The sequence below is a fragment of the Agromyces sp. CCNWLW213 genome, assembly GCF_037199545.1.
GTDB lineage: Bacteria > Actinomycetota > Actinomycetes > Actinomycetales > Microbacteriaceae > Agromyces.
Genome location: NZ_JBBBDX010000005.1, coordinates 1 through 54,750, shown reverse-complemented (window position 1 = coordinate 54,750; position 54,750 = coordinate 1). Strand labels below are relative to the sequence as shown.

General features: G+C 73.2%; 55 protein-coding genes and 1 tRNA gene (1 of these 56 only partly in view). 28 read left to right on the top strand and 28 right to left on the bottom strand.

The window, feature by feature from the left end; translation table 11 throughout:
- Window positions 1-226 carry the 5' end (the start) of a hypothetical protein gene (locus WBQ80_RS11265; RefSeq protein ID WP_336571590.1) on the bottom strand. 257 nt of this gene lie to the left of the window's left edge, so 226 of the gene's 483 nt are visible here — the first part of the coding sequence; it begins with the start codon at window positions 224-226; its stop codon lies off the left edge, out of view.
- A gap of 236 nt (window positions 227-462) precedes the next feature.
- Between WBQ80_RS11265 and WBQ80_RS11260 the strand changes: the two genes are divergently transcribed.
- On the top strand, window positions 463-1,980 hold the full coding sequence (locus tag WBQ80_RS11260; protein WP_337282558.1) for a helix-turn-helix domain-containing protein: 1,518 nt from the start codon (window positions 463-465) through the stop codon (window positions 1,978-1,980).
- A gap of 101 nt (window positions 1,981-2,081) precedes the next feature.
- Here WBQ80_RS11260 and WBQ80_RS11255 read toward each other — a convergent pair whose 3' ends face one another.
- Entirely contained in the window at window positions 2,082-2,621 is a 540-nt protein-coding gene (locus WBQ80_RS11255) for a PadR family transcriptional regulator (RefSeq protein ID WP_336571588.1), read from the bottom strand.
- Window positions 2,622-2,748: 127 nt separating this feature from the next.
- Here WBQ80_RS11255 and WBQ80_RS11250 point away from each other — a divergent pair, with 127 nt between their 5' ends.
- A complete protein-coding gene (locus WBQ80_RS11250) occupies window positions 2,749-3,861 on the top strand; it encodes a serine hydrolase domain-containing protein (RefSeq protein ID WP_336571587.1) in 1,113 nt (370 codons plus the stop codon).
- A 21-nt stretch (window positions 3,862-3,882) separates the two neighbouring features.
- Here the strand turns inward: WBQ80_RS11250 and WBQ80_RS11245 are convergent, their stop codons facing one another.
- Complete coding sequence (locus tag WBQ80_RS11245; protein WP_336571586.1) at window positions 3,883-4,689, bottom strand: glycoside hydrolase family 16 protein; 807 nt, start codon at window positions 4,687-4,689, stop codon at window positions 3,883-3,885.
- Between the two features lie 118 nt (window positions 4,690-4,807).
- On the opposite strand from WBQ80_RS11245, the gene WBQ80_RS11240 reads away from it, so the two are divergent.
- The 3 genes from WBQ80_RS11240 (at window position 4,808) to WBQ80_RS11230 (ending at window position 7,320) form a co-directional block, all read left to right on the top strand.
- Window positions 4,808-6,256 carry an NAD(P)/FAD-dependent oxidoreductase gene (locus WBQ80_RS11240; protein ID WP_336571585.1) on the top strand — a complete coding sequence of 483 codons (1,449 nt, stop codon included), beginning with the start codon at window positions 4,808-4,810 and terminating at the stop codon, window positions 6,254-6,256.
- Window positions 6,253-6,639, top strand: coding sequence for a cupin domain-containing protein (locus WBQ80_RS11235; protein ID WP_336571584.1), 387 nt, complete (start codon window positions 6,253-6,255; stop codon window positions 6,637-6,639). The genes WBQ80_RS11240 and WBQ80_RS11235 overlap by 4 nt, the downstream gene beginning before the upstream one ends.
- A 126-nt stretch (window positions 6,640-6,765) precedes the next feature.
- Window positions 6,766-7,320: an MOSC domain-containing protein gene (locus WBQ80_RS11230; protein WP_336571583.1), complete on the top strand. Its 555-nt coding sequence runs from the start codon at window positions 6,766-6,768 to the stop codon at window positions 7,318-7,320.
- 13 nt (window positions 7,321-7,333) lie between these two features.
- Here the strand turns inward: WBQ80_RS11230 and WBQ80_RS11225 are convergent, their stop codons facing one another.
- From WBQ80_RS11225 to WBQ80_RS11215, 3 genes are all read right to left on the bottom strand, one after another.
- Entirely contained in the window at window positions 7,334-8,056 is a 723-nt protein-coding gene (locus tag WBQ80_RS11225) for a winged helix-turn-helix transcriptional regulator (RefSeq protein ID WP_336571581.1), read from the bottom strand.
- A gap of 13 nt (window positions 8,057-8,069) precedes the next feature.
- Window positions 8,070-8,537, bottom strand: a complete 468-nt coding sequence (locus tag WBQ80_RS11220; protein ID WP_336571580.1) for a VOC family protein — start codon at window positions 8,535-8,537, stop codon at window positions 8,070-8,072.
- 131 nt (window positions 8,538-8,668) lie between these two features.
- On the bottom strand, window positions 8,669-10,360 hold the full coding sequence (locus tag WBQ80_RS11215; RefSeq protein ID WP_336571579.1) for a PucR family transcriptional regulator: 1,692 nt from the start codon (window positions 10,358-10,360) through the stop codon (window positions 8,669-8,671).
- 112 nt (window positions 10,361-10,472) lie between these two features.
- Here WBQ80_RS11215 and WBQ80_RS11210 point away from each other — a divergent pair, with 112 nt between their 5' ends.
- From WBQ80_RS11210 to WBQ80_RS11200, 3 genes are all read left to right on the top strand, one after another.
- The gene (locus WBQ80_RS11210; RefSeq protein ID WP_336571578.1) at window positions 10,473-12,023 is read left to right on the top strand and encodes a CoA-acylating methylmalonate-semialdehyde dehydrogenase; all 1,551 of its coding nucleotides are present in this window, start codon (window positions 10,473-10,475) and stop codon (window positions 12,021-12,023) included.
- Between the two features lie 110 nt (window positions 12,024-12,133).
- Window positions 12,134-13,579 carry an aspartate aminotransferase family protein gene (locus WBQ80_RS11205; protein ID WP_336573571.1) on the top strand — a complete coding sequence of 482 codons (1,446 nt, stop codon included), beginning with the start codon at window positions 12,134-12,136 and terminating at the stop codon, window positions 13,577-13,579.
- Window positions 13,580-13,733: 154 nt separating this feature from the next.
- Window positions 13,734-15,224 (top strand): flavin monoamine oxidase family protein, encoded by a 1,491-nt coding sequence (locus WBQ80_RS11200; protein ID WP_336573236.1) that lies wholly within the window; start codon window positions 13,734-13,736, stop codon window positions 15,222-15,224.
- Here WBQ80_RS11200 and WBQ80_RS11195 read toward each other — a convergent pair.
- The 4 genes from WBQ80_RS11195 to WBQ80_RS11180 form a co-directional block, all read right to left on the bottom strand.
- Entirely contained in the window at window positions 15,221-16,024 is an 804-nt protein-coding gene (locus WBQ80_RS11195) for a Pr6Pr family membrane protein (protein ID WP_336573237.1), read from the bottom strand. The genes WBQ80_RS11200 and WBQ80_RS11195 overlap by 4 nt on opposite strands.
- A gap of 56 nt (window positions 16,025-16,080) precedes the next feature.
- On the bottom strand, window positions 16,081-16,872 hold the full coding sequence (locus tag WBQ80_RS11190; protein ID WP_336573238.1) for an amino acid ABC transporter ATP-binding protein: 792 nt from the start codon (window positions 16,870-16,872) through the stop codon (window positions 16,081-16,083).
- Window positions 16,859-17,524: an amino acid ABC transporter permease gene (locus tag WBQ80_RS11185; protein ID WP_336573239.1), complete on the bottom strand. Its 666-nt coding sequence runs from the start codon at window positions 17,522-17,524 to the stop codon at window positions 16,859-16,861. The genes WBQ80_RS11190 and WBQ80_RS11185 overlap by 14 nt, the downstream gene beginning before the upstream one ends.
- Before the next feature lie 129 nt (window positions 17,525-17,653).
- Complete coding sequence (locus WBQ80_RS11180; RefSeq protein WP_336573240.1) at window positions 17,654-18,478, bottom strand: amino acid ABC transporter substrate-binding protein; 825 nt, start codon at window positions 18,476-18,478, stop codon at window positions 17,654-17,656.
- Window positions 18,479-18,806: 328 nt separating this feature from the next.
- Here WBQ80_RS11180 and WBQ80_RS11175 point away from each other — a divergent pair, with 328 nt between their 5' ends.
- Window positions 18,807-19,142: a hypothetical protein gene (locus WBQ80_RS11175; RefSeq protein WP_336573241.1), complete on the top strand. Its 336-nt coding sequence runs from the start codon at window positions 18,807-18,809 to the stop codon at window positions 19,140-19,142.
- Between the two features lie 76 nt (window positions 19,143-19,218).
- Here WBQ80_RS11175 and WBQ80_RS11170 read toward each other — a convergent pair whose 3' ends face one another.
- Together WBQ80_RS11170 and WBQ80_RS11165 are read right to left on the bottom strand one after the other, a co-directional pair.
- On the bottom strand, window positions 19,219-20,424 hold the full coding sequence (locus tag WBQ80_RS11170; RefSeq protein WP_336573242.1) for an acyl-CoA dehydrogenase family protein: 1,206 nt from the start codon (window positions 20,422-20,424) through the stop codon (window positions 19,219-19,221).
- A 49-nt stretch (window positions 20,425-20,473) separates the two neighbouring features.
- On the bottom strand, window positions 20,474-21,631 hold the full coding sequence (locus WBQ80_RS11165; protein WP_336573243.1) for a CaiB/BaiF CoA transferase family protein: 1,158 nt from the start codon (window positions 21,629-21,631) through the stop codon (window positions 20,474-20,476).
- A gap of 219 nt (window positions 21,632-21,850) precedes the next feature.
- Between WBQ80_RS11165 and WBQ80_RS11160 the strand changes: the two genes are divergently transcribed.
- Window positions 21,851-23,218, top strand: coding sequence for an NAD-dependent succinate-semialdehyde dehydrogenase (locus tag WBQ80_RS11160; RefSeq protein ID WP_336573244.1), 1,368 nt, complete (start codon window positions 21,851-21,853; stop codon window positions 23,216-23,218).
- Window positions 23,219-23,284: 66 nt separating this feature from the next.
- Here the strand turns inward: WBQ80_RS11160 and WBQ80_RS11155 are convergent, their stop codons facing one another.
- From WBQ80_RS11155 to WBQ80_RS11140, 4 genes are all read right to left on the bottom strand, one after another.
- A complete protein-coding gene (locus WBQ80_RS11155) occupies window positions 23,285-23,617 on the bottom strand; it encodes a hypothetical protein (protein WP_336573245.1) in 333 nt (110 codons plus the stop codon).
- Window positions 23,618-23,734: 117 nt separating this feature from the next.
- Complete coding sequence (locus tag WBQ80_RS11150) at window positions 23,735-25,354, bottom strand: LuxR C-terminal-related transcriptional regulator (RefSeq protein ID WP_336573246.1); 1,620 nt, start codon at window positions 25,352-25,354, stop codon at window positions 23,735-23,737.
- Window positions 25,351-26,634: a glutaminase A gene (gene glsA, locus WBQ80_RS11145; RefSeq protein ID WP_337282557.1), complete on the bottom strand. Its 1,284-nt coding sequence runs from the start codon at window positions 26,632-26,634 to the stop codon at window positions 25,351-25,353. Before glsA ends, WBQ80_RS11150 begins: the two co-directional genes overlap by 4 nt.
- Entirely contained in the window at window positions 26,631-26,993 is a 363-nt protein-coding gene (locus WBQ80_RS11140) for an iron chaperone (RefSeq protein ID WP_336573248.1), read from the bottom strand. Before WBQ80_RS11140 ends, glsA begins: the two co-directional genes overlap by 4 nt.
- A gap of 85 nt (window positions 26,994-27,078) precedes the next feature.
- Between WBQ80_RS11140 and WBQ80_RS11135 the strand changes: the two genes are divergently transcribed.
- A complete protein-coding gene (locus WBQ80_RS11135; RefSeq protein ID WP_336573249.1) occupies window positions 27,079-27,348 on the top strand; it encodes an acylphosphatase in 270 nt (89 codons plus the stop codon).
- Window positions 27,349-27,486: 138 nt separating this feature from the next.
- Here WBQ80_RS11135 and rplA read toward each other — a convergent pair whose 3' ends face one another.
- The 5 genes from rplA to WBQ80_RS11110 form a co-directional block, all read right to left on the bottom strand.
- The gene (rplA, locus tag WBQ80_RS11130; protein WP_336573250.1) at window positions 27,487-28,176 is read right to left on the bottom strand and encodes a 50S ribosomal protein L1; all 690 of its coding nucleotides are present in this window, start codon (window positions 28,174-28,176) and stop codon (window positions 27,487-27,489) included.
- A 113-nt stretch (window positions 28,177-28,289) separates the two neighbouring features.
- Complete coding sequence (gene rplK / locus WBQ80_RS11125; RefSeq protein ID WP_336573251.1) at window positions 28,290-28,718, bottom strand: 50S ribosomal protein L11; 429 nt, start codon at window positions 28,716-28,718, stop codon at window positions 28,290-28,292.
- A gap of 220 nt (window positions 28,719-28,938) precedes the next feature.
- The gene (gene nusG, locus WBQ80_RS11120) at window positions 28,939-29,862 is read right to left on the bottom strand and encodes a transcription termination/antitermination protein NusG (protein ID WP_336573252.1); all 924 of its coding nucleotides are present in this window, start codon (window positions 29,860-29,862) and stop codon (window positions 28,939-28,941) included.
- 68 nt (window positions 29,863-29,930) lie between these two features.
- Window positions 29,931-30,206, bottom strand: coding sequence for a preprotein translocase subunit SecE (secE, locus tag WBQ80_RS11115; RefSeq protein WP_067950757.1), 276 nt, complete (start codon window positions 30,204-30,206; stop codon window positions 29,931-29,933).
- Window positions 30,207-30,246: 40 nt separating this feature from the next.
- Window positions 30,247-30,319: transfer RNA gene (locus WBQ80_RS11110), tRNA-Trp, on the bottom strand.
- Window positions 30,320-30,584: 265 nt separating this feature from the next.
- Here WBQ80_RS11110 and WBQ80_RS11105 point away from each other — a divergent pair.
- From WBQ80_RS11105 to WBQ80_RS11095, 3 genes are all read left to right on the top strand, one after another.
- Window positions 30,585-31,010 carry a DUF7144 family membrane protein gene (locus WBQ80_RS11105; protein WP_336573253.1) on the top strand — a complete coding sequence of 142 codons (426 nt, stop codon included), beginning with the start codon at window positions 30,585-30,587 and terminating at the stop codon, window positions 31,008-31,010.
- 132 nt (window positions 31,011-31,142) lie between these two features.
- Window positions 31,143-32,360, top strand: coding sequence for a pyridoxal phosphate-dependent aminotransferase (locus tag WBQ80_RS11100; protein WP_336573254.1), 1,218 nt, complete (start codon window positions 31,143-31,145; stop codon window positions 32,358-32,360).
- 11 nt (window positions 32,361-32,371) lie between these two features.
- Window positions 32,372-33,883 carry a deoxyguanosinetriphosphate triphosphohydrolase family protein gene (locus WBQ80_RS11095; RefSeq protein ID WP_336573255.1) on the top strand — a complete coding sequence of 504 codons (1,512 nt, stop codon included), beginning with the start codon at window positions 32,372-32,374 and terminating at the stop codon, window positions 33,881-33,883.
- A 30-nt stretch (window positions 33,884-33,913) separates the two neighbouring features.
- On the opposite strand, the gene WBQ80_RS11090 is transcribed toward WBQ80_RS11095, so the two are convergent.
- Window positions 33,914-34,819 (bottom strand): LysR family transcriptional regulator ArgP, encoded by a 906-nt coding sequence (locus WBQ80_RS11090; protein WP_336573256.1) that lies wholly within the window; start codon window positions 34,817-34,819, stop codon window positions 33,914-33,916.
- Window positions 34,820-34,889: 70 nt separating this feature from the next.
- On the opposite strand from WBQ80_RS11090, the gene WBQ80_RS11085 reads away from it, so the two are divergent.
- The 10 genes from WBQ80_RS11085 to WBQ80_RS11040 all read left to right on the top strand — a co-directional run bounded on the left by WBQ80_RS11085 (window position 34,890) and on the right by WBQ80_RS11040 (window position 46,456).
- Window positions 34,890-35,639: a LysE/ArgO family amino acid transporter gene (locus tag WBQ80_RS11085; protein ID WP_336573257.1), complete on the top strand. Its 750-nt coding sequence runs from the start codon at window positions 34,890-34,892 to the stop codon at window positions 35,637-35,639.
- Between the two features lie 276 nt (window positions 35,640-35,915).
- On the top strand, window positions 35,916-36,920 hold the full coding sequence (locus WBQ80_RS11080) for an isopenicillin N synthase family dioxygenase (RefSeq protein WP_336573258.1): 1,005 nt from the start codon (window positions 35,916-35,918) through the stop codon (window positions 36,918-36,920).
- A gap of 225 nt (window positions 36,921-37,145) precedes the next feature.
- The gene (locus tag WBQ80_RS11075; RefSeq protein ID WP_336573259.1) at window positions 37,146-37,967 is read left to right on the top strand and encodes a YciI family protein; all 822 of its coding nucleotides are present in this window, start codon (window positions 37,146-37,148) and stop codon (window positions 37,965-37,967) included.
- The gene (locus tag WBQ80_RS11070) at window positions 37,853-39,292 is read left to right on the top strand and encodes an RNA polymerase sigma factor (protein ID WP_337282556.1); all 1,440 of its coding nucleotides are present in this window, start codon (window positions 37,853-37,855) and stop codon (window positions 39,290-39,292) included. The genes WBQ80_RS11075 and WBQ80_RS11070 overlap by 115 nt, the downstream gene beginning before the upstream one ends.
- Before the next feature lie 87 nt (window positions 39,293-39,379).
- Entirely contained in the window at window positions 39,380-40,300 is a 921-nt protein-coding gene (locus WBQ80_RS11065; protein ID WP_337282555.1) for an ABC transporter ATP-binding protein, read from the top strand.
- Window positions 40,297-41,196, top strand: coding sequence for an ABC transporter permease (locus WBQ80_RS11060; protein ID WP_336572703.1), 900 nt, complete (start codon window positions 40,297-40,299; stop codon window positions 41,194-41,196). Before WBQ80_RS11065 ends, WBQ80_RS11060 begins: the two co-directional genes overlap by 4 nt.
- A 24-nt stretch (window positions 41,197-41,220) precedes the next feature.
- Window positions 41,221-42,426: a sensor histidine kinase gene (locus tag WBQ80_RS11055; protein WP_336572704.1), complete on the top strand. Its 1,206-nt coding sequence runs from the start codon at window positions 41,221-41,223 to the stop codon at window positions 42,424-42,426.
- Window positions 42,423-43,094 (top strand): response regulator transcription factor, encoded by a 672-nt coding sequence (locus WBQ80_RS11050; RefSeq protein ID WP_336572705.1) that lies wholly within the window; start codon window positions 42,423-42,425, stop codon window positions 43,092-43,094. The genes WBQ80_RS11055 and WBQ80_RS11050 overlap by 4 nt, the downstream gene beginning before the upstream one ends.
- 49 nt (window positions 43,095-43,143) lie before the next feature.
- Window positions 43,144-44,736, top strand: a complete 1,593-nt coding sequence (locus tag WBQ80_RS11045; RefSeq protein ID WP_336572706.1) for a phosphatase PAP2 family protein — start codon at window positions 43,144-43,146, stop codon at window positions 44,734-44,736.
- A gap of 13 nt (window positions 44,737-44,749) precedes the next feature.
- Complete coding sequence (locus WBQ80_RS11040; RefSeq protein ID WP_336572707.1) at window positions 44,750-46,456, top strand: long-chain-fatty-acid--CoA ligase; 1,707 nt, start codon at window positions 44,750-44,752, stop codon at window positions 46,454-46,456.
- A 27-nt stretch (window positions 46,457-46,483) separates the two neighbouring features.
- On the opposite strand, the gene WBQ80_RS11035 is transcribed toward WBQ80_RS11040, so the two are convergent.
- On the bottom strand, window positions 46,484-47,386 hold the full coding sequence (locus tag WBQ80_RS11035) for a LysR family transcriptional regulator (RefSeq protein WP_336572708.1): 903 nt from the start codon (window positions 47,384-47,386) through the stop codon (window positions 46,484-46,486).
- 73 nt (window positions 47,387-47,459) lie between these two features.
- On the opposite strand from WBQ80_RS11035, the gene WBQ80_RS11030 reads away from it, so the two are divergent.
- Window positions 47,460-48,413, top strand: a complete 954-nt coding sequence (locus tag WBQ80_RS11030; protein ID WP_336572709.1) for an EamA family transporter — start codon at window positions 47,460-47,462, stop codon at window positions 48,411-48,413.
- On the opposite strand, the gene WBQ80_RS11025 is transcribed toward WBQ80_RS11030, so the two are convergent.
- The 5 genes from WBQ80_RS11025 to WBQ80_RS11005 form a co-directional block, all read right to left on the bottom strand.
- The gene (locus WBQ80_RS11025; protein WP_336572710.1) at window positions 48,410-49,618 is read right to left on the bottom strand and encodes a UDP-N-acetylmuramate dehydrogenase; all 1,209 of its coding nucleotides are present in this window, start codon (window positions 49,616-49,618) and stop codon (window positions 48,410-48,412) included. The two genes, WBQ80_RS11030 and WBQ80_RS11025, sit on opposite strands and share 4 nt — an antisense overlap.
- Window position 49,619: 1 nt before the next feature.
- Window positions 49,620-50,054, bottom strand: coding sequence for a MaoC family dehydratase (locus tag WBQ80_RS11020; RefSeq protein ID WP_336572711.1), 435 nt, complete (start codon window positions 50,052-50,054; stop codon window positions 49,620-49,622).
- A complete protein-coding gene (locus WBQ80_RS11015; RefSeq protein WP_336572712.1) occupies window positions 50,054-50,500 on the bottom strand; it encodes an FAS1-like dehydratase domain-containing protein in 447 nt (148 codons plus the stop codon). The genes WBQ80_RS11020 and WBQ80_RS11015 overlap by 1 nt, the downstream gene beginning before the upstream one ends.
- A gap of 70 nt (window positions 50,501-50,570) precedes the next feature.
- Entirely contained in the window at window positions 50,571-51,146 is a 576-nt protein-coding gene (locus WBQ80_RS11010) for a DUF937 domain-containing protein (protein ID WP_336572713.1), read from the bottom strand.
- A gap of 106 nt (window positions 51,147-51,252) precedes the next feature.
- Entirely contained in the window at window positions 51,253-51,627 is a 375-nt protein-coding gene (locus WBQ80_RS11005) for a hypothetical protein (protein WP_336572714.1), read from the bottom strand.
- Window positions 51,628-51,900: 273 nt separating this feature from the next.
- Between WBQ80_RS11005 and WBQ80_RS11000 the strand changes: the two genes are divergently transcribed.
- The 3 genes from WBQ80_RS11000 to WBQ80_RS10990 are packed head-to-tail and all read left to right on the top strand — an operon-like array spanning window position 51,901 to window position 54,613.
- Window positions 51,901-53,553 (top strand): amidohydrolase, encoded by a 1,653-nt coding sequence (locus WBQ80_RS11000; protein ID WP_336572715.1) that lies wholly within the window; start codon window positions 51,901-51,903, stop codon window positions 53,551-53,553.
- A gap of 42 nt (window positions 53,554-53,595) precedes the next feature.
- Window positions 53,596-53,955 carry an ArsR/SmtB family transcription factor gene (locus WBQ80_RS10995; RefSeq protein ID WP_336572716.1) on the top strand — a complete coding sequence of 120 codons (360 nt, stop codon included), beginning with the start codon at window positions 53,596-53,598 and terminating at the stop codon, window positions 53,953-53,955.
- Window position 53,956: 1 nt separating this feature from the next.
- Entirely contained in the window at window positions 53,957-54,613 is a 657-nt protein-coding gene (locus WBQ80_RS10990) for an SRPBCC domain-containing protein (RefSeq protein ID WP_336572717.1), read from the top strand.
- The last annotated feature ends 137 nt before the right edge of the window (window positions 54,614-54,750 follow it).

Below are 54,750 nucleotides of genomic sequence, written 5' to 3'. Positions count from 1 at the left end.
CGTCCATCAGCTGGTTCGGGTCGAGGCCGGCGAGGTTCTCGAGTCCGCCGACCATGGCGGCGCAGGCCTCGGCCTCGGTCTGGCCCGAGGCGCTCTCGGAGGCCGATTCGGACGGCGAGCTCGACGACTCGGCCTCGTTCGCGGCGGGACCGGCGGAGCAGCCGGCGAGGAGCAGGGCGGCGATCGCCGGCGCGACGAGCGCGGGCGACAGGCGGCGGAGGGTCACGGGAGGGTCCTTCGGGTCGTCGGCCCGCCGTGCGCGAGCCCCCGCCACTCTGTCATACGTCGGCCGCGGATGCTCGGGCGGCACCGAACATGGAGACCCGGTTCGCGTGCAGATCGGCGATTCTTCATCGGAGCCTGCCCGGTTTCGGCGCGAAATCCGGCAGATGGGGGTTGATGCGGCAGAACTTCCGCGATCCTTCCGTTTGCGACATCCGCGGCCCCATGTGACCATGGGGCATGGTCACCGCCGATCGCCTCCGCCCCGCCGCCCTCGCCGCGGCCCCCGCCGGGATCGTCGGCGCCCCGCCCGAGCCGGCACCCGAGGAGGTCGATGCGCTGACGCTCGGACGCCGCATCCGGGACCGACGGGTCGCCGCCGGCATGACGCTCGGGGCGCTCGCCGCGGCGATCGACCGCGCCCCCAGCCAGGTGTCGGCCATCGAGAACGGCAAGCGCGAGCCGCGCCTGTCGATGCTGCGAACGATCGCGCTCGCCCTCGGCACCACGGCCGACGAGCTCCTGCGACCCGACGCGCCCTCGGAGCGTGCCGCGCTCGAGATCGCGGTCGAGCGGGCACAGCGCGGGCCGGTGTTCTCCGCACTGGGCCTCGAGCCGTTCCGCGTCGCGAAGACGATGAGCGACCAGACGCTGCAGACCATCCTCGCGCTGCACAACGAGATCGACCGCCTGCACCGCGAGCGCGCGGCGACGCCGGAGGAGGCTCGACGCGCGAATGCGCAGCTGCGGGCCGAGATGCGCGCGCGCGACAACTTCTATCCCGAGCTCGAGGCGAAGGCGGCCGAGCTGCTCGAGGCCGTCGGCCACAGCGGCGGGCCGGTCTCCCACCAGCTCGTCGCCGACATGGCGAGTCACCTCGGCTACTCGCTGCACTACGTCGGCGACCTGCCGCATTCGACCCGGTCGGTCACCGACAAGCGCAACGGGCGCATCTACCTGCCGACGCAGCAGTCGCCGTCGCGCGACTCGCGCTCGCCGATCCTGCAGGCGCTGGCCTCGCACCTGCTCGGCCACGAGGAGCCGGGCAACTACGGCGACTTCCTGCGCCAGCGCATCGAGACGAACTACCTCACGGCCGCCATCCTGCTGCCCGAGCAGGCCGCGGTGCGCTACCTCACCGAGGCGAAGAACCTCCGCCGCATCTCGATGGAGGAGCTGCGCGATCACTTCGCGGTCTCGTACGAGACCGCGGCGCACCGGTTCACCAACCTCGCCACGGCCCGTCTGGACATCCCGGTGCACTTCATGAAGGTGCACGAGTCGGGCACGATCATCAAGGCGTACGAGAACGACGCCGTGCGCTTCCCGTCCGACGCGCTCGGCGCCGTCGAGGGCACGACGGTGTGCCGTCAGTGGACGGCGCGCACGGTGTTCGACGCCGAGGACCGCTTCACGCCCTACTCGCAGTACACGGACACGTCGACGGGCACGTTCTGGTGCACCTCGCGCATCGAGAAGGCCAAGGAGGGCGAGTACTCCGTCTCGGTCGGGGTGCCGTTCGAGCACGTGAAGTGGTTCCGCGGCCGCGAGACGCCGCGCCGTTCGGTCTCGCGGTGCCCCGACGAGTCGTGCTGCCGCCGCCCGCCGGCCACCCTCTCCGAGAAGTGGGCGGATGCCTCGTGGCCGGCCGCGCGCACGCCCACCTCGCTGCTCGCGGCACTGCCGACGGGCACCTTCCCCGGCGTCGACCCGACCGAGGTGTACCAGTTCCTCGAGGCGCACGCGCCCCGCGCCTGACCCTCGCCCGCCGCTCCACCGCCCTGCCGTCGCCCTCCCGACGGGTCGCAACACGCCGCGCTACCGCCCGCGCACGGCGTGCTGCGACTCCTCGGCGCGGATCAGCCCTCGCGCCCGGCGAGGTCGCGGAACCAGGCGAGCGCCGCTCGGTGCGACATCAGGCCGTAGTCGAGCGTCGCGCGCTGGTAGCGGAACACCCCGCGATACGCGTCGGGGATGTCGCCCGCCTGCGCATCGAGGGCGTCGGCGTACTCCTCGAGCCGCGAGAGCTCTCGTTCGACCTCGTCGGTGATGTGGTCGAGGATGCCGCGGCGCTCCCCCGCGCCATCGACGAGCCCGAGCAGGAACAGTCGCGAGAGCGCGGCCACCTCGAGGTCGCCGCCGGCGAGCGGCGAGCGGATCCACTCGTGGAACGCCCTCGCGCCGGCATCCGTCACGGAGTAGTTCTTCTTGTTCCGCCCGCTCTCGGTCGTGGCATGCACGGTCACGTGCCCGGCCGCGAGCAGGCCGCGGAGCGCGGACTGCAGGCTGCCGAAGCTCGCCCGGTAGAACAGCGACGGACCGCGCTCGAACTGCTTGTTCAGCGAGTAGAGCGTCTGCGGGCCGAGCAGCATGAGCAGTCCCAGGATCACGTGCCCCACGGTCGCTTCCCTCTCCGAACGGTCGAGCCGCGATCAGCCCTTGCCGACGGCGTCCCGCTCCCCTATGTTACTCAACGTGATATCACGAGTCGTGATATCACGAATCGCGACGAGAGGATTCTCGCAGATGACCGCCGCATCCGACTTCGCCGCGCGCGTCGACCGCCATCTCGAGCGGGTGACCGCACGACGGGGCGAGCTCGGCGCACCGCAGGTCGCGGTCCGCGCCCCGCGACTCGGGATCGACTACCGCTTCGGCGACCCGGCGACGCGCTTCCACGGCGCGAGCGTCGGCAAGCTGTTCACCGCCGCCCTCGTCATGCAGGCCGTCGCCGAGGGCGCGTTCACCGTCGACACCCCGCTGACCGCCCTGCTTCCCCACGAGGAGCTCGCGGGCCTGTTCGACACGGCCGGGTCGACGGATGCCGCGGGCGGGGCGACCGTGCACCACCTGCTCTCCCACACCGCCGGAGTCGCCGACTGCTTCGAGGGGCCGGTGACCGACGGGCGCACGCTGGTCGAGCTCGTCGTCGACGAACCGGACCGCTTCTGGACGCCGCGCGACCTGCTCGACTTCAGTCGCGATCGGCAGCGCCCCGTCGGCCGGCCGGGTCAGCGCTTCCACTACTCCGACACCGGGTACGTCCTGCTCGGACGCCTGCTCGAGGAAGCGACGGGTCGCGCGTTCCACGAGCTGCTGCACGAGCGCGTCGTCGAGCCGGTCGGCATGCCCGACAGCTCGCTCATGTTCCACTCGCGCCCCGTCCGGGACGGCGGTCCGGCGCTCGCGCCCGACGCCGGGCCGCTCGGCGGCACCGTCATCGCGCCCGTCCGGCTCGGCCGGCACGAGGTCACGGACCACCGCAGCCTCAGCTGCGACTGGGCCGGCGGCGGGATCGCGACCACCGCGCCGGACCTCCTCGCGTTCAGCGACGCGCTGCACCACGGTCGCCTGATCCGCGCGGAGCACCTCGCCTACCTGGCCGAGCCGCGCAACCGGTTCCGGCCCGGCATCCGCTACGGAGCCGGAACGATGCAGGTGCGGTTCGAGGGCCTGAGCCCGCTCCTCCGCGGCCTGCCGCGACCGATCGGCCACATCGGGATCCTCGCCACCCATGTCTGGCACGACCCGGTGCACGACGCCGAGATCGCGCTGAACTTCGGCTCCACCCGCGAGATGGTCCGCAGCTTCCGCACCCTCATCGAGATCGAGCGGGCACTGCAGCGCGCGAGCCGATGACGGGGGCGTCGTCGTCGCGGGTCAGCCGGCGCGATACCCCCGCACGGCGTGGACGGCGAACGATTGCGGGTACCTCGCCGTCGCGGGCGGCTCCGGCGGGAACGCGAACACGTCGAGCATGAGCTGCATCGGGTACTGCGGCGAGTGCGGCACGCGCCTGCGCACGAGGCCGTCGATCGAGAACACCACCTCGTCGGGTCGCCAGTCGACCGTGTAGGTGTGGGGTTCCCGGACGTCGTCGTGGAAGGCGACCTGCTCGAAGTCGTCGGTGATCGACGCGTCGCGGAACGGGTGCACGCCCATGCCGACGAGGGCGCTGCCGTCCTCGGCGATGTCGCGCCCGAAGACCTCGAACACGCAGATCTCGGCGGACTGCTCCGGCTCCTCCTCGATCCCGATCATCCAGAGGGCGGCCATGGCGTGCTCGTCGATGCCGTCGATGGCCGCCACGATCTCGACCCGCCCGAAATGCGGCGTGTAGAGGCGCCGATCGCCCTGCGCCTCGCGCACGACGAGCCCGTCGCGGAACGGGTGCTGTCCGGACTCCGACCCCACGGGCCCGGAGCGCACGGCGGTCTGCAGGTTGGACACCTGGGTGCGGCCGTCGTACTCGGCCGACCACTCCGGCTGGTCGGCGTCGATCCGGAGGCGGAGCACGCCGTCGGCCACGTCGTAGCGGGCGCGCGTCTGCTCGCGGCTGGACCACTGCGGGAGGTAGTGCGGGATCCACTGCGCCAGGTCGAGCTCGGGACCGGAGAGGTCGGCGTCGAACTCGAGCAGGTCGGGCGGAGGCGGCGGCACGGGCGGGGCGGGCGGCACGGCGGGCATGCCGTCGATCCTCCCCTGATCCGCCGACATCTGCAGCGGCCGTCCACAGGCGCTATTGTCCGCGTGTGCAATATGCGGCAAGATGGGACTCATCCGTACACGCTTGGAGTGATCCCGCATGGGAACGACCGTCTTCGAACGCCGCAGGCCCGCGGCATCCGTCATCGACCACGCCCTCGCCGTCGCGCGGCAGGCCGTCTTCTGGATCGACGACCTGCCCGACACGGCCAGGCGCGCCCGACCGCGCCTCGAGGGCGTCCGCACCGCCGACCTCGCGATCGTGGGCGGCGGGTACACGGGCCTCTGGACGGCCGTGCTCGCGAAGCGCGCCGACCCCGACCTGCGCGTGGTGCTCCTCGAAGGCAGGCGGATCGGCTGGGCGGCATCCGGCCGCAACGGCGGCTTCTGCGAGGCGAGCCTCACGCACGGGCGCGAGAACGGCCTGAACCGCTGGCCCGACGAGATCGACGAGCTCGACCGGCTCGGCCTCGCGAACCTCGACGCGATCGAGGCATCCGAGGCCGACCTCGGCATCGACGTCGAGTTCGAGCGCAACGGCTCGCTCGACGTCGCGGTCGAGCCCCACCAGGTCGAGTGGCTCCACGAGGCCGCAGCGGATGCCGCGAGCCGGGGCGACGACTCGGTGAAGCTGCTCGACGAGCACCGCGTGCGCGCCGAGGTCGACTCGCCCACCTATCTCGCGGGCCTCTGGAACACGCGCACGAGCGCCGTCCTGCACCCGGCGAAGCTCGCCGCCGAGCTCGCGCGCGTCGCCGAGGAGGCCGGCGTCGAGATCGTCGAGCGGTCGCCGGTGAAGCGGCTCGACACGCCGGGCTCGACCGGCGCCGTGCAGCTCGTCACCGATCACGGGCGCGTCGACGCGACCCGCGCCGTGCTCGCGACGAACGTCTTCCCGTCGCTGCTCAAGCGCAACCGGCTCATGACCGTCCCCGTCTACGACTACGTGCTCATGACCGAGCCGCTCTCGGCCGACCAGCAGCGGTCGATCGGATGGGCCAACCGGCAGGGCGTCGGCGATCTCGCCAACCAGTTCCACTACTCCCGGATGACGCGCGACGGGCGCATCCTCTACGGCGGCTACGACGCGATCTACTACGCCGGCGGCCGCATCCGCGACCGCTACGAGGACCGCCCCGAGAGCTTCGAGAAGCTCGCGAGCCACTTCTTCACGACCCACCCGCAGCTCGAGGGCCTGCGCTTCACGCACAAGTGGGCGGGCGCGATCGACACGTCGACGCAGTTCACCGCGTTCACCGGGGTCGCCCGCGAGGGCCGCGTCGCCTACGCCTCGGGGTTCACCGGCCTCGGCGTCGCCTCGACGCGGTTCATGGCCGAGACCATGCTCGACCTCCTCGCCGGTCGCGACACCGAGCGCACGCGGCTGAAGATGGTGCGCACGAGGCCGCTGCCGTTCCCGCCCGAGCCCGCGGCATCCGTCGGCATCAACCTCACCCGCTGGTCGCTCGACCGTGCCGACCACGACCTCGGCCGGCGCAACCTCCTGCTGAAGACGCTCGACGCGCTCGGCCTGGGGTTCGACTCGTGAGGGGCGCCGAGGGCGCCGGGGCGCTCGCCCGGCTCGTCGCGGGTTCGGTGACGGATGCCGCGGCGCTGCCGCTCGAGCACGAGCCGGTGCCGTCCGACCAGGTCGTCGCGGGCGCGCCGACCACGGGATACGCGCCGGTCGACGAGCCGGCTGCCGGCGGGGCGGGCGAGCTCGGCGTCTGGGAGATGACCCCGGGCGCGATGCGCGACACCGAGGTGGACGAGGTGTTCCTCGTCATCGCGGGCGCCGCGACCGTGGAGTTCATCGAGCCGGCCCTGCCGCGCATCGAGCTGCGCCCCGGCTCCGTCGTGCGTCTCGAGGCGGGCATGCGCACGGTCTGGACGGTCGCCGCGACGCTGCGCAAGCTCTTCATCGCCCGCTGATCCCGGCGCGCCCCCTCCCCCGGCATCGCGCCTCGAGTCGCCAGGAACCGACCCTCCCGCGCGCGGGAAGATCGATTCGCGGCGACTCGGCGGCGGGGCGCGGCCGACACGGCGGATACTTGAGCGATGGAGTCCGAGTCGCCCGAGCCCGCCGTCGTGGCCGTCGCGCGCGACGACCGCCACCGCTTCTCCAAGCCGCAGCGGGACGAGGTCGTGCTCGTCGCCGGTCACGGCGTCGAGGGCGACGCGCACGCGGGCACGACGGTCACGCGCCGGTCCCGGTTCCGCGGCACCCGGACCGAGCCGAACCGACGCCAGGTGCACCTCATCCAGGGCGAGCTCTTCGACGAGCTCGCCGTCGAGGGGCACGAGGTCGCACCCGGCGAACTCGGCGAGAACGTGACGACCACGGGCGTCGACCTGCTCGCGTTGCCGCTCGGCACCCGCCTCCGCCTCGGCGCCTCGGCCGAGGTCGAACTCACCGGACTGCGCACCCCGTGCGTGCAGATCGACCGGTTCCAGCCCGGCCTCATGGTGCGGATGATCCGCCGTGAGCGCGGCGCGACCCGGCTCCGCGCCGGGGTCATGGCCGTCGTGCTCGAGGGTGGCGTCGTCCGGCCGGGCGACGCCATCGCGATCGACCTGCCGGCCGGTCCCCACGAGCCGCTTCCGCGCCTCTGAGGGGTCCGAGCAGTCAGGCGACGGATGCCGCGGGCGCGCCGGTCCCGCCGTGCGGCTCGACGGGATCGATGCGGAACGTGCGCCGGAAGCGCTCGACGGATTCGAGGTCGCCCGCGAGGAGCTGCACCCCCGCGGCATCCGACCGGCCGGCGAGCAGCTCGGCGAACTCGGCCGGCTCGAGCGCGAATTCGCACGTCGCCTCGAAACCCGGCTCGGGCCCCGATCGCCGGGGCTGCGGAAGTGCGCCGGGCCCGATGGGCACGACGTCGAAGGTCGCTCCGACGACCTCGACGACGACGGATGCCTCGCCGACGTGGAGCACGTACTCGGTCGGCGGCGCCCCCGCCGCGGCATCCGCCCGGAACGCCGCCCGCAACGCCGTCGCCAGCGCCTCGCGCGTGAGCTGCTCACCCTCGGCGGGCTCGCCGAGCAGCGACCAGCCCCATCGCTCGAGGGCGACGATCACGGGCTCGAGGTCGCGCCCCGGCGCGGTGAGCTCGTACCCGCCGCGCACCGTGGGGACGCGGCGGATGACGCCGGCCTCCTGCAGTTCCTTGAGCCGGTCGCTGAGGATGTTGGTGGGGATGCGCGGCAGCCCCGCCTTCAGGTCGCTGTACCGGCGGGGGCCGACGAGCAGGTCGCGGACGATGAGCAGCGCCCACCGTTCTCCGACCCGCTCGAGGGTCCGTGCGACGCCGCCGTACTGGCCGAAGCCGCGGGCGGCGCGTGTCGCCATTCGCCGGGCCCGGTCAGGCCGTGCCGGTGCCGGCGCCCGACGCTGCGGCCTGCTCGGCGAGGTACGCCTCGGGGCCCTTCTCGACGGCGGCCGGCTCCATGTAGAGGTACCCGAGGATGTTCCCGTCCGGGTCCTCGAGGTCGCGGGAGTACATGAAGCCGTAGTCCTGCGCCTCGCGCGGTTCGGTGCCGCCGGCCGCCAGGGCCTTGGCCATCATCTGGTCGACCGCCTCGCGCGACTCGCAGGTCAGCGACACGGCCATCTGCGCGTGGGTCTTCGGGTCGACGATCTCCTTGTCGGTGAACGTGCCGAGGAACTCCCGCGTGAGCACCATGAAGTACAGATTCTCGTCGAGCACGACGCACGCGGCGTTCTCGTCGGTGAAGTTCGGGTTGATGCTGTAGCCCAGCGCCTCGTAGAACGCCTTGGAGCGGTCGAGGTCGGTCGTGGGGAAGTTCACGAAGATGTTGGTCGCGGTCATGGTGTCCTCCGGTGGTGTGGTCGCGGATGGTGCCTGATGCGCCCAGCTTGCTCTTTGCAAGTAAACTTGTCAATAGCAAGTGAGGGGTTCGTCCATCAGTCGATCAGTCGGCCCAGCGCGCACCCGCCGCCTCAGCGAACACGGGCGCCGCGCCGCACGAGCAGCGCGAGGTGCAGCGCCGTGAGGGTCTCGCCGTCGTCGAGGTCGGCGCCGAGCAGGTCGCCGATGAGCGTGAGCCGCTGGTAGAACACCGACCGCGAGAGGTGGCTCGACTGCGCCGCCGCCGTGCGGTTGCCCGGGTGCGCGAGCAGGGCGCCGAGCACGTCGAGCAGGTCGCCGCCGCGGGCCAGGTCGTGCTCGACGAGGGGGGCGAGCATGCGCTCGCCGAGCTCCTGCAGCCGGTGGTCGTCGCGGAGCGAGGTCACGAGCCGCACGAGCGGGCGGTCCTCCGACCGCCGCACCACGATCCCCCGCGCCTGGCGCGGCAGTGGCGTGGCGGCGAGGTCGAGCGCCTCCTGCACCGAGACGAGCAGGCCGTCGAGGTCGCCGGCGCGCGAGCCGATCGCGAGCGAGGCTGCGGCGGCGTCCCCCGAGCCGGCGTCGGTCGACGTGCCCGCGGCGAGCGCCGTTCCGAACCGTCGCGCGGCCGCGTCGTCGAACCGCGTGCCGGCGGGCAGCGAGAGCAGCACCACGCGAGCGGATGGCACGGCGCCCTCACCCGGCGTGCGGCCCTCGATCGCGCGCCCGCCGAGCGCGCGCGCCGCGGCATCCGCCTCGCCCCCGCCGGAGCGGCCGGTCGCCACGACCCCGTACAGTTCGGCGCCCGTGACCGGCAGCCCCGCCGCCTCGAGCCGGGCCGCCGCCCCGCCCGGCCCGGCGAACCTGCCGGAGAGCAGGTGCTCGACGAGGCGCTGCCGGCCGACGCGCCCCCACGTGTCATCGTCGCCGTCGGCCAGGCGCCCGAGTGCGAGCGCGATCGCGCCCTGCTCGAGCACGCCCGTCCGCCCGGCGGGGTGGACGGGGCCCGGCAGCGCGACGAGATGGCCCCAGCGGATGCCGCGCGCCTCGACCGGGACGATGAGCCAGCCGCCGGTCGCGCCGGCCTCGGACGCGACGCGCCGATGGGCCTCGCGGGATCGCCGCTGCCATCGGCCGAGCAGCTCCTCCTCGGCGTCGGGCGGGAGGTCGGCCGCGACGACCTCGTGCGCGAGGTTCTCGAGCACGACCGGCGCGCCGAGGGTCTGCGCGAGCTGCTGCACGATGTAGTCGGCCGGCGCTCCGCGCAGGGCGAGCGTCGTGAACCGCTCGCGCACCTCGTCGCGGGCGTGCAGCGCCATGGTCTGCTCGGCGATGATGCGCCGGTGCACGGCCTCGGTGAGCGCGACGAACTTGACCTCGCGGTGGAGTGCGGCCAGTGCGAGGCCGTGCACGGCGGCCGCCTGCACGACGACCGCGGGCACGTAGCGGTAGTGCACGCCGAGCTCGAGCACGAGCCCCGCGATGCCGACCTCGTGGAGCTCGGCGATGAACGAGCGCAGCTCGTCGGGCTCGGCGGGCCATCCCGACCCGGTCGAGAGCAGGAGCTCGCCGCCGTTCAGCAGGCGCGCGACGCCCACGCTGTCGGACACGTGCACCCACCGCACGCGCGCGTCCAGGGCGGCGTCGCCGACCAGCACCTCCGGGACGCCCGCGGCGACCGCCTCGAGCGCGAGGATCTCTCGGACGGTCGGGAGGGCCGCATCGCCGGCGGCGTGGTTCGCGCCGCGCGGGAGACCATCCGGACGATCCGTACGATCACTCGGGTTTTCGCGACGCTCTGGCACCCTCGGCTCCACTCGCTCTCTGTCAGGCTGGGCATCACCAGCGTACCGAGCCGCCGGTCGATCTGTCCGATTCGGGACATCCGGCGACACCGCACCCCACCGAAGGACTGCAATGAGCCTCACCGAGACCGCCACCTCGTCCGCCGCGACCGTCGATGTGCCGCAGATCGGCCACTGGATCGACGGCGCGCTGCGCGCGTCCACGTCCGGCCGGACCGCGCCCGTGTACAACCCCGCCACCGGCGCCGTCCGGGCCGAGGTCGCCCTCGCCGACCAGGCCGAGATCGACGCCGCGATCGCCTCGGCGCAGCGCGGGTTCGAGGTCTGGAGCGGGTACTCGGTCGCGAAGCGCCAGAGCGTGCTCTTCGCGTTCCGCGAGCTGCTCAACGCGCGGAAGGGCGAGCTCGCCGCGATCATCACCGCCGAGCACGGCAAGGTCCTCTCCGACGCGATGGGCGAGATCCTCCGCGGCCAGGAGGTCGTCGAGCTCGCGACCGGGTTCCCGCACCTGGTCAAGGGCGCCTTCTCCGAGAACGCCTCGTCGGGCATCGACGTCTACTCGCTCAAGCAACCGCTCGGCGTGGTCGGCGTCATCAGCCCCTTCAACTTCCCCGCCATGGTGCCGATGTGGTTCTTCCCGATCGCGATCGCCGCGGGCAACGCCGTCGTGCTGAAGCCCAGCGAGAAGGACCCGTCGGCCGCGCTCTGGCTCGCGGAGCTGTGGAAGGAGGCGGGGCTGCCCGACGGCGTGTTCACGGTCCTGCAGGGCGACAAGCTCGCGGTCGACGGCCTCCTCACGTCGCCCGTGGTGCAGTCGATCTCGTTCGTCGGCTCGACCCCGATCGCCCAGTACATCTACGAGACCGCGTCGAAGCACGGCAAGCGCGTCCAGGCCCTCGGCGGCGCCAAGAACCACATGCTCGTCCTGCCCGACGCCGACCTCGACCTCGTCGCCGACTCCGCCGTGAACGCGGGCTACGGCGCCGCGGGCGAGCGCTGCATGGCGATCTCCGTCGTGCTCGCCGTCGAGCCCGTCGCCGACGACCTCATCGCGAAGATCTCCGAGCGCATCGCCCGGCTGAAGATCGGCAACGGCGCCGGCATCGACGGCGTCGAGCCCGACATGGGCCCGCTCATCACCGACGTGCACCGCGACAAGGTCGCCTCGTACGTCGACATCGCCGAGGCCGACGGCGCGACCGTCGTGGTCGACGGCCGCGGCTTCACGGTCGACGGCCACGAGGACGGCTTCTTCTTCGGCCCGACGCTGCTCGACCGCGTGCCCACCACGTCGCGCGCGTACACCGAGGAGATCTTCGGGCCGGTGCTCTCGGTCGTGCGCGTCGCCTCGTACGACGAGGGCCTCGACCTCATCAACTCCGGCGAGTTCGGCAACGGCACGGCGATCTTCACGAATGACGGCGGCGCCGCGCGGCGCTTCCAGAACGAGGTGCAGGTCGGCATGGTCGGCATCAACGTGCCGATCCCGGTGCCGGTCGCCTACCACTCGTTCGGCGGATGGAAGAAGTCGCTCTTCGGCGACAGCAAGGCCTACGGCGTGCACGGCTTCGACTTCTTCACGCGCGAGAAGGCCGTCACCAGCCGCTGGCTCGACCCGGCCACGCACGGCGGCATCAACCTCGGCTTCCCCCAGAACCACTGACCCTTCCTCTCTCCACCTCCCCCCTTCCTCCCGAGGGGTCGCGACACGCCGCGCGCCGGAGCGCGCGGACGGCGTGTCGCGACCCCTCGGAACTCCACAGGAGCAACCACATGACCGACACGCTCATCCCCGCAGGGACGACGGATGCCGCGACGACGGATGCCGCGACCACGGCCTCGTACGTCGACCGCCACGGCACGCGGCATCCGCTGCCCGACGCCGCCGCCGAGGCGCAGGTGCGCGCCGACGACCGCCGCCACGTGTTCCACTCGTGGAGCGCGCAGGCGCTGATCGACCCGCTGCCCGTCGCCGCGGGCGAGGGCTCGACGTTCTGGGACTACGAGGGCAACGCGTACCTCGACTTCAGCAGCCAGCTCGTCAACCTCAACCTCGGCCACCAGCACCCCGACCTGGTCGCCGCGATCCAGGAGCAGGCCGGCCGGCTCGCGACCATCCAGCCCGCGCTCGCGAACGACGTGCGCGGCGAGCTGGCCCGCCGCATCGCCGAGGTGGCCCCCGGCGACCTCGACAAGGTGTTCTTCACGAACGGCGGCGCCGACGCGAACGAGCACGCGGTGCGGATGGCGCGCGCCGTCACCGGCCGCCGCAAGGTGCTGTCGATGTACCGCAGCTACCACGGCGGCACCGCGACGGCGATCTCGCTCACGGGCGACCCACGGCGGTGGTCGAACGAGCCGAGCGACGGCAGCGTCGTGCACTTCCTCGGGCCGTACCCGTACCGCTCGTCCTTCCACGCCTCGAACGAGGCCGAGGAGACCGAGCGGGCGCTCGCGCACCTCGAGCAGGTCATCACGCTCGAGGGTGCGAACACGGTCGCGGCGATCATCATCGAGACGGTCGTCGGCACGAACGGCGTGCTCGTGCCGCCGCCCGGCTACCTGCAGGGCGTGCGCGAGATATGCGACCGGCACGGCATCGTCTACATCGCCGACGAGGTCATGGTCGGCTTCGGCCGGGTCGGCGAGTGGTTCGCGGTGAACCACTTCGGCGTCGTTCCCGACCTCATCACGTTCGCGAAGGGCGTGAACTCGGGCTACGTGCCGCTCGGCGGCGTGGTCATCTCCCAGCGCATCGCGTCGCACTTCGACACCGTGCCGTTCGCCGGCGGGCTCACCTACTCGGGTCACCCGCTCGCGTGCGCGGCGGGCGTCGCGACGTTCGAGGTGTTCGAGCGCGACGGCATCCTCGAGCGCGTGCGCGACCTCGGCTCGCGGGTCGTGGGGCCGCGGCTGCGCGAGATCGCGGAGCGGCATCCGTCGGTCGGCGAGGTGCGCGGGCTCGGCCTGTTCTGGGCGATCGAACTCGTGCGCGACCGCGGGACGCGCGAGCCGCTCGTGCCGTTCAACGCGGCCGGGGCGGATGCCGCGCCCATGGCGAAGGTCGCTGCGGCGTGCAAGCAGGCGGGCCTCTGGCCGTTCATCCACTTCAACCGGATGCACGTCGCCCCGCCGCTCGTCATCACCGAGGAGGAGCTCGTGCGGGGCCTCGACATCATCGACGCCGCGCTCGGGCTCGCCGACGCCGAGCTGGGCTGACACACCGGCCAACCGGCTGACCGGCGAGCCGGGTTCGCAGGACGACACGCGCGACGGGCCTCACCCCGGGCCCCCGACCGCCCGCGTCCTGCGAACCCGGACCGCGCGGCCGCCGAGCGCCGCCCCCGCGGGGCGAGCGGCTAGCCTGAGGCACATGGACGCACGGGGGCCCGCCGGTCGGATGCCGCGACGTGCGTTCCTCGCCACGGCCCTGTCGGGTGCGGCGCTCGCCCTCACCGCCTGCACCGACGGTCGCCCGGACCCGACCGCATCGCCCGCCCCCACGGGCACGCGCACGCCGACGCCCGGTGCCACGGCGGCCGGCGTCCCGCAGCCCGTCGCGTTCCGTCGCTCGCGCTGGACCGCGGATCCGTTCGTCCGCGGCGCGTTCAGCTTCGACGGCGTGGGGGCGGACGCCGAGCTCCGCGCCGCGCTCGGCGAGCCGATCGAAGACCGACTCGTGATCGTGGGTGAGGCGACGTCGGCGACGGCGCCCGGCACCGTGCACGGCGCCTACAACGAGGGCCTCCGCGCGGGGCGTGCGATGGCCGACGTCGCCGAGGAGGGCGACCGGGTCGCGGTCATCGGCGCGGGCATCGCCGGGCTCGCCGCCGCCCGCACGCTCGCGGATCGCGGAATCGACGTGGTCGTGATCGAGGCGTCCGACCGGCTCGGAGGACGCCTGCACTCGATCGAGGACGACGACTTCGCCGGGCCCGTCGAGCTCGGCAGCCCGTTCGTGTCCGACCTCGCCACGATGCGGTCGGTCCTGCGCCGGGCCGCGGTGGCCACCCGGCGGTTCACGCCCGTGCTCGACGTCCGCACACCCGACGGCGCCGACCTCGGACCGCCGCCGCCCACCGGTGCCGACGCCGTCGCCGCAGCGCACGCCTGGGCGCTCGCGCAGCCCTCCGACGTCTCGCTCACCACCGCACTCGTCGACTCCGGTGTCGTCCCGCTCCCGCGCGAACCCGACGACCTCGGACTGAGCCCCACCGACTGGCTCCGCCACGCGCTCGCGAGCGGGATCGAGCCGGCGACCGGCACGACGCCCACGCGACTGTCCGCGCAGCGCCTCGACGTGGAACGCGTGTGGCGCCCGACCGGCCAGGTCACGGGCGGATGGACCGGGCTGCTCGACCAGCTGTCCGAGGGCGTCGACATCGCCGGCGGCAGCGTCGTCACCGAGGTCGCCGTCGACGACCGCGGCGTCGGGCTCCGCCTGGACACGGGCGAGTCGATCAGGGTGCAGCGCGCCATCGTGACCGCCTCGATCGGCGTGCTGCGGACCGACACGATCGCGTTCGCCCCTCCGCTGCCGCTCCGCCACCAGCGGGCGATCTCCCTGCTGGGCATGGGCGCGGTGGACCTCGTGTGGCTCCGGTTCGACGCGCCCTTCTGGCGCGCCACGACGGATGCCACGCCCGGCCCGCTTCCCGGCCGCGGCACGCCGAACGTGCTCACGGTCGCGGGCGCGACGCCGACCGTCGCGGCCTGGCTCGACCTCGGCCAGGACCCGCGCCGACCCGCGCTCGTCGGCATGCTCGCCGCCGAGCACGCACGCCGCGTCGCGGAGATCGACGACGACGACGAGGCCCTCGAGGTCGTGCTCGACGCCCTCGCGCCCTTCGCCGCGACCGGCTAGCGGCGGTCGGCGCCGACGAGCCACTCCGCGGGCGACGTGGGCGGGATCGCGCCGGCCCCCCGCCCTGCGGCATCCCTCGCCTCGGCCGCCTCGGCCGCCAGCCGCCGCCGGTGCACCCGCCGGCGCACGCCGCGGCGCTCGAGCCGCCGGTGCACCGCGACGAGGACCGCCGTGATCGCGACGAAGATGAGCAGCACGATCGCGCAGTACGCCAGCACGCCGCCGTACCCGCCGACCTGCGACTCGTCGAGGAAGAAGTACGGGTACCAGCCGATCTGCGCGCCGCGCAGCAGGGTGTAGGCGAGCCACACCGTGGGGAAGAGGAGCACGAAGCCGACCGTCGACCACGGCACGGGCGGATTCACGGCCATGGTCGCGTCGACGGTCCAGGCGATGAGCGCGAGCACCGGCACCACGAAGTGCAGCAGCGTGTCGGACCACGGCACCTCCAACCGGTAGTCGCGGCTCGACGCCTGCACGGCGATGAGCGCGAACACCACCCCCGAGACGAGGAGGTAGACGGTGGCCATGGTGCGGAACACGCCCAGCCACACCGGGTCGCGCACGCGGAACCACGCGAACCACGCGGCGACGACGAGCGTCGCGACCGCGAGCATGGCCGACTGCACGGTGAAGTAGCTGAAGAAGTTGAGCGAGGCGAACAGCGGGAAGCGCAGCACGTACTGGTAGTTCGCGATGAGCGCGACGACCTCGAGCACGGCGATCGCGAGCCGGAAGATCCCGAGCCAGCGCCTCGCGGTCGTCACCCCTGCGGCGGAGCCGGTGACGGACGCGGGCATGCCCTCACGTTACGCGCCCGGCGCGGACGGACGCTGGGCGCCTCGCGACGCCCGCGTCAATCGAGCGGGCGGAGGATCCGGTCCAGGAACCTCCGCGTGCGCTCCTCGCGCGGGTTCGTGAAGATGTCGCGGGGTCCTCCCCGCTCGACGATGACGCCGCCGTCCATGAAGAGCACCTCGTCGGCGGCCTGTCGGGCGAACGCGAGCTCGTGCGTCACGACGACCATGGTCCAGCCCTCGTCGGCGAGCTCCTTGATGACGTGCAGCACCTCGCCCACGAGCTCGGGGTCGAGCGCGCTCGTCGGCTCGTCGAAGAGGAGCAGGTCGGGCTTCAGCGCCAGCGCCCGCACGATGCCGACGCGCTGCTGCTGCCCGCCGGAGAGCTGGAACGGGTACTGGTCGCGCTTCTCGGCGAGCCCGACGCGCTCGAGCAGTGCGGATGCCTCGGCGAACGCCTGCGCCTTCGGCACGCGCTGCACGCGCAGCGGCCCCTCGACGACGTTCTCGATCACGGTCATGTGCGGGAACAGGTTGTGATGCTGGAACACCATCGCGGACCGGTCGCGCATGGCGATGCGATCCCCCTTCGAGAGCGGCCGCGAGAAGTCGATCGCGGGGCCGCCGTCGAACTCGAGGGAACCGCCATCCGGCGTCTCGAGGCCGTTGAGCGAGCGCAGCACGGTGGTCTTGCCCGACCCGCTGGGCCCGATGAGCGTGACGACCTCGCCGCGACGCACCGAGAAGTCGATGCCCCGCAGCACCTCGTGGTCGCCGAACGACTTGCGGATGCCGCGTGCCGTGAGCAGCACCCCGGCCTCCCCCGACGCGGCGTCGTCAGTGCGCGACATAGCGGTCCAATCTCCTCTCGAGCACCGACTGCCCGCCCGACAGCACGAGGCAGAACAGCCAGTAGATGAGCGCGGCCTCGACGTAGATGAGCATGAACTCGAACGTGGCCGACGCGATCTCCTGCGAGACGCGGAACAGCTCGGTCACGAGGATGAGCGACGCGAGCGAGCTGTCCTTCACGAGCGAGATGAACGTGTTCGAGAGGGGCGGCACCGAGACCCGCGCGGCCTGCGGCAGGATGACGCGGCGCAGCGTCGTCGCGGACGACATCCCGATGGTGTACCCGGCCTCCCACTGGCCCTTCGGCACCGACAGGATCGCCGCGCGGATCACCTCGGCGGCGTACCCGGCCACGTTGAGCGAGAACGCGATGATCGCGCTCGGCCACGGATCGATGGTCGCGCCGATCGACGGCAGGCCGTAGAAGATCACGAAGAGCTGCACGAGCAGCGGCGTGCCGCGGATCACCGAGATGTAGAACCGGGCGACGTTCGAGACGACCCGGTTCTTCGACAGGCGCATCAGCGCCACGACGAGCGCGAGCACGAGGCCGATCGCGAACGACGCGAGCGACAGCGGGATCGTGCCGCTGATGCCGCCCCACACGATCGGCCAGAACGAATCGAGGAAGAGCTGCACGCTCTCGTTCACCGGCTCACATCCCCTCGGCCGTCGACGGATGCCGCGGGTGCGGCCTCCCGCCCAATGTTGCCACCCGTGCGGAGCGTCGCCGTCCCGGCGCCCTCATCGGACGGGAACGGCGACGCTCGCGCTCGCGGACTACTCGGAGACGTCGGTGCCGAAGTACTTCTCGCCGAGCTCGGCGAGCACGCCCTCCTCGCGGAGTTCCGCGAGCGCCTCGTCGATCGCCTCGACGAGGGCCTCCTTGTCCTGGGTGAGGGCGAACGCGCTCTCGGAGGTCTCCTCGGTCTCGGCGGCGACCTCGATCGCGGCATCCGGGGTCGTGTTCACGTAGTCGAGGAACGTGAGCTCGTCGTTGATCGTCGCGTCGACGCGGCCCTGCTGGAGCAGCGAGACGGACTGCGCCCAGCCCTCGACGGCCTCGACGTTCGCGCCGGACTCGGTCGCGAGCTCGTACCAGTTGCTCGTGAGCGACTGGGCGGTGGTCTTGCCCTCGAGGTCGTCGAACGACGAGATCGAGCTGTCGCCCTCGTTGACGACGATCACGCCGCGGGACACGGTGTAGGGGGCGCTGAAGAGGTACTGCTCCTCGCGCTCCGGGGTGATCGAGACCTGATTGGCGATCACGTCGAAGCGGCCGGCGTCGAGGCCCGCGAAGATCGCGTCCCACTGGGTCTCCTGGAAGGCGACCTCCAGCCCGAGCTTCTCGGCGACGGCCTCGGCGACCTCGACGTCGTAGCCGACGAGGTCGCCCGAGCCGTCCTCGTGGAAGCTGAACGGACGGTACGTGCCCTCGGTGGCGACGGTGAGCGTGCCGGCCTGCACGAGGCCGTAGTCGTCGCCCGCGGCATCCGTCGCCCCGGAGCCGGAACCCGAGCCGCCGTCGCCGCTCGAGCAGGCGGCGAGCGCGATGACGGCGGCGGATGCGGCGGCGAGGCCGAGGATCGTGCGGGTGCGGGTCATGGATGGGGCTCCGTTCGTGACGTGTCGGTGGCGGCGGGCGTCGTGCGCCGGATGCCGCGGGTCGATGCGCGGCCGCCGGATACGAGTCCAGCAGGCCGCGGCCACGGAGTGAAACCGCATGACGCCCGGTTTCCATTCCCGGTCGACGGGATTCCGGGACGATCGGTGCGGATCGGCGATGGCGACCGCGTCCGCCGCGCGCGGCTTACACCGGTTCCGGGCTCGCGCGCAACGGGCGGCGCCCCACCGCGTCCCGTCGCTAGGCTGGCCGCCGTCCTGGGGCCGGTCCCCCGGATGAAGGTGACCCCACACCGAAGGAGAGACCCCCATGCTCGCCCTGTCCTGGCTCCTCGTCATCGCCCTCGCCGGCGGCATCCTCGCCCTGGTCGACGGCATCATGCGCACGCGAGGTCGCGGATCCAGCGTGCTCGCGATCGTCGAGATCGTCGCCGCCGCGCTGTTCCTGCTCTCGCTGTTCTTCACGGGCATCCCACTCGGCTCGGTCGTGCTCGCGATCATCCTCGCGATCGTGCTCGCCGTGCAGCTCTTCATGCGCGGCAGCACCCGGCGCGGCGGCATCGCGCTGACCGTCATCGCGCTCGTGCTCGTCGTGCTGTGGATCGTGCTCGCGCTCGGCTGGATCGTGATCCCCGGCGTGAACTGACGCGCAGCGCCCTCGTCCGAGGCCGGCATCCCCGCGGGGGTGCCGGCCTCGGCCGTCGCGGACGGGGGCCTGCGCGTCAGAACGCGCTGAGCCCCGTGAGCGCTCGCCCGATCACGAGCTGGTGCACCTCGTCGGTGCCCTCGTAGGTGCGCACGGACTCGAGGTTCGCCGCGTGCCGCATGACCGGGAACTCCGAGGTGATCCCGTCGCCGCCCAGGATGGCGCGCGCCTCGTGCGCGATCTTCAGCGCCTCGCGCACCGAGTTGAGCTTGCCGACCGAGATCTGCGCGGGCGTGAGCGCCCCGCGCTCCTTGAGGCGCCCCAGGTGCAGCGCGAGCAGCACGCCCTTCTCGACCTCGACGAGCATGTCGGCGAGCTTGGCCTGGATGAGCTGGTTGGCGCCGATCGGCTTGCCGAACACCTCGCGCGACGTCGAGCGCGCGAGCGCCGCCTCGAGGCAGGAGCGCGCCGCTCCCATGGCGCCCCACACGATCCCGTAGCGCGCCTCGTTGAGGCAGCCGAACGGCCCCGAGAGTCCGCGAGCGCCGGGCAGCATCGCGTCGGCGGGCAGGCGCACGCCGTCGAACGCGACGTCGCACTGCACCGAGGCGCGCATCGAGAGCTTGCCGTCGATGGGCGTCGCCGTGAAACCGGGCGTCGAGGTCGGCACGAGGAACCCGCGCACGACCCCGGCGTCCTCGCCCGCGTCATCCGCCACCTTCGCCCACACGACCGCGACGTCGGCGAGCGACGCGAGCCCGATCCAGCGCTTCGCGCCGTCGAGCACCCACTCGTCGCCGTCGCGGCGCGCGACGGTCGTCATCGCGGCCGGGTCGCTGCCGCCCTGCGGCTCGGTGAGGGCGAAGCAGCCGATGAGCTCGCCCTTCGCCATGCCGGGCAGCCACCGCTGCTTCTGCTCCTCCGAGCCGTACTTGTGGATGGCGCTCATCGCGAGCGAACCCTGCACCGACACGAACGTGCGCCATCCGGAGTCGGCCGCCTCGAGCTCGAGGCACACGAGCCCGTAGGCCACGGCGCCGGCCCCGGCGCATCCGTACCCGCTCAGGTGCATGCCGAGGAACCCGAGCTCGCCGGCCTCGCGGACGAGCTCGCGACGGAAGCGCTGGTCCTCGAAGTCCTGCTCGATGACCGGCGCGATGCGCTCCTGGGCGAAGCGGCGCGCGCGGTCGCGCCACTCGAGCTCCTCGTCGGTGAGCAGCGCGTCGAGGTCGAAGACGGCGTCGATGCGCGGCGCGGTGACGGTGCTGGCGGTGTCGGTCATCGGGCGGTTCCTTCCGGTGCGGGGTGCGGGTCTCGATAGGCGCTTCGCGCTATTCGACCGGCGGGTTCGCACGGTGCCAGTCGGCTCCGTGGTGCTCGTCGAGCCGAGGCGGCGGCGACGCGTACTGCGCCGGCGCGGCGGCGAGGCCGATGGGGTTCGCGACCGAGCGCACCCCGCCGAGGTCGACGACCGGGGCGAGCCCGAGCCGCTCGGCGAAGGCGAGTGCCTCGCCCACGTCGTTCACGAGTCCGGCGGGCACGCCGGCGTCCGTCAGCACCTCGACCCAGTGCGCAGCGGATGCCGCGGCCAGCCCCCGCTCGAGCTCGTCGTGCAGGTCGTCGCGGTGCGCGACGCGGGAGGCGTTCGTCGCGAACCGCGCGTCGTCGGCGAGCGCGGAAGCACCGAGGAGCCGCGCGAGTGTGCGGAACTGCCGGTCGTTGCCGACGGCGATCACGAGCTCGCGGTCGGCGGCGCGGAACGCCGCGTACGGCGCGATGCTCGGGTGCGCGTTGCCGAGCCGCCCGGGGGCCCGGCCGGTCGCGAGCGTGGACCCGGCCTGGTTCGTGAGCGCGGAGAGGAGGCTCTGCAGCAGGGTCACCTCGACGTGGGCGCCCTCGCCCGAGGCATCCCGCCGCCGCAGCGCGAGGAGGATGCCGGCCACCGCGTTCTGTCCGGTGAGCACGTCGACGAGCGCGACGCCCGCCTTCGTCGGATCGCCCTCGGGCGAACCGGTGATGCTCATGAGCCCGCCGACCGCCTGCACGAGCAGGTCGTATCCCGCGAGCGCGGCGCCCTCGCCCGAGCCGAAGCCGGTGATCGAGCAGTACACGACCCCGGGATTGGCCGCCCGAACGTCGTCGTAGGCGAGCCCGAAGCGCGACATCACGCCGGGCCGGAAGTTCTCGACGACCACGTCGGCGTTCGCGGCGAGCCGGCGCGCCTCCGCGAGCCCCGCGGCATCCGTCAGGTCGAGCGCCACCGAGCGCTTGTTGCGGTTCACGCTCCCGAAGTACGTGGCCTGGCCGTCGGGGCCGACCGGCGGATGCCACTGGCGGGTGTCGTCCCCCGCGGGCGGCTCCACCTTGATGACGTCGGCGCCGAAGTCGGCGAGCAGCATGGTCGCGTAGGGCCCGGCGAGCACACGCGAGAAGTCGGCGACGCGGATGCCGCCGAGCACGCCGCCCGCGTCCCGCTCCGTGTGCGCCATCCGCCCTCCTCGGCCGATCGGGACCGGTCGCCGCCGGTCCGCTCGCCACGATACCCACCGCCCCGGAAGCCCTTCGGTGTACAGGATGTCCAACGGCCGTCGAGGATCCGCCACCGCGTCGATCGCGCCCCTCGTAACTCGGCTTAGGCTTGGGAGTGGCGTGCACCGTCGTCGCCGACCGGGTGGCGAGTCACGTGCACCATCATCCAGAGGAGTCCCATGACGAACTACGCCGTCGTCAACCCGGCCACCGGAGAGACGGTCAAGACGTACCCGACCATCACCGACGCCGAGCTGGAGGCCGCGATCGCCGCCGCCGACGAGGCGCACCGCACCTGGTCGAAGTCGACCACGGTCGAGGAGCGCGCCGCCCTGATCCGCCGCGTCGGCGAGCTGCACGTGGAGCGCCGCCAGGAGCTCGCGGAGATCATCGTGCGCGAGATGGGCAAGCCCATCGAGCAGGCGCTCGCCGAGGTCGACTTCGCCGCCGCGATCTACGAGTACTACGCCGATCACGCGAGCGAGTTCACCAAGGACGAGCCGATCGAGCTGCTCGACGGCGAGGGGTCCGCGGTCGTGCGCCGCTCGTCGCTGGGCGTGCTCCTCGGCATCATGCCGTGGAACTTCCCGTACTACCAGGTCGCCCGATTCGCCGGTCCGAACGTGATCATCGGCAACACGATCCTCCTGAAGCACGCGGAGCAGTGCCCGGAGTCGGCCGAGGCGATCGAGCGGATCTTCGCCGACGCCGGTGCCGCCGAGGGCGTGTACGTGAACATCTACGCGTCGCACGACCAGATCGAGCAGGTCATCGCCGACCCGCGCGTGCAGGGCGTCTCGCTCACCGGCTCCGAGCGCGCCGGTGCGGCGGTCGCCGCGGTTGCAGGCAAGCACCTCAAGAAGGTCGTGCTCGAGCTCGGCGGTTCCGACCCGTTCATCCTGCTCTCGACCGACGACCTCGACGCCGCGGTGCAGAACGCGGTCGACGCGCGCCTCGACAACAGCGGCCAGTCGTGCAACGCCGCCAAGCGCTTCATCGTCGTCGACGAGCTGTACGAGCCGTTCCTGGAGAAGTTCACCTCGAAGATCGCCGAGGTCGAGGCCACCGATCCGACCTCCTCCGACTCGGCGCTCGGCCCGCTGTCGTCGCTGCGCGCGGCCGAGGGCCTCGCCGAGCAGGTCGAGCGCGCGGTCCAGCACGGGGCGAAGCTCGTGCACGGGGGCGGCCGCGACGGCGCCTTCTTCCAGACGACGGTGCTGACGGATGTCGCGAGCGACAACCCCGCCTCGAAGGAGGAGTTCTTCGGCCCCGTCGCGCAGGTGTACCGCGCGAAGGACGAGTCCGACGCGGTCCGCATCGCCAACGACATCCCGTTCGGCCTCGGCTCCTACGTCTACACGACCGACCGGGAGCAGGCGATGCGCGTGGCCGACCAGATCGAGGCCGGCATGGTCTTCGTCAACGTCGTGCTGGCGGATGGCGCGGAGCTGCCCTTCGGCGGCGTGAAGCGTTCCGGTTCGGGCCGTGAGCTCGGCCGCTTCGGCGCGGACGAGTTCGTGAACAAGAAGCTCATCCGCATCGGCTGACCCTCCTTCGGGTCGAGGGACGCAGCAGGTGCGTCTCGAGACCCGCGACGCACGGGCCCTCGGTCGTCACGGCCGAGGGCTCGTCGCGTCTGCGGCGCCGATCCCTGCTCGCGATGCCCGCCGGCCCTGGTCGCGGTGCCCGACCCGCGCCCGGCCCAGGCAGAGCGCGAGCATGATCGCGCACGAGACGAGGTAGAACCCGTGCAGGGCCCAGATGGGGCCGACGGGCAGGCTGAAGACGTAGAGCGAGTAGACGACGTTGGCGGCGTTGATCATCGCGATGCTCGCGAGGCTGTACGACGAGACGTCCCGTGTGCGCAGCGCCTTGCGCAGCATCGGCAGGTTGCTCACCGCGAAGACCACGGTCGAGACCGTGCCGGCGATGATCGGGAGGTCCATGGCCGCCACGCTAGGCGCGCCGTCCGTGGGCCGCGTCGGCCGGATGTCGCATCTTCGCCGCGGGCCCGGCATGGGTCATCCTGTGCAGACGACGTGTCGGGCACCGCGTCGGAACGGTCAGACGAGGCCGTTCTCGTACGCGTACGCGGTCGCCGCGGCGCGCGTGGAGAGGCCGAGCTTGCCGAAGATGTTGCTCAGGTGGCGGGCGACGGTCTTCTCGCTGAGCGAGAGCCTCGCGGCGATCGCCCGGTTCGTGAGGCCCGTCGACACGAGCCTGAGCACCTCGAGCTCACGGTCGGTGAGCACGCTCCCGTGGCGTTCGCCCGTCCCGGTCGGCAGTGCCTCGAGGTCCGGGTGCGCCCCCAGCTCGAGGAGGATCGCCCGGGCCGCGTCGAACTCCGATCGCGCCGCGGCCGGCTCGCCGACCGCCTGCAGCGCGCGCCCCGCGAGCACGCGGCTGCGCGCCGTCTCGTACGGGACCCCGAGCGCCTTCCACGCGTCCGCCGCGGAACGCCCCGCGGTGACCGCGCCCGCCGCGTCGCCCTCGGCGAGGAGCACCGTCGCCTCGGCGAACGCGATCACTACGGCGGACATCGCGGTCGGATGCCGCCCTGCGAGCAGCCGCAGCTCCGTCAGCGCTCGGCGCGCCTCCGCGACCCCGCCCGCGGTGGCTTCGATGTCGACGACGGCCGGCAGCAGGTGCCGCCGCGCGAACGGGTCGGCGGCGGTGGCGGTGCGCCGGATCTCATCCCGGGCCTGCCGGACCTTGCCCTCGGCGAGGTGCAGGAGCGCGAGGCCGGGCTGCGGGTCCCACGCCGACTCGCCGGCCCGCCGATACGACTCCGAGGCCGAGTGGAACGCTCCGCGCAGCCGCTGGAGTTCGCCGAACCGGTAGGGCGCCCCGAACGCTGCGCGGTAGTCGCCCGCGCGGAACCGGGACAGCGCCAGCTCCGCCTCGGCCCACGCCTCGTCCCAGGCGCCGTGCAGGGTCAGGATGGCGGCACGGAGGGCATGGGCCTGCCCGCGGTAGGCGACGAGCTCGGGTTGGCCTCGGCACCACCGCTCCAGCACCGTCGTCCATGCCGTCGCGCGCTCGAGGTCGAAGGCCTGGTGCGCACTGCCCACGACGGTGCACAGGATGATGCCCGACGAGACGGGCGAGATCCCGCCCGCGGTCACCGCGGCGACCGCGTCGTCGAGTCGCGAGAAAGCCTCGGCGTCCTCCTCGAGCTCCAGGAGGCACATGCCCTCGCCGAACGCTGCGAGCGCGGCGAGGTCGGGGTCGCGGAACCGGTCGGCGATGCCCCCGATCGCGCGGAACCGCCCCCGCGCACCGGCCGGGTCGCCGCTCGCGAGCTGGGCGACCGCGGGCGGCAGCTGCACGGCCCCGGTCACTGCGCTGGGCTCGGCCATGCCGGCGGCGAGGCGCAGCCCCTTCGGCACCCACTCGAAGTTGTGCGAGAGGTCGCCGAGTTCGATCTGGTACAGCGCGAGCCGGGCGGCCGTGCGCGCCGCGCCCTCCAGGTCGCCGTCCGCGAGCAGGCGTGCGTGCGCGCGCTCCAGCGCGTCGACCGCCGCCTGGGCCTCACCCCGGAGGAAGGCCGCCATGGCGAGCGACTCCAGGTCCGCCGGCGCGAGTCCCTCCCCGGCGTCCGCGCGCGAGAGGTCCTCGTACGCCGCGGCCCAGCGGCGCTCGGCCATCGCCGTGCGGCCCGCGTCGAGCGCCGTGCGGTTCATCCGGCGCCCGGCGAGGCGAGGGTCCGCCCCGGCCCGCTGACGCCGGGGTCGAGGGCCCCGGGCGCGCCTGCCGACTCCACGACGAGCCCCGCTCGTTCAGCGGCCGCGGTCGTCGCGCGCAGCAGCTGCTCGGCGACCCCGGACACGAGCGTGACGTCCTCGAAGTCGAGGCGCAGCGTGCGCGCATCGACATGCTGCACCAGCCGGCCGGCGTCGTGGACGACCTGCTCGGCCGCGAGGAAGTCGAGCTCCCCGCGGAGCTGGAGCGTGATCGAGCGCGCCGCGTCGTCCACGGTCGCCGAGCGCACCGGTGACGACGGCACGCGGGCGTGGTCGAACATGTGGAGCCCGAAGCGGTCGGAGAGTTCCTCGAGCATCGCGACGCCGCGCCGGCTGTTGCCGGCCTCGTCGAGCGGCGGACTGTACACGCCGACGCCGAACTCGCCCGGCCGAACGGCGACGATGCCGCCGCCGACGCCCGACTTCGCCGGCATCCCGACTCGGAACGCCCAGGCGCCGGACCGGTCGTACATGCCGCACGTGGCCATGACCGACAGCGTGTCGCGCGCGGCACGCTCGCTCACGACGCGGTCCCGGGTGAGCGGGTGGACGCCGCCGTTGGCGAGCGTCGCGCCCATGAGTGCGAGGTCCTCCGTCGTCACGACGAGCGAGCACTGCCGGAAGTACGGGTCGGTGGCCGAGTCGACGTCGGCGGTCGCGAGCGAGCCCGCCGCGAGGGCGAGTCCCGCCAGTGCCCGGTTCCGGTGGCCGGTGTCGGCCTCCGAGCGGTACACGTCCTCGTCGAGGTCGAGTTCGCGGCCGGCGAATCGCGACAGGGCGTCGTGGATGCGCGCGAACCGCTCGCCGGCGTCGGAGGCGGGCACGAGCGACGTGGTCACGATCGCGCCGGCATTGATGAACGGGTTCTCGGGCCGGCCCAGGGCGTCGAGGCTGATCGCGTTGAACGGCTCGCCGCTCGGCTCGACGCCGACCCGGCGGTGCACCGCCTCGGAGCCGACCAGGTCGCAGGCGAAGGCGTACGCGAACGGCTTCGACGCCGACTGGATCGTGAACTCGGCCGCCGCGTCGCCGGCGCCGTAGACGCGTCCGAGCACGCTCGCGATCGACACGCCGAAGGCGTCGGGGTCGGCGCCCGCGAGCTCGGGGATGTAGTCGGCGACCGTCCCGCCGCGCACGGATGCCCCGACCTCGCCGAGCGCATCCGCGAGCGCCTCGTCGACGGCCGCGCCGAGCAGCCGCGGCCGTTCGCCGCCGCTCACCGGTGCCCGCTCGCCGAGGCGTCGATCTCGTCGCGCCGCAGCCGGACGAGGTCGGCGACGACGTCGTCGGGCAGCGGATGCTCCGGGGTGAACCGGATCGTGCCCTTCGCCAGGTCGAACTCGCCGAGCCGGTCGGCGACCGCCTCGATCACGGCGGGGCTGAACGGGTAGAGCCCGAGGTGCGCCTTCGCCTGCATCACGGCGAGCAGCGGCTTGTCGCGATACCGCAGCGCGGGCATGCCGTAGCCCATGCCCTCGACCGCGTCCGGCACGGCCTCGCGCGCGATGCGGTAGACGCCGCCGATCGCGGAGCGCGCCGGTTCGTCGAGCCCGAGCACGTACTCGCTGACCTCGCCCATGGCGGTCATGCTACGCGCGAGGGCGCGCCCGCGGCATCCGTGCGGTCGGTCCGGCCGAGGTCTACCCTCGACACGAGGGGGTCGCATGATCCGACAGCGCGTCATCGTGCACGGCCGCGTGCAGGCGGTCGGGTTCCGGTTCAGCACGCGGGTCGAGGCGCAGCGGCTGGGTGTCTCGGGCTGGATCAAGAACCGGTCCGACGGCGCGGTCGAGGCCGAGATCGAGGGCGAGCCGGCGGCGGTCGACGCCATGCTCTCGTGGCTCGACGAGGGCCCGCCGGGCGCCGACGTGTCGTCGATGAGCACGGCCGACCTCCCGCCGACCGGCGAGCGCGGGTTCCGCGTCATCGGTTGACGGATGCCGCCGGCCGGCGGCGTTCCGCCCCGGGAAAGAGACCGACCTCGATGCGGAGCTCGACGAGCTCGACGACGTGCGAGGCGACGACGACGGGCCCGCCGGAGAACCGGCGGGCCCGTCGTGCGAGTCAGTGACTCAGATGGCGTTGACGTCCAGCGGGATGCCCGGGCCGAACGTGGTCGACACGGCGCCCTTCTGGATGTAGCGGCCCTTGGCGCTCGACGGCTTGAGGCGGACGACCTCCTCGAGGGCGGTCTTGATGTTGTCGTTCAGCTGCTCCTGCGAGAACGACGCCTTGCCGACGACGAAGTGCACGTTGGCGTGCTTGTCGACGCGGAACTCGATCTTGCCGCCCTTGATCTCCTCGACGGCCTTGGCCGGGTTCGGGGTGACGGTGCCGGTCTTCGGGTTGGGCATGAGGCCACGCGGGCCGAGCACCTTGCCGAGACGGCCGACCTGGCCCATGAGCTCGGGGGTGGCGACGGCCGCGTCGAACGCGGTGTAGCCCCCGGCCACCTTCTCGATGAGCTCGGCGCCGCCGACCTCGTCGGCGCCCGCGGCGATGGCGGCCTCGGCGGCCGGGCCGGTCGCGAAGACGATGACGCGGGCGGTCTTGCCGGTGCCGTGCGGGAGGATGACGGTGCCGCGCACCATCTGGTCGGCCTTGCGGGGGTCGACGCCGAGCTTCAGCGCGACCTCGACGGTCGAGTCGAACTTCGCCGAGCCGGTCTCCTTGGCGAGCGCGACGGCGTCGCTCGGGGTGTAGTACTTGCCGGCCTCGATCTTCTCGGCCGCGGCCCGGTAGGCCTTGGACTTCTGTGCCATGTTGGTTCTCCTTGCGAGAGTGTGGTCATCGCGCCTGGCGGGCGCTGCCACGAATGAGAGTTCTGCTGAGCGGGTCGAGGAGCGCGAAGCGCGTCTCGGGACCCGGGACGGTCTTATTCGACCGTGATGCCCATTGAGCGAGCGGTACCGGCGATGATCTTCGACGCCGCGTCGATGTCGTTGGCGTTGAGGTCGACCATCTTCGCCTCGGCGATCTCGCGGACCTGGTCGGCCGTGATCTTGCCGACCTTGGTCGTGTGCGGGACGCCCGAGCCCTTGGCGACGCCGGCGGCCTTCTTGATGAGCTCGGCGGCGGGCGGGGTCTTCAGGACGAAGGTGAAGGAGCGGTCCTCGTAGACGGTGATCTCGACGGGGATGACGTTGCCGCGCTGCGCCTCGGTGGCGGCGTTGTACGCCTTGCAGAACTCCATGATGTTGACGCCGTGCTGACCCAGCGCCGGACCGATCGGCGGGGCGGGGTTGGCGGCGCCGGCCTTGATCTGAAGCTTGATCAGACCCGTGACCTTCTTCTTCGGTGCCATGATTTCTCTCTTCCTGTTCGAACGCCCGACCGAATCGGCCGGGGCACTCTCCCGCAGGTCCCGGCGGTTCCGGGTTGCGGTGGTCTGCGGCGTGCGCGAACGCACAACCTGTCAATGATAACGGATGTCGCAGGCTCCGCCGGTCGAGGAGCGAAGCGCATCGAGACCGGTCGTCGGGGTCTCGATACGGCGCTGGCGCGCCTCCTCGACCACCGAAGGACTACAGCTTGGTGACCTGGTCGAAGCTGAGCTCGACCGGCGTCTCGCGCTCGAACAGCGAGACGAGCACCGTGAGCTTGCCGCTCTCGGGCTTGATCTCGTTGATCGTGCCGGGCAGGCCGGCGAACGAGCCGTCCTTGATGGTGATGGTCTCGCCGATCTCGAAGTCGACCTCGGCGGGGATCTGGCGCGCGGCACCGCCCGCGGCGGCACCCTTCGCACCCTTGGCGGGAGCGACGTCCTTGATGTCGACGAGGCTCTTCAGCATGTTGAAGGCCTCCTCGAAGCGGAGCGGGGTGGGGTTGTGGGCGTTGCCCACGAAGCCCGTGACGCCCGGAGTGTGGCGGATGACCGACCAGCTCTCCTCGTTGAGGTCCATGCGGACGAGGACGTAGCCGGGCACGCGGACGCGCGTGACCATCTTGCGCTGGCCGTTCTTGATCTCGACGACGTCCTCCATCGGGACCTCGACCTGGTGGATGAACTCCGCCATGGCCATCGTCTCGCGACGCTGCTCGATGTTCGCCTTCACGCGGCGCTCGAACCCGGCGTAGGAGTGGACGACGTACCACTTGCCCGGGAGGAAGCGCAGCTCGTTGCGGAACGCGTCGTAGGGGTCGTGCTCCTCCTCCTCTTCGGTCACGGCCTCGAACGCCGCCTCGGCCTCCTCGACGGAGTCGATGTCGAGGGCGTCGTCGACGACCGCGTCGGCCTCGGGGTCGCTCGCCTCGGCGAGCGAGTCGAGCACGGCATCGAGGTCGACCTCGGTCCCCTCGTCGTCGACGACGTGGACGGCGCGGTGCTCGGCCGGCTCGACCGACTCCTCGTCGTGCTCCTGCGTGCCGCCCTCCTGGGCCTCGTCGACCTCGGACGACTGCTCAGCGGCCGTGGCCCAGTCGACGTCTTCGCGCTCGTTCCTCGACACTGTTCCTCAATCCTTCTCTTCTGCCGTGCCGCCCGGAGACGGCGGCGGGTATCGGGCCGACGGCCCGATCAGACCCCCGGCTGCCCGAAGACGTACAGAACCAGCCAGCCGAACACCTGGTCCATCCCCCAGACGATCGCCATCATGATCACCACGAACACCAGCACGACGCCGGTGAAGGTGAACAGTTCCTTGCGCGTCGGGGTGACGACCTTCTTCAGCTCGCCGATGACCTGCCGGATGAACAGGGCGATCCGTGCGAAGGGGTTGCGCCGTGCCGCGCGTTCGCGCTTGGCATCGGCGACGATCTCCTCGCTGGGTTCGTCGATCACTTTCCGGGCCACTCGTACACCTTTCATGGGCCGGCCGACGCCGGCCGGCTCGCAGGGCGGACAGGACTCGAACCTGCAACCTGCGGTTTTGGAGACCGCTGCTCTACCAATTGAGCCACCGCCCTATGCGACCCGCAACCGGCGGATCACATGGTTCGAAGCCGCCGATCCGGCACCGCGACACGGGCGTTCACCCGCGAAGAAGGCGCAGAAGATCTTGGCTGACTTCAACAACCTCACCAAGTGTATGCGACGCCGGGAGCGCCACCAAACCGCCCGGAATACCGTGGGACGAACGTCCCGGGGAGCCCATGCGCCGCGGCACTAGCCTGACGCGCGTACGGCAGGGCGGGGCACCGGCCCGGTCCCCGTGCGGGAAGGGGCAATGCCATGAGCACCACTCGTTCCGACGCGGGCGAGGTCCGCGTGACCGGATGGGTCGGCTGGGGCTGGTTCGCCGGAACCGTTCTGCTGATCGCCGGCGCCATCGACGCGATCTACGGCTTCATCGCGATCCTGCAGCCCGACGCCTACTTCGTCGTGACGAGCGGGACGCTGTTCCTGCTCGACGTCGGCGGCTGGGGCTGGTGGCACCTGATCCTCGGGATCGTGCTGATCCTCGTCGCCCTCGCCCTGTTCACGGGCGCGACGTGGGCCCGGATCACAGCCGTCGTCCTCGCGTCGCTGAACGCGGTCGGCCACGTGTTCCTCCTCCCGGCGCAGCCCTGGTGGTCGCTCATCGTCATCACCCTCGACATCTTCGTCATCTACGCGCTCACGGTGCACGGCAGGGAGCTGGCCGTGCGCACCGACTGACCTCGGGACGCGCCCGTGGGGGCGGGCGCCGGCGCCGCGGCTGGGGGCACCACCGCGGCGCCCTTCCCTGCCGCGCGGGAGCTCGTCGCGGCATCCGCTGACACGGACGGGCGCAAACCCTAGGCTGGTCGCGTGAACGAACAGCGACGTCTCTCCGCCCGCATCGCCGCCATCGCCGAGTCCGCGACCCTGAAGGTCGATGCCAAGGCGAAAGCCCTGCAGGCCGAGGGTCGTCCGGTGATCTCGTACGCCGCCGGCGAGCCCGACTTCGCCACGCCCGAGCACATCGTCGAGGCCGCCCTCGAGGCCGTCCGCGACCCGCGCAACCACCGGTACACGCCCGCCGCGGGCCTGCCCGACCTGCGCGAGGCGATCGCGGCGAAGACCCTGCGCGACTCGGGCCTCGAGGTCGGCAGCGGGCAGGTCGTCGTGACGAACGGCGGCAAGCAGGCCGTCTACCAGGCGTTCCAGGTGCTGCTCGACGAGGGCGACGAGGTCCTCGTGCCCACCCCGTACTGGACCACGTACCCCGAGGCGATCAAGCTCGCGGGCGGCCGCCAGGTCGACGTCTTCGCGGGCAGCGACCAGGGCTACCTCGTCACGGTCGACCAGCTCGAGGCGGCGCGCACCGACCGCACGAGGGTGCTGCTCTTCGTCTCGCCCTCGAACCCCACGGGCGCGGTCCACTCGCCCGAGCAGGTGCGCGAGATCGGCGAGTGGGCGCTGGAGCACGGCATCTGGGTCGTGTCCGACGAGATCTACCAGAACCTCACGTACGCCGACGACGAGGGCGCCCCCGCGCCGCGCGCGGTGTCGATCGTCGAGGCCGTGCCGGGGCTCGCCGACCGCACGATCCTCGTCAACGGCGTCGCCAAGACGTACGCGATGACCGGATGGCGCCTCGGCTGGATGGTGGGCCCCGCCGACGTCATGAAGGGCGCCGCGAACCTGCAGTCGCACCTCACCTCCAACGTCTCGAACATCTCGCAGCGCGCGGCGATCGCCGCCCTCACGGGTCCGCAGGAGCCGGTCGAGCGCATGCGGCAGGCGTTCGACCGCCGTCGGCGGCTCATCGTCGCCGAGCTCTCGAAGATCGAGGGGATGTCGGTTCCCGTGCCGCAGGGCGCCTTCTACGTGTACCCGGATGTCACGGGCCTGCTCGGCCGCGACTGGGGCGGAGCGACGCCGACGACCTCGCTCGAGCTCGCCGACCTGATGCTCGAGCGGGCGGAGGTGGCCGCCGTGCCGGGCGAGGCGTTCGGTCCGAGCGGGTACCTGCGGTTCAGCTACGCGCTCGGCGACGAGCCGCTGCTCGAGGGCGTCCGGCGCCTGCAGCGCCTGTTCGGCTGAGCCGGTCGCGCATGGATCGCGCTTCGCGTCGCGTGCACGAGCCGCGCAGCAGTGCCGATGTCGTCGGCGAGCACTCGCAGTTCCGGCTCGATCTCGAGCGCATCCGGTTCTCGCCGTACTTCTCGCGGCTGTCGGCGGTCACGCAGGTCATCGCCCAGCCCGGAGCGGGGCCGCTCATCCACAACCGCCTGACGCACTCGATCAAGGTGACCGCGGTCGCCCGCGCCATCGCGGTCAAGCTGACGGATGCCGCGTCGCCGTCGCGTGCTCTCGCCCTCGAGCACGGCTGCGACGCCGTCGTGGTGCAGGCCGCGGCGAGCGCCCACGACCTCGGGCATCCGCCGTTCGGCCACCTCGGCGAGCGCGTGCTCGACCGGCTGGCGCGTGAGCGGCTGGGCCTGACGGACGGCTTCGAGGGCAACGCGCAGACGTACCGCATCCTCGCCTCGCTCGACGTGAGCGAGGCCGCGCCGCGCGGGCTCAACCTGACCGCCGCCGTCCGCACCGCGGTGGCCAAGTACCCGTGGACGCGGTACCTCGACGTCGAGGCGCTCGGCGAGGGCCCGCTCCCCCGCGGACTCCGACGCACGGCGGGCGGGGTCGACGTGCTGAAGTTCTCGACGTACGGGATCGACGCGGCCGACTTCCACGAGGCGCGGCGCGGGCACGCACCGCTCACGCAGTCGCTCGAGTGCTCGGTCATGGACATCGCCGACGACATCGCGTACTCGATCCACGACGTCGACGACTTCTACCGCGCGGGGCTGCTCAGCCAGGGTGCGGTCGCGCGCGAGTTCCGCGGCTGGATCGACTTCACCGCGCAGCTGCGCGACCTGGAGCCCGACGCGCTGGGTGGCCGGACCGCGCCGCCCGGCAGCGCGCTCGAGGCGCTGCGGCGCAAGCTGCACGCGAGCGACCCGTGGATCGCCGACGACGACGCGTTCCGCGACGCGGTCGGCGTCGTCGCCGACGACCTCGTCGACGGCCTGCTCGCCATGCCGTTCGACGGGTCGATCTCGTCGGAGCGCGCGCTGTCGTCGTTCACGAACCGGTGGATCGACCACCTGCAGTCGTCGGTGGTCCCGGCGCCCGCGGACGTGGTGCGTGCGGGGCCCGTGACGCTCGACGTGCGGGCGTGGCACGAGGTCGAGGTGCTGAAGTTCGTGCACCGGCACTTCATCCTCGACCGCTCCGACATCGTGATGTACCAGCGCGGCCTGAGCCGCGTGCTCACCCGGGCGGTGAACGGGCTGACCGCGTGGATCCACGACGAGGACGACCGCGACCGGGTCCCGCCGCGCCTGAAGGAGCTCGTCGAGATCGCGACCGACGGGTACGCGCAGCTGCGCGAGTCCAGGCCCGAGGGGGTGCCCGTGCCGGATGCCGCGGACGTGGCGGCGCTCGGCGTCGGCCGGGGCGTCATCGACTACGTGGCGTCGCTGTCCGACGACCAGGCGCTCGCGGTCTCCGAGGCCATCGACGGCCGTCCCGACCGGCTGTGGGACATCGGGCAGAACCTCTGAGGGCGGGTCCGGGTACGGGCGCTTCGCGTCCTACTCGACCACCGGGCGTCGCAGCGCGCGGCGAGCCTCGGCCGTGATGCCCTCGGCGATCGCGTCGAGGAGCGGCGAGCCGAGGTTCCACTGCTGCCAGTGCAGGGGCACGTCGACGGGAGGGCCGCCGAGCGCGACGAGCCGGCCGTCGCCGAGCTCGTCGTCGGACTGGAACCCGGGCAGGAGGCCCCACCCGAGCCCGAGCTTGACGGCGGTCGCGAAGTCGTTCGACGCCGGCACGTAGTGGCGCGGGGGCTCGGCGCCGTCCGCGCCGATGAGCCGCAGGTACACGCCCTGCAGGTCGTCGCGGCGATCGAAGTCGACGCGAGGCGCGTCGGCGAGGCTCGCGGCATCCGCCCCGCCGCGGCACCACTGCGCGACCCACGCGGGAGTGGCGACGGCGGTGTACCGCATCACGCCGAGCGGCCGGACCAGGCAGCCCGCGACCGGCGCTGCGCGGGAGGTCACGGCGCCCATCACGGTGCCCGACTCGAGCATCTCGGCGGTGAAGTCCTGGTCGTCGCGGTGCAGGTCGAAGACGACCCGGTGCTGCTCGGCGATGCGCGCGAGCGCCGGGAGGAACCACGTGCCGAGCGAGTCCGCGTTGACGGCGAGGGGCACGGTGGTCGCGCGGGCGGATGCCGCGTCGTCGCCACCGAGCGCGGCGAGCGCGTCGTGCTCGAGCAGCGCGAGCTGCCGGGCGAGCCGCACCACGGCCGCGCCCGCCTCGGTCGGACGGACGGGCTTCGACCGCACGAGGAGCACGCGACCGAGTCGCTGCTCGAGCTGCTTCAGACGCTGCGAGACCGCGGACGGAGTGACGCCCAGCTCGGCGGCGGCGGCCTCGAGCGTGCCCGCGTCGACGACCGCGGCGAGCGTGCGCGCCAGGTCGAGGGGGATCTGCATGAAGCAATGCTAATCCTCGTGAAGAATCCTGAGCTGGAATTCATCGAAGCGACCGCCTAGCGTCGGTGCCATGGACTTCAGCGTGCTCGCCGCCGGCCTCGGTCTCGGCTTCTCGCTCATCGTCGCGATCGGCGCGCAGAACGTGTTCGTGCTGCGCCAGGGCATCCGGCGCGAGCACGTGTTCGTCGTCGCCGCGATCTGCGCGGTGTCCGACGCGGTGCTCATCGCGGCGGGCGTCGGCGGCATGGGCGCGGCACTGCAGGCGGCGCCCTGGCTCGTGGGGGTCGCGCGGTGGGCGGGCGCCGCGTTCCTCGTGGCGTACGCGTTCCTCGCCGCGCGTCGCGCACTGCGCGGCACGGAGTCCGGGCTCGTCGTCGAGGACCGCGCACGGGCGGATCGAGGAGCGATGGAGTCGCACCTCGAGACCGCGGTCCCGGTTGCGGCGGGTCGAGGGATCGCGGAGGCGAAGTCCGATGCCGTTCGCGCGACGGCCGCCCCAGTCCGCGGACGCCGCTCGGCGGCTCCTCGACCCGCACTCATGCCGGTCGTGCTCACGTGCCTCGCGCTCACCTGGCTGAACCCGCACGTGTACCTCGACACGGTCGTGCTCCTCGGTTCGGTCGGCGCGACGTACGGCGACCAGCGCTGGATCTTCGCCCTCGGCGCCATGCTCGCGAGCATCGTCTGGTTCTTCTCGCTGGCGTACGGGGCGAGGCTCCTCGGCGGCGTGCTCGCGAGCCCGCGCGCCTGGCGCGTGCTCGACGGCCTCATCGCCGTCGTCATGCTGGCCATCGCCGTCTCGCTCGTGCTGCCCGCCTGACTCGTGCTACCGTGTGCGTCATCGTGAGCACCAAGTCCTGTCGCTGCTGTCGCCGCTAGGCGATCGTCTCCCCGACGATCCCAGGGCGCGATTCCTCCGCGCCGCCGACCGCAGCCCCCGTGCTCACGCCGCATCCGACGCGTCCGCGTCAGCTCCGCGGCATCCGCTCTTCGAGGCACCGCCATCGAAACGGATGCCACGAGCCGACGTCGAAGGATGCCGGGGCCGCCTCACCGTCGGCGCACCCATCCCGGCACCCCTCGAAAGGACCAGCACATGTCCGGCATCCCCGTCCTCGATCTCTCCCTCCTCAACGGCACCTCGGAGCAGCAGGCGCGGTTCCGCGACGACCTGCGCCGTGCGACCCACGAGGTCGGCTTCTTCTCGCTCGTGGGACACGGCGTTCCGGCCGAGCTCATCGACCGCGCGTACGAGGTGGCGCGGGCGTTCTTCGCCCTGCCCGAGTCGCACAAGCTCGCGATCGAGAACGTCACGAGCCCGCATTTCCGCGGCTACACGCGCATGGGCGGCGAGCGCACCCTCGGCCGCGTCGACATCCGCGAGCAGATCGACATCGGCGCGGAGCGCCCGGCCGTCGAGCTCGGCCCCGACACCCCCGACTACTGGATCCTGCAGGGACCGAACCTGTGGCCGGCGGCACTGCCCGAGCTTCGCGAGGTCGCCGAGGAGTGGATCGCGCGCCTCGACGAGGTGAGCTCGCGCCTGCTGCGCGCGTGGGCCGAGGCGCTCGGCGCGCCCGCCGACACGTTCGACGCCGCGTTCCGGAACCCGTCGCCCTACATGAAGATCGCCCGGTACCCGGGCGTCGAGGCCGAGCAGCCCGCCCAGGGCGTGGGCGCGCACAAGGACCTCGGCGTGCTCACGCTGCTCTCCGTCGAGGAGGGCAAGGCGGGCCTGCAGGTCGAGAAGGACGGCGAGTGGATCGACGTGACGCCGCCGGCGGGCGCGTTCGTCGTGAACATCGGCGAGCTCCTCGAGATCGCGACGGGCGGCTACCTCAAGGCGACGCTGCACCGGGTCGTCTCCCCCGCGCCCGGCACCGAGCGCATCTCGATCCCCTACTTCCACGGCCCCGCGCTCGATGCGACGATCCCGACCATCGACCTGCCGCCCGCCCTCGCAGCCGAGGCGGCCGGCGTCACCCGGGACCCGGCGAACCCGCTGCATGCGGTCTTCGGCGAGAACTGGCTGAAGAGCCGGCTCCGCGCGCACCCGAACGTGGTCGAGGCGCAGCACCCGCACCTGCTCGTCGGGGCCTGAGCTCGGCCCTCGTCCTCGCGCCGCGTCCACGACGGATCGTCGCCGCCACGGTCGCGTCGGTCGTCGCGGTTGGCGGCCGCCCGGGTACCCGCCAGATCCGTCCGGACCGGTGGTCCGGGCCCGACCGGTGGAACATGCCTTCCCGGATGCTTCGTCCACGGTGTCGAGAACGGGTTCCCCTGTTCGTCGTACCTGCGTAGCGTGACCGAGAGAGAGGACGCCGCAATGGAATACGCACTGTTCTACGCCGAGGGCGACGACGCCGTGCCGTACGTGCCCGAGGAGGACCGCATCGGCGAGTGGGTCGACGACCTGACGAGGCGCGGGGTGTCGGAGTACGGCGAACGGCTCCGGCCCGAGCAGGACGCCACCACCGTGCGCGTGCGCGGAGGCGAGGTGCTCGTCGTCGACGGCCCGTTCAGCGAATCGAAGGAGGCGATCGGCGGCTTCGACGTCATCGATGCCCGGGACCTGGACGAGGCGATCGAGATCGCCTCGAAGCACCCGGCCGCCACGTTCGCACGGGTGGAGATCCGTCCGTTCGTGCAGTGGCCCGGCGCCGACCCGGCCTCGCGCGTCGTCCCCGACGGCTTCGCCGAGCGCCCCGCCGCCGGGCGCCGGTACCTCATGCTCGTGGTCGCCGAGCAGGGCGGCGGATCGGAGTCCGGGAGCGACGACGATCCCGAGGCGTGGGTCGACGAGATGGACGGCCGTGGCGTCCGGCTCTTCGGCGAGGTGCTCCGCCCGCCGGCGGATGCGACGTTCGTGCGGCGCCGCCATGGCGAGGTGCTCGTGACCGACGGCGGCTTCGCCGAGGCGAAGGAATGGGTCGCGGGCTTCGACCTCGTCGAGGTGCGCGACCTCTCGGAGGCGATCGAGGTCGCCGCCAAGCACCCCATGGCGCGCGGCGGGGCGATCGAGTTGCGGCCGCTGTGGCCCTTCGACGTGCACGACGACCATGTCGCGCGCGCCGAGCGCGAGTCCGCCGAGCGCGGCGTGCGACTCGAGCCCGCGGCGACCGAGGCGCTCGCGGGGGCGCCCCTCTGAGCCGCGCGACGGGCGGTGCGACGGATGGCGCCGGCGGCCCCGGGTCGCCCGCGCCATCCGTCGCCGCCGCCCTGCGCGAGGCGTACTCGTCGGACTGGGCGCGGGTCGTCGCGACGCTGATCCGCGTCACGGGCGACTGGGACGTCGCCGAGGAGGCGGCGGCCGGCGCGTTCGAGCGCGCCGCGGTCACCTGGCCTCGCGACGGCGTGCCGCGCAATCCCGGGGCCTGGCTCACGACGGCCGGCCGCAACGCGGCCCTCGACCGGTTGCGACGCCGCGGGGTCGAGGCCGAGAAGGTGCGCGAGTGGGCCGAGGTCGAGCGCGTCACGGGGCGTGCGGCGGGCGCACCGGACCCCGGCGATGTCGTCGCCGACGACCGGCCCGACTGGGACGACCGGCTGCGCCTCGTGTTCACGTGCGCCCACCCGGCACTCCCATTGGACGCGCGGGTCGCGCTCACCCTGCGCGTCGTCGGCGGGCTCGAGACCCGCGAGATCGCGCGGGCGTTCCTCGTGCCCGAGGCGACGATGGGCCAGCGCATCTCCCGGGCGAAGGCGAAGATCCGCAACGCCGCCATCCCGTACCGGGTGCCCACCGCCGACCTGCTCCCCGAGCGGCTCGACGGCGTGCTCGCGGTGCTCTACCTCATCGCGAACGAGGGCTACCTCGCCTCCCGCGGGGACGCGCTCCAGCGCGTCGACCTCGCGCTCGAGGCCATCAGGCTCTCGCGCATGGTCGTCGCGCTCATGCCCGAGTCGGACGAGGCGCGGTCGCTGCTCGCGATGCTGCTGCTCCAGCACGCCCGCTCGGGCGCCCGGGCGGATGCCGCTGGCGACCTCGTGCCGCTGCCGGAGCAGGACCGGTCGCGGTGGGATGCCGCCCGGGTGGCCGAGGGACTCGCGCTGCTCGCCGACGGAGCGCCGCCGGCCGGCCCGGGCCCGTACCGCCTGCAGGCGGAGATCCAGGCGGTGCACGCGCGCGCCCGCCACGCCGACGACACGGACTGGCCGGCGATCGCGGCGCACTACGACGCCCTCGCGGCCCTCGTCGATTCCCCCGTGGTCGCGCTCAACCGGGCGATCGCGCACGGCCTGGCGTTCGGCCCGCAGGTCGGGCTCGACGAACTGGCCCGAGTCGCGGCATCCGGACGCCTCGACGGCTACCACCTGCTGCCGGCCGCGCGGGCGGACCTGCTGCGCCGCCTCGGCGAGACGGACGCCGCGGCCGCGCACTACCGCGAGGCGCTCGCCCTCGCCCCCACCGCACCCGAGCGGCGCTTCCTCGAGCGCCGCCTCGCGGGACTCCCGACTCCGCCGTCCGACTGACGGACGCGGCATCCACCGATCGGTTGAGCACGGAATCGACCGGATCACGGCTGGTGCGCCCGCCCGCGGGCGGGCAGGCTCGGAACCATGGACCAGACCGCAACACCGGAGGCCCCCGCGATCCGCATCCGCGGCCTCCGCAAGGACTACGGCGGCATCGCCGCCGTCGACGGCATCGACCTCGACATCGCGCGCGGCGAGACGTTCGCGCTGCTCGGACCGAACGGAGCGGGCAAGTCGACGACGATCGAGGTCCTCGAGGGCTACCGGCTCCGCACGGCCGGCGAGGTGAGCGTCCTCGGCCTCGACCCCGCGCACGGCGGACTCGACTGGAAGTCGCGCATCGGCATCGTGCTGCAGTCGGCCTCGGAGCCCGGGCGCTACACCGTGCGCGAGCAGCTCGCGCACTTCGCCCGCTTCTACCCGAACCCCCGCGACGTCGACGAGGTCATCGCCTCGGTCGGGCTCGAGGCGAAGGCGCGCACGCGCATCGCCAAGCTCTCCGGCGGGCAGCGGCGGCGGGTGGATGTCGCGCTCGGCATCATCGGCCGTCCCGAGCTGCTCTTCCTCGACGAGCCGACGACGGGGTTCGACCCCGAGGCGCGGCGGGAGTTCTGGACCCTGGTCCGGGCCCTCAAGCAGGAGGGCACCACCATCCTGCTCACGACCCACTACCTCGACGAAGCCGCGCAGCTGGGTGATCGCGCCGGCGTCATCGTCGGCGGGCGGCTCGTCGAGGTGGCGCCGATCGGCGAGCTCGGCGGTGCCGAGGCGCGCGTGCCGATCGTGCGCTGGCGCGACCAGGACGGCGTGCGGCACGAGGTGCGCACGGAGCGACCGGCGGAGCTCGTGGCATCGCTCCGACCGGCTCAGGACGGCGCCGTCGCCCCCGAGCACGGCGAACCCGAGGGTCTCGAGGTCATCCGCCCGAGCCTCGAGGACATCTACCTGGGCCTGGTGGGCACGGCCGGAGCCGTCGCCCTCGACGACGAGGAGGCGCTCGCATGAGCACCACGACCACTCCCGCCCCGGCCGGCACCGACCGCGGCATCCGCTCGGGTGCAGCCGACACGCGCCGGGCACGGGGCGCGCGGCCCGGACGCCTCGCCCTCGGCATCGCCCGCGTCGGCTACGAGGTCCGCGGCTACTTCCGCACGCCGGACGCCGTGTTCTTCACCTTCCTGTTCCCGTTCATCATGCTCGGCATCTTCACGGCCGCGTTCAGCTCGTCGGGCGACATCCAGGCGGGACCCGGATCCGAGGGCATCTCGGTCGGGGCGTACTACCTGCCCGGCCTGCTCGCGGCGGGCATGCTGCTCTCGGGCGTGCAGAACCTCGCCATCGACATCGCGATGGAGAAGTCGGACGGCACGCTGAAGCGCCTCGGCGGGACACCGCTCTCGCCGGTGTCGTACTTCCTCGGCAAGTTCGGCCAGGTGTTCGTGACCGGCCTCCTGCAGGCCGGCCTGCTGCTCCTCGCCGCGGCGACCCTCTTCGGCATCGCGTTGCCGACCGAGCCCGAGAAGTGGGTGACCTTCGCCTGGGTGTTCGTGCTCGGCGTCGCCACGTCGGCCCTGCTCGGCATCGCGCTCTCGTCGGTGCCGCGCTCCGGCAAGTCGGCCGCCGCGGTCGTCATCCCGATCCTGCTCGTGCTGCAGTTCATCTCGGGCGTCTACCTGCAGTTCTACGCCCTGCCCGAATGGATGCAGAACCTCGCGAGCGTGTTCCCGCTCAAGTGGATGGCGCAGGGCATGCGCGCCGTGTTCCTGCCCGAGGACTTCGCGGTGCTCGAGCAGAACGAGTCGTGGGACCTCGGCTGGGTCGCGGTCGTGCTGCTCGCCTGGCTCGTCGTGGGGCTCGTGCTCAGCCGGCTCACCTTCCGCTGGATCCGGCGCGACGCGTGACGCCGGCTGTGGGAGCCTGACGGCATGCAGGACGTCCGGTGGTGGAATGCCGCGGCGGTGGCCGTCGCGGTCGTCATCGTCGCGGTCAGCCTGCTCGACCCGCCGTTCGGCCTCGACGACCAGGCGACCTGGGCCACCACCGGGGCGTTCCTGCTCGTCCATCTCGGCTGGGGCCGCAGGTGCGTCCCGGTCGCGACGACCCGTCGGCACCTCGCGGTCGCGATCGCCTACTCGGTGATCCTCGCCGTCGGGACCGCGATCGAGCCGTCGTTCGCGATCCTGCAGGCCTTCCTCTACCCCTTCGTCTGGTCGACCTCGCCGTCCACCCGCGCCGCGATCGTCGCGAACCTGCTCATCGCCGTCGCGATCGTCGCCGGATACGCCATCCGGGAGTGGCCCGCCGGCCTGGTGACGGGCGCGGCGGTGGCCGCGCTCTCGGTCGGCTTCAGCATCGCGCTGGGGCTGTGGGTCACCCGGATCGCCGTGTACGGCGAGGAGCGCGCACGCCTCCTCGAGGAACTGCAGGCCGCACAGGGGCAGCTCGCGGCGGTGCACCGCGAGGCGGGCGTCGCCGAGGAGCGGGCCCGGGTCGCGCGCGAGATCCACGACACCATCGCGCAGAGCCTCACCGGGCTCGTGATGGTCGCGCAGCGCGTCGAGCGACGCCTCGACGGCGTCGGGGGCGAGGCCGCGGCATCCGCTCGGGGCGACGTCGAGCTCATCGAGCAGATGGCGCGCGAGGCGCTCACCGAGGCGCGCGGACTGGTCGCCTCGCTCGCGCCGGTCGACCCCGGGACCGGGCTCCCCGAGGCGCTGCGTCGGCTCGCCTCCGCGTTCGAGCGCGAGACCGGGGTGCGGGTCTCGGCGACGACCGATGCCGCCGACCTCGGCCTCGACCGCGAGATCGAGGTGGTGCTGCTGCGCTGCGCGCAGGAGGGGCTTGCGAACGTGCGCAAGCACGCGCGCGCCGGGCATGCGTCGGTCACGGTCGCGGCCGACCGGCAGGACGTGACACTCGAGGTGCGCGACGACGGGGTCGGGCCGGGGGACGTCGTGCCCGGCGACGCGGGCTTCGGACTCGCGGGCATGCGCGACCGCGTCGCGCTCGTCGGCGGACGCGTCGACTTCGGGCCCGGCGAGCGCGGCGGGACCGTCCTGCGCGTGACCGTGCCGATGACGGGCGCCGCGGCGCGGCCGGCGCCTGCGACCCCGGAGGAGGCGGGCGCATGACCCTTCACGACCCCCAGGCCGGCGCCCGGCCGATCCGCGTCGTCGTCGCCGACGACCATCCCATCGTCCGATCGGGCATCGTCGGACTGCTCGAGTCCGAGCCGGGCATCGAGGTCGTCGGCGAGGCGGTCGACGGCGCCGAGGCGGTCGCGCTCGCCGTCGAGCTGCGACCCGACCTCGTGCTCATGGATCTGCGCATGCCCGTCCTCGACGGCGCCGCGGCGACCGAGCGGATCGTCGCGGACGCGGGCAGCGGCACGCGCGTCCTCGTCCTCACGACCTACGAGACCGACGACCACATCCTGGCCGCGATCGAAGCCGGAGCGAGCGGCTACCTCCTCAAGGCGGCACCGCAGGAGGAGATCCTCGCCGGGATCCGCTCGGTGGCCGCGGGCGAGACGGTGCTCGCGCCCTCGATCGCGGCGAAGCTCGTGAGCCGGGTGCGCCACGGCTCGGCGACGGCCGGTCCGGCCGCCCCGTCGTTGTCGCCGCGCGAGCTCGAGGTGCTGCGGCACGTCGCCGACGGACGTTCCAATCCCGAGATCGCCCGCACGCTGCACATCGGCGAAGCCACGGTGAAGACGCACCTCATCCACGTGTTCGAGAAGCTCGAGGTGGGCGACCGCACGCGCGCGGTCACGCGGGCGATGGAGCTCGGGCTCCTCTGATCGGGGCGCGGCGGTGCCGGCACCCGTCGAGCGGCCCTACGCTGGGGACGTGGGGGTCGTCGCCGGCGTTCGGGTTGCCGCGCGTCGGGCGCGCCTCCTTCCGCGCTGGGTCCAGCGAGCGGATGCCGCGGCCGCGCGCCGCGTCAACGGCCGGCACTCGCATCCGCATGTCGACCGCTTCTGGTCTCGCCTCACCGGATTCGCCGACAAGGGCGTGCTGTGGTTCACCGTCGCGGGCGTGCTCGCGGTCGTCGGCCGCCGTCGGGCGGCGACGCGCGGCATCCTCTCGCTCGTCACGGCGAGCGCGCTGACCAACCTCATCGCCAAGCGCGTGTTCGGCGGCGACCGCCCCACGCTCGAGGACATCCCGATCGGGCGCCGGCTGCCCGTGCAGCCGTCGAGCCGCACGTTCCCGTCGGGCCATTCGGCGAGCGCGACCGCGTTCGCGGCCGGGGTCGCGCTGGAGTCGCCGCGCGTGGGCGCCGCGCTCGCGCCCGTCGCACTCGGAGTCGCGTACTCGCGGCTGCACGTCGGCGCGCACTGGATCTCCGACGTCGTCGGCGGCATCGCGCTCGGCGCGGGCGTCGCCGCGGTCGGTGCCGCGGCGATCCGCCCCCGCCCCGGCCCTCCGGCGCCGCCGCTGCCGGCCGGCGCCGATCGGCAGCTCCCGGCGTCTCCGGACGGCGCGGGCGTGTTCCTCGTCGTCAACCGCTCCTCGGGCACGAGCGTCGTGCGCGCGGACCCGCTCGACGTGGTCCGCGAGCGGCTCCCCGGCGCCGAGATCCGCATCCTCGAGCCGCACGAGGACCTCGGCGAGGTGCTGCGGGACGCGCTCGCGCGTCCCGATCCTCCGCGCATCGTGGGCGTCTGCGGCGGCGACGGCACGGTCGCGGCCGCAGCGCACGAGGCCCGGCGGGCGGGCCTGCCCCTGTTCGTCGTGCCCGGGGGCACGTTCAACCACTTCGCCCGCACGGCCGGCGTGCCGTCCGCCGAGGTCGCCGTCGACGCGCTGCAGCGCGGCGAGGGCGTGCGGGCGGATGTCGCCGAGCTCGCGTTCGGCGATGCCGACCCGGTCACGGTCGTCAACGCGGCATCCGTCGGCATCTACCCCGACTTCGTCGAGGCGCGCGAGCTGCTGCAGCGGCGGCTGCGCGACAAGTGGCTCGCCGGCCTCCTGGCGGCCCAGCGAGTCCTCAGCGGGGCGCAGCCGACCACGGTCGTGGTCGACGGGCTCCGCGCCCAGGTGTGGACGCTGTTCATCGGGCTCGGGCGGAACGACCGGGACACCCCCGCCCCGCTGCAACGGCAGTACCTCGACGACGGGCTGCTCGACGTCCGCATCCTGCACGCCGGGTCGCGCCTGCGCGCGATCGCCTCGCTCGCGTTCGGGCGCAGATCGGCGGGGCTGCTCCGCCGCCTGCGGCTCCTCCCGGAGCGCGTGGAGTCCTACACCGCGACCGAGGTCACGGTCGACGTCCGGCCGCGGCGCGGCCAGCCGCCCGGGTTCGCGCACGACGGCGAGCTCGCGCTCGAGGGGCCGGCCGAGGCATCCGCCCACCTCTCCGCGCCCGGCTACCGCACGACGGTCCGGCTCGTACGGGGCGGGCTCGACGTGTACCGGCCCGCCGTGCGCCCGTTCTGAGAGAGGGAAGTCGATGCACCCGTACGCCCACCGCCCCTGGCTCGCCCACTACGCCGAGGGCGTGCCGCACGACATCGAGGAGCCGACGCAGACGCTCGTCGACCTGATCGACGACGCCGTCGCGAGGTTCGGCCGCCGCACCGCGCTCGAGTTCTTCGGTGCCGAGACGAGCTACCGCGAGCTCGGCGAGCAGGTCGCGAGGGCGGCCGAGGGACTCCGTCGCCTGGGCGTCCGCGCCGGGGACCGGGTCGGCCTCGTGCTCCCCAACTGCCCGCAGCACGTCGTGGCGTTCTACGCCGTCCTCCGGCTCGGCGCCGTCGTCGTCGAGCACAACCCGCTGTACACGGCGCCGGAGCTGCGCCACCAGTTCGAGGACCACGGAGCGACCGTGGCGATCGTCTGGGACGCGGTCGCCGACACGGTCGCGGACTTCCCGCGGGACATCCGCCCGGCCCGCATCATCGCGGTCGACCTCACGCGCGAGCTGCCGTTCGGGAAGCGCCTGGCGCTCCGCCTCCCCATCGCCCGCGCGCGCGCATCGCGGGCCGCGCTCACGACCCGGCCGACCGCGAAGGGCGTGCTCGCGTGGGACGACGTGCAGGACTCGCGTCCCCTCTCGAAGCGGCATCCGCGCCCCTCGCTCGGCGACACCGCGCTGCTGCAGTACACGAGCGGGACCACGGGCGTGCCGAAGGGCGCCGTGCTGAGCCACCGCAACCTGCGGGCCAATGCCATGCAGGGACGCGCCTGGGTGCCCGGCCTCCGCGACGGCGAAGAGGTCTTCTTCGGCGTGCTGCCGCTGTTCCACGCCTACGGCATGACCCTCTGCCTCACGTTCGCCATGAGCCTCGGCGCGCGGCTCGTGCTCTTCCCCAAGTTCGACGTCGACCTCGTCTTCGCGGCGGCGAAGCACTCGCCGCCGACGTTCCTCCCGGCCGTGCCGCCGATCTACGACGCCTTGGCCCGGGCCGGGGAGCAGCGGGGCACGGCGCCGCTGCGCGGCATCCGGTACGCGATCTCGGGCGCCATGGCGCTGCCGCCCGCGACGGTCGACCGGTGGGAGAGCGTGACCGGCGGCCTCCTCGTCGAGGGGTACGGCATGACCGAGTCCTCGCCCGTCGCGATCGGCAATCCCATGGGCCCCACCCGCCGGCCCGGCACGGTGGGCGTGCCGTTCCCGAGCACCGAGATCCGCGTCGTCGATCCCGACCGGCCGTCGGAGGACCTGGCCCTCGGCGAGGAGGGCGAGCTGCTGCTGCGCGGCCCGCAGGTGTTCGAGGGCTACTGGCGGCGACCCTCGGAGACCGCCGAGACGCTGCTGCCGGGCGGATGGCTGCGCACGGGCGACATCGTGCGGGTCTCCGAGGACGGCTTCGTGACGATCGTCGACCGTTTGAAGGAGCTGATCATCACGGGCGGCTTCAACGTGTCGCCGTCCGAGGTGGAGGGGGTGCTGCTCGGCCATCCCGACATCCGCGGCGCCGCCGTGGTCGGCCTGCCGAGGGAGGCGGGCGGCGAGGAGGTCGCCGCCGCCGTGGAGCTGCGCGAGGGCGCCGTGTTCGACGCCGGCGCGCTGCGCGACTTCTGCCGCGAGAGCCTCACGCCCTACAAGGTGCCGAGGCGCGTGGTCGAGGTCGACGAGCTGCCGCGGTCGCTGATCGGGAAGGTCCTCCGCCGCCGGGTCCGCGACGAGCTCCTGGCGCAGCGCGACGCGGACTGACCGTCCGCGGGCGGCGTGTCGCGGGGGTCAGCGGACCACGAGGCCGGCCGCCGCGTGCCGGAGCTCCGCGACGACCGCGCGGATGGCCGGGCTCTCGGATCGCGCGGCGCGCGACACCACGGAGACCTGCCGGACCTGGCTGCGATCGGCGATCGGGATCGCGACCGTGCCCTCGGGCAGCTCGCCGCGGCCGAGCCGCGGGACGAGGCAGATCGCGACCTCCTGGCGCGCGAGCTCGATGAGGGACGCGAAGTCGGGGTCCTCGGCGACGATGCGCGGCACCCGGCCGAGATCGGTGAAGAGGCGGAGCAGGGCCTCGTGGCAGATCGCCCCGCGCGGCGTGCTCGACCACGCCTCGTCGACGAGGTCGTGCCGGTCGAGCTCCGCGCGGCCGGCGAGCGGATGCGACGACCACAGCACGACGTCGACCTCGTCGCGGCAGATGGGCTCGCGGACCAGCCCCTCGGCGAGCACGAGCGGGACGGAGTTCCAGTCGTGCACGAGGGCGAGGTCGACCTCGCCCCGATCGACGAGCAGGAGCGCGTCGAACGGGTCGACGCTCGTGACGGTGACCTCCCGCACGCCCTCGGCACGGAGCCCGCGCATCGCGGGACCGAGCAGCCCGCGCGTCGCGGTGGAGAACGAGGCGATGCGGACGGGCGCGTACCCGCCCGCCCCGCCGGAGCCCGACACGAGCTGCTCCATGGCGTCGAGCACCGTGCGGGCCTCGGCCGCGACCACTCGCCCGCGTTCGGTCAGCAGCACGCCGCGCCCCCGACGTTCGAGCAGTGCCGTGCCGAGCGACGCCTCGAGGCGCTTGACCTGCTGCGAGACCGCCGACGGCGTGTAGCCGAGCGCGGATGCCGCGGCCGCGACGGTGCCGTGCTGGGCCACCCCGACGAGCGCGCGCAGCCCCTGCGGATCGATCATGAAGCAACGCTATCCGGAACGCGGTCCGAATCGGAACTGGTGCTGGACGTTCGAGTGCCGGGACGATGGAGGCATGTCGCTCCGCCACGGCCTCCTCGCCCTCCTCGTCGCGGTCATCTGGGGCGTGAACTTCCTCGCCATCGACCTCGGCCTGCAGGACACGCCGCCGCTCGTGCTCGTCGCCCTCCGGTTCGCGGCCGTGGCGTTCCCGCTCGTGCTCATCGTGCCGCGGCCCGCGATGCCGTGGCGGAGCATCCTCGCGATCGGCGCGTTCATGAGCCTCGGCCAGTTCGCGTTCGTCTTCACCGCGATGCACCTCGGCCTGCCGGCCGGACTCGCTCCGGTCGTGCTCCAGGCCCAGATGATCTTCACGATCGGCATCGCCGCGGCGGTCCTGCGCGAGCGCCCGACGCGCCTCCAGCTCGCCGGCGCCGTCATCGGCGTCGCCGGGCTCGCCGTCGTCGCGGCCGGCCGCCTCGACGCGGCCCCGGGACTCGCAGCGCTCGGCCCGCTCGCCCTGTGCCTGGCCGGCGCACTCAGCTGGGGCGTCGGCAACGTCGTGGCCCGCAGCGCCCCGCCGTCGAGCGGCCTCGGCATCGTGGTCTGGTCGGCGCTCGTCGTGCCGGTCCCGGCGCTCCTCGCGAGCCTCGCGATCGACGGCCCCGCGAGCGTCGGCGAGGCGTTCGCCACGATCGGCTGGCCGACCATCGGGTCGGTCGCGTTCACGGCGATCGCCGCGTCGCTCATCGGCTACAGCATCTGGAACGCCCTGCTCGGCCGGTACCCTGCGGCGATCGTCGTCCCGTTCGCCCTGCTCGTGCCGCCCGTCGGCATCAGCGCGGCCTGGATCGTGCTCGGCGAGGTGCCGAACGCGCTCGAACTGGCCGGCAGTGCGGTGCTCGTCGCGGGAGTCGCCCTGCCGACCGTGGTCGGGATGATCGGACGGCGGCGCCGGGGCGCGAGCGCGACCGCCGAACGGGCCGCCGAGACGGCGCGGGCGGAGCGGGTCCCGGAGCCGGCGGCCTAGAGCTCGAGCCCGATGAGCACGGGCTCGGGGTGCAGCGTGATGCCGAACTCCGACTGCACCCGACCCTGCACGAATCGCGCGAGCTGCGCCACCTCGTCGGCCGAGGCGCCGCCGCGGTTGGTCAGCGCGAGCGTGTGCCTGGTCGAGATCGCGGCGCGCGAACCGGGCAGGGCGAAGCCGCGACGGATGCCGCTGTGCTCGATGAGCCACGCGGCCGAGAGCTTGACGAGCGGTTCGCGGGGCTCGGCCTCGGCACGCCGCTCGGCGCGCTCGACCTCGGCCTGGTGCTCGAGGAAGGCGTCGAGCGGCGATCGCGCCTCGAGATCGGCGAGCAACGTCACCTCGTCGGGCTCGTCGGGCTCGACGTACCAGCGCGGGGCGTCGGCGGGCAGGGTGCGCGCGACGTGCTCGGAGACGATGGGATTGGTGAAGAACGACCCGGCGCTCACGGAGTCGGGGTCGTTCGGATCGAGCACCATGCCCTTGCCCGAGCGCAGCGCGAGCACCGCCTCGCGCACGCGCGCGACCGGCACCCGGTCGCCGAGCTGCACGCCGAGCGCCTGGGCGAGCTGCGCATACGCGACCGGCCGCCCGACGGCCTCGCCGAGCACCTCGCGCTCGGCGGTCGTGTCGTGCAGGGCGAACTCGACCGAGACGACGACCCCGCGGAGCCCCTGCTTCAGCACCGAGGTGCGGTAGCCGAGCTCGAGCTCGTCGGCGGCCATGAAGCGCGGCTCCGCGGCGCCCTCGTCGAGGAACTCGATCCCGACGAGCGCGTCGGCGAGCTCCTGCCCGTAGGCGCCGATGTTCTGCACCGGCGACGCGCCGACCGAGCCGGGGATGCCCGACAGCGCCTCGAGACCCGAGTAGCCCTGCACGACGGTGTGCGCGACGAGCTCGTCCCAGTTCTCGCCGGCTTGCACGCGCAGGCGCACGGTGCCCTCCCGGTCGCCGGGGAGCACGTCGATGCCGCGCGTCGCGATGCGCACGACCGTGCCCGGGAAGCCCTCCTCGCCGACGAGCAGGTTCGACCCGCCCCCGAGCACCATCCACGGCTCGCCCGACGCCTCGGCCTCTCGCACGAGCTCGACGAGCCCAGCGGGCGTCGTCGCCGTGACGAGGCGGCCGATCGGCCCACCCACGCGCAGCGTCGTGAGGTCGGCAAAGCGGATGCCGTGCTCCTCCGTCGTGGCGGCGTCGGTCATGTCAGGCGAGCACCACCCGCGCCTGCGCCTTGCCGAGCACGGTCGCGCCCTCGAAGGTCACGGTGAGGTCGATGCGGGCCGTGCGCGCCTCGGAGTCGAGCTGGCCCACCTTGGCGACGACGCCGACATCGGCGCCCGCCTCGGGGTCGACGACGACGGGACGCGTGAAGCGCACCTGGTAGTCCGCGACGCGACCCGGGTCGCCCGCCCAGTCGACCACGGGCTGCACGGCGAGGCCCATCGTGAGCATGCCGTGCGCGAGGACGCCCGGAAGGCCGACCGACGCGGCGACGTCGTCGCGGTAGTGGATCGGGTTGAAGTCGCCCGAGGCGCCCGCGTAGCGGACGAGCGCGTCGCGCGTGAGGTGGAACTCGCGTTCGGCGACGACCTCGCCGACGGCCAGGGCGTCGAAGTCGGGGACGGCGGAGGCGGGCATCAGTCGTCTCCTCGCACGACGAGGGTGGAGATCGCGGTGACGACGTGCGCGCCCGCGGCATCCGTGATCACGGACTCGGCCGTGACCATCGAGTGGGCGCCGAGCGTCTTCACGCCCGACACGGTGAGCGTCGCGGTCAGCTCGTCGCCGGCCACGATCGGGCGCGACGAGGTGAAGCGCTGGTCGCCGTGCACGACGCGCGAGAAGTCGATGCCCGCATCGGGTTCGGCGAGGAGCTGCGCGAGCGTGTGCTCCTGCACGACCACGGCGAAGGTCGGCGGCGCGACGACGTCGTCGTAGCCGGCGGCCCGGGCCGCGTCGACGTCGAGGTTGACCGGGTTCGACGCGAACACGGCGCGCGCGAACTCGCGCACCTTCTCGCGGCCGACGAGGTACGGCGCGGTGGGCGCGAACACGCGCCCCTGCAGCTCGGGGTTCACAGGCACCGTGACAGTCTACGCAGCGGTGCGCGCGGCGAGCGGATGCGGCATCCGCTCGCCTCGACGGCCGTGCGCGTCAGCGCTTGCCGCCGCCCAGGAGTCCGCCGAGCAGGTCGCCGAGGCCGCCCAGCATGCCGCCGCCGGCACCGCCCGCACCGCCGCCGCCGCCGCCGCCGCCCAGGAGGCCGCCGAGGATGTCGCCGATCCCGCCGCCGCCCGCGGGCGCGGCATCCGCCTGCCCGGGGCTCTGCTGGCGCTTCGAGAACTGGCTCGCGAGGAAGCTCAGCACGATCGGCGCGAGGATCGGCAGCAGCTTCTGGATGATGCCCTGGTCGGCACCGCCCGAAGCGCCGAGCTTCTGCACGACCTGGTCGGTGCGGTCGCCGAACACGTTGTGCACGATCTTGTCGCCGTCCTGCTCGTCGACCTGGTCGAGGTTCACGCCGCCCTCGAACAGCTGGGGCGGATGCTGCTGGACTGCACGCTCGAGCGAGGCGGCGCCGGCGGGATCCTGCGCGTTCGCGCCCATGCCGCCGAGCAGCGCGGGAAGCGCCTCGTCGACCGCCTGTCGGGTGGTGCCCTCGTCGACGCCCAGGCGCCGTGCGAGCTCCGAGATGGGGATGTTGGCGATGATGTCGTCGTACGCGGCCATCCGACTGGTCTCCCTCCGCGCCCGCCGTCGGGCGTCGCTGCTCACGCTATCGGGCCGCGCTCGGGCCGGGAAGGACGGCTCGGCGAACGCTCAGCGACGCGGCGCCTCAGCCGAGGAAGATCGCCCACAGCAGGGCGAGGTAGATGAGCACGAAGATCGTCGGCGTGACCCACTTCACGACCTGCATCCAGCGGGCGGATGCCGCGATCCTCCGGCCGAGCGGCGTCGCGGCCGGGAGCGCGCGCAGCTCCTCGACCACCGCGAGGCCCTCGTCGGCCGCGCTCACCTGCGCGACGGCGCCGAGGATGCCCGAGGCGAGGAGGACGCCCGCCGCGGCCAGCCGCACGGGGAGCTCGGCCTCGTCCAGCCCGATGAGCAGGAACCACGTCGTCAGGGTGAGCAGGATCGTGGGCCCGAGCTGCGACACGATGACGTGCCAGCGGCTCGCCCGCCACGCCGCGATAAGATCGTGCTCCGACATGCGTCCTCCCGTGATCGGCCTGCCGTCACGGTACCGCCGCCGGGCGGCGCGCGACCGGGCGCAGCGCCGGGAATGCGCCGTGAATCGTCGGCCGGAGAGGTGCCTCCGCCGCGGCGAGCCGAGCCCGTGCCGGTCGCCGCCGCGTCGCCCCGCCCGCCCTCGCGCACGGGCATACTGGCGGGGCAAGGGCGCCCCGCCCCCGAGCCCCCGGGATCCCGGCCGTCCCGGTCCCCCACCCGCACGCCGCCGTGCGCGAACCCGAGGAGTCCGTCCGTGACCGATCCCACAGCCGATCGCCCCACCGTGCACCTGAACGGACGCGTGTTCACGGGGTCCGGCGCCCCGGAGTGGGTGGAGGCGTTCGCCGTCCGCGACGGGGTCGTCGTCGCGGCGGGCGACGCCGACGACGTGCTCGCCGAGGCGGGTCCCGATACCGAGGTGGTCGACCTCGACGGGCGGCTCGTCGTGCCCGGATTCGTCGACGCCCACACGCACCTCGTCGGCATGGGCCAGGCGCTCGCCCGGGTCGGCCTCACCGACGCGCGCACGCTCGACGAGATCCAGCGGCGCGTGCTCGCGGCCCGGGCCGCGGACCCCGCGGCGCCCCGGCTGCGCGGTCGTGGCTGGCTGTTCGACTCGGTGCCGGGCGGCGCGCCGACCGCTGCGATGCTCGACGCCGTCGTCGCCGACGTGCCGGTGTACCTCGACGCCAACGACTACCACTCGTGCTGGGTGAACTCGGCCGCGCTCGCCGAGATGGGCGTCATGCGCGACACTCCCGACCCGCACGGCGGCCGCATCGGCCGCGACCCGTCCGGCGAGCCCGACGGCATGCTCTTCGAGACCGCCGCCGAGCAGTACGCGTGGGACCACCTGTCGGCGCAGGCGACCGACGCCGATCGCGACGCCGCGGTGGAGCGCACCATCGCCGCCTACCTCGCGGCGGGCGTCACCACGGTCGTCGACATGGCCTTCGGCGAGGCGGCCCTCGACGCGTTCCGGCGAGCCGCGGCCCGGCGCGGGGGCCGCCTGCCGATCCGAGTGGTCGCGCACTGGTACGTCGGGCACACCGGCGTCGAGGCCGACGACCTCGCGCAGGTGGCCCGGGCGGTCGAGCTCGCGCGCGACGCCGGCTGCCCCGGCCTGCGCGTCGCGGGCATCAAGCTCGTGCTCGACGGGGTCATCGACTCGTGCACCGCGGCCCTGCGGCATCCGTACGCCGACGGATCGAACGCCGAGCCGATCTGGCCGCTCGAGGCGCTGGAGCCGGTGGTCGCGGCCGCCGACGCCGCCGGCCTGCAGGTCGCCATGCACGCCATCGGCGACGCGGCCGCGGGCATCGCGCTCGACGCCCTCGAGCACGCCATGGCGGTGAACGGCGACCGCGACCGGCGGCACCGACTCGAGCACCTCGAGTACGTCGAGCGAGCGGATGTCGCGCGGCTGGCCCGGCTCGGGGTCGTCGCATCGATGCAGCCCGTGCACGCCGACCCCGCGATCTGGGCGAACTGGGCGGCGATGCTCGGCGACGAGCGGGCGGACCGGGGCTTCCCGTGGACCGAGATCACCGATGCGGGCGGAGTGCTCGCGTTCTCGACCGATGCGCCCACCGCGCCGCACGAGGCGCTGCCCAACCTGTACGTCGCGGCCACCCGGCGGTCGGCGCTCGACGCGTCGTTCCCGCCGAATCACCCCGAGTACGCCGTGACGCTCGCCGACGCGATCCGGCATGCCACGCGCGACGCGGCGTACTCGTGCCGCGAGGAGGAGGCACGAGGCCGGATCGCGCCCGGGCTCGCTGCGGACTTCGCGGTGATCGACCGCGACCCGTTCGCGCTCGGCGAGGAGGCGCTGCTCGAGGCGCGCGTGCTGCGCACGATCGTCGGCGGACGGACCGAGTACGACTCGGCCACGAGCGACTCATGATTCACTATTGACTTATATAAGTAAGAGTTGAATCATAGGAGCATGCACGCGCTCGACCTCCTCGGCGATCCGGTCCGCCGGCGCATCGTCGAACTCCTCGCCGACGGCGAACTCGCCGCGGGCGAGGTGGGCCGCGTCGTGCAGGGCGAGTTCGGCATCAGCCAGCCCGCGGTGTCGCAGCACCTCCGCGTGCTCCGCGAGGCGGGCTTCGCGACCGTGCGCTCCGAGGGCACGCGACGCCTCTACGCGCTCGACCCGCTGCCCATCCGGGAGGCCGCCGAGTGGTTCACGCCCTTCGAGCGGTTCTGGAGCCCGCGCCTCGACGCGCTCGGCACGGAGCTCGCCCGGTCGGCGCGCGCACGCCGGCTCGCGGCATCCGATTCATCGACGAAGGAGACCTGACATGGACATCGACGCCCAGATCGACGCGGTCGACCGCGCCCTCACCGCCGGCGAGCGCGACGGCGCCGCGACCCACGTGCAGACGATCGCGCAGACCTACCGGGCGCCGCTCTCCGACGTGTGGGAGGCCGTGACCTCCGCCGAGCGCATCCCCCGCTGGTTCCTGCCGGTCACGGGCGACCTGCGCCTCGGCGGCCGCTACCACGTGGAGGGCAACGCGAGCGGCACCGTCGAGTCCTGCGACGCGCCGAACTCGTACGCGGTCACGTGGGAGTTCGGAGGCGGGATCACCTGGCTCACCGTGCGGCTCGCGCAGGTCGACGCCGAGCACACGCGCGTGGAGCTCGAGCACGTCGCCCTCGCCGACGACATCGGCGCCGAGATGTGGGAGCAGTTCGGCCCGGGCGCCACCGGCCTCGGCTGGGACGGGGCACTGCTCGGACTCAGCCAGCACCTCTCCACCGGCGAGATCCGCCCCGAGAACGCGGCGGAGTGGCTGCTCGGCGACGAGGGCCGGCGCTTCCAACGACTGAGCGCCGATCGCTGGGCCGAGGCGCACATCGCGAGCGGGGCGGATGCTGCGACCGCGCGCCGTGCGGCCGACACCACCTACGCCGCCTACACCGGCGCCGTCGAGCCCTCGACCGCCGCGGACTGACGCGCCCGCGGCATCCGCGGCCCTTCCCCTCCCTTCTCTCTCCCCCCCCCCCCCCCCCCCCCCCGCCGGGCCGCCCTGCCCGCCCGCCGCGCCGCGGCATCCGTCGCCTCGCGGGCATCGCCTGGCTCGTGCCCGCG

Coding starts and splice junctions, on each gene's coding strand:
- WBQ80_RS11080 (WP_336573258.1), top strand. CDS start 35,916: ATGTCCGGCATCCCCGTCCTCGATCTCTCCCTCCTCAACGGCACCTCG.
- WBQ80_RS11240 (WP_336571585.1), top strand. CDS start 4,808: ATGGGAACGACCGTCTTCGAACGCCGCAGGCCCGCGGCATCCGTCATC.
- WBQ80_RS11060 (WP_336572703.1), top strand. CDS start 40,297: ATGAGCACCACGACCACTCCCGCCCCGGCCGGCACCGACCGCGGCATC.
- WBQ80_RS11230 (WP_336571583.1), top strand. CDS start 6,766: ATGGAGTCCGAGTCGCCCGAGCCCGCCGTCGTGGCCGTCGCGCGCGAC.
- WBQ80_RS11065 (WP_337282555.1), top strand. CDS start 39,380: ATGGACCAGACCGCAACACCGGAGGCCCCCGCGATCCGCATCCGCGGC.
- WBQ80_RS11190 (WP_336573238.1), bottom strand. CDS start 16,872: ATGTCGCGCACTGACGACGCCGCGTCGGGGGAGGCCGGGGTGCTGCTC.
- WBQ80_RS11160 (WP_336573244.1), top strand. CDS start 21,851: ATGACGAACTACGCCGTCGTCAACCCGGCCACCGGAGAGACGGTCAAG.
- rplK (WP_336573251.1), bottom strand. CDS start 28,718: ATGGCACCGAAGAAGAAGGTCACGGGTCTGATCAAGCTTCAGATCAAG.
- WBQ80_RS11225 (WP_336571581.1), bottom strand. CDS start 8,056: ATGGCGACACGCGCCGCCCGCGGCTTCGGCCAGTACGGCGGCGTCGCA.
- WBQ80_RS11150 (WP_336573246.1), bottom strand. CDS start 25,354: ATGAACCGCACGGCGCTCGACGCGGGCCGCACGGCGATGGCCGAGCGC.
- WBQ80_RS11085 (WP_336573257.1), top strand. CDS start 34,890: ATGGACTTCAGCGTGCTCGCCGCCGGCCTCGGTCTCGGCTTCTCGCTC.
- WBQ80_RS11175 (WP_336573241.1), top strand. CDS start 18,807: ATGCTCGCCCTGTCCTGGCTCCTCGTCATCGCCCTCGCCGGCGGCATC.
- WBQ80_RS11205 (WP_336573571.1), top strand. CDS start 12,134: ATGACCGACACGCTCATCCCCGCAGGGACGACGGATGCCGCGACGACG.
- WBQ80_RS11005 (WP_336572714.1), bottom strand. CDS start 51,627: ATGTCGGAGCACGATCTTATCGCGGCGTGGCGGGCGAGCCGCTGGCAC.
- WBQ80_RS11075 (WP_336573259.1), top strand. CDS start 37,146: ATGGAATACGCACTGTTCTACGCCGAGGGCGACGACGCCGTGCCGTAC.
- WBQ80_RS11245 (WP_336571586.1), bottom strand. CDS start 4,689: ATGCCCGCCGTGCCGCCCGCCCCGCCCGTGCCGCCGCCTCCGCCCGAC.
- WBQ80_RS11200 (WP_336573236.1), top strand. CDS start 13,734: ATGGACGCACGGGGGCCCGCCGGTCGGATGCCGCGACGTGCGTTCCTC.
- WBQ80_RS11035 (WP_336572708.1), bottom strand. CDS start 47,386: ATGATCGATCCGCAGGGGCTGCGCGCGCTCGTCGGGGTGGCCCAGCAC.
- WBQ80_RS11250 (WP_336571587.1), top strand. CDS start 2,749: ATGACCGCCGCATCCGACTTCGCCGCGCGCGTCGACCGCCATCTCGAG.
- WBQ80_RS10990 (WP_336572717.1), top strand. CDS start 53,957: ATGGACATCGACGCCCAGATCGACGCGGTCGACCGCGCCCTCACCGCC.
- WBQ80_RS11020 (WP_336572711.1), bottom strand. CDS start 50,054: ATGCCCGCCTCCGCCGTCCCCGACTTCGACGCCCTGGCCGTCGGCGAG.
- WBQ80_RS10995 (WP_336572716.1), top strand. CDS start 53,596: ATGCACGCGCTCGACCTCCTCGGCGATCCGGTCCGCCGGCGCATCGTC.
- WBQ80_RS11040 (WP_336572707.1), top strand. CDS start 44,750: ATGCACCCGTACGCCCACCGCCCCTGGCTCGCCCACTACGCCGAGGGC.
- WBQ80_RS11030 (WP_336572709.1), top strand. CDS start 47,460: ATGTCGCTCCGCCACGGCCTCCTCGCCCTCCTCGTCGCGGTCATCTGG.
- WBQ80_RS11010 (WP_336572713.1), bottom strand. CDS start 51,146: ATGGCCGCGTACGACGACATCATCGCCAACATCCCCATCTCGGAGCTC.
- WBQ80_RS11220 (WP_336571580.1), bottom strand. CDS start 8,537: ATGACCGCGACCAACATCTTCGTGAACTTCCCCACGACCGACCTCGAC.
- WBQ80_RS11055 (WP_336572704.1), top strand. CDS start 41,221: ATGCAGGACGTCCGGTGGTGGAATGCCGCGGCGGTGGCCGTCGCGGTC.
- WBQ80_RS11050 (WP_336572705.1), top strand. CDS start 42,423: ATGACCCTTCACGACCCCCAGGCCGGCGCCCGGCCGATCCGCGTCGTC.
- WBQ80_RS11165 (WP_336573243.1), bottom strand. CDS start 21,631: ATGGCGCACACGGAGCGGGACGCGGGCGGCGTGCTCGGCGGCATCCGC.
- WBQ80_RS11105 (WP_336573253.1), top strand. CDS start 30,585: ATGAGCACCACTCGTTCCGACGCGGGCGAGGTCCGCGTGACCGGATGG.
- WBQ80_RS11155 (WP_336573245.1), bottom strand. CDS start 23,617: ATGGACCTCCCGATCATCGCCGGCACGGTCTCGACCGTGGTCTTCGCG.
- WBQ80_RS11260 (WP_337282558.1), top strand. CDS start 463: ATGGTCACCGCCGATCGCCTCCGCCCCGCCGCCCTCGCCGCGGCCCCC.
- WBQ80_RS11180 (WP_336573240.1), bottom strand. CDS start 18,478: ATGACCCGCACCCGCACGATCCTCGGCCTCGCCGCCGCATCCGCCGCC.
- WBQ80_RS11170 (WP_336573242.1), bottom strand. CDS start 20,424: ATGACCGACACCGCCAGCACCGTCACCGCGCCGCGCATCGACGCCGTC.
- WBQ80_RS11025 (WP_336572710.1), bottom strand. CDS start 49,618: ATGACCGACGCCGCCACGACGGAGGAGCACGGCATCCGCTTTGCCGAC.
- WBQ80_RS11095 (WP_336573255.1), top strand. CDS start 32,372: ATGGATCGCGCTTCGCGTCGCGTGCACGAGCCGCGCAGCAGTGCCGAT.
- rplA (WP_336573250.1), bottom strand. CDS start 28,176: ATGGCACAGAAGTCCAAGGCCTACCGGGCCGCGGCCGAGAAGATCGAG.
- WBQ80_RS11135 (WP_336573249.1), top strand. CDS start 27,079: ATGATCCGACAGCGCGTCATCGTGCACGGCCGCGTGCAGGCGGTCGGG.
- WBQ80_RS11140 (WP_336573248.1), bottom strand. CDS start 26,993: ATGGGCGAGGTCAGCGAGTACGTGCTCGGGCTCGACGAACCGGCGCGC.
- WBQ80_RS11210 (WP_336571578.1), top strand. CDS start 10,473: ATGAGCCTCACCGAGACCGCCACCTCGTCCGCCGCGACCGTCGATGTG.
- WBQ80_RS11195 (WP_336573237.1), bottom strand. CDS start 16,024: ATGCCCGCGTCCGTCACCGGCTCCGCCGCAGGGGTGACGACCGCGAGG.
- WBQ80_RS11090 (WP_336573256.1), bottom strand. CDS start 34,819: ATGCAGATCCCCCTCGACCTGGCGCGCACGCTCGCCGCGGTCGTCGAC.